The sequence below is a fragment of the Barnesiella sp. An55 genome, assembly GCF_002161555.1.
GTDB classification, from domain to species: Bacteria; Bacteroidota; Bacteroidia; order Bacteroidales; family Barnesiellaceae; genus Barnesiella; species Barnesiella merdipullorum.
Window position 1 is genome coordinate 1 of record NZ_NFHZ01000018.1, and the last position, 57,671, is coordinate 57,671.

47 protein-coding genes, 1 tRNA gene and 1 pseudogene (1 of these 49 running past the window's edge) are annotated in these 57,671 nt (G+C 52.0%); 24 read left to right on the forward strand and 25 right to left on the reverse strand.

The features are described 5' to 3' along the window. The coding region (locus B5G10_RS10760) for a hypothetical protein (RefSeq protein ID WP_206396571.1) at positions 1–515 on the forward strand (515 nt) is incomplete at its 5' end. A 286-nt stretch (positions 516–801) separates the two neighbouring features. On the opposite strand, the gene B5G10_RS10765 is transcribed toward B5G10_RS10760, so the two are convergent. Beyond that, positions 802–1,686: a helix-turn-helix domain-containing protein gene (locus B5G10_RS10765; RefSeq protein ID WP_158098815.1), complete on the reverse strand. Its 885-nt coding sequence runs from the start codon at positions 1,684–1,686 to the stop codon at positions 802–804. 163 nt (positions 1,687–1,849) lie between these two features. Here B5G10_RS10765 and B5G10_RS12755 point away from each other — a divergent pair, with 163 nt between their 5' ends. From B5G10_RS12755 to mdh, 6 genes are all read left to right on the forward strand, one after another. Continuing rightward, positions 1,850–2,005, forward strand: coding sequence for a hypothetical protein (locus tag B5G10_RS12755; protein ID WP_164470665.1), 156 nt, complete (start codon positions 1,850–1,852; stop codon positions 2,003–2,005). Next, positions 2,002–3,111: a hypothetical protein gene (locus tag B5G10_RS10770; RefSeq protein WP_087424735.1), complete on the forward strand. Its 1,110-nt coding sequence runs from the start codon at positions 2,002–2,004 to the stop codon at positions 3,109–3,111. Before B5G10_RS12755 ends, B5G10_RS10770 begins: the two co-directional genes overlap by 4 nt. A gap of 138 nt (positions 3,112–3,249) precedes the next feature. Then, positions 3,250–3,340, forward strand: a tRNA-Ser gene (locus B5G10_RS10775). Between the two features lie 294 nt (positions 3,341–3,634). Further along, positions 3,635–4,930, forward strand: coding sequence for a hypothetical protein (locus B5G10_RS10780; RefSeq protein WP_143241130.1), 1,296 nt, complete (start codon positions 3,635–3,637; stop codon positions 4,928–4,930). Between the two features lie 182 nt (positions 4,931–5,112). Next, positions 5,113–5,724 carry an L-threonylcarbamoyladenylate synthase gene (locus B5G10_RS10785; protein WP_087424737.1) on the forward strand — a complete coding sequence of 204 codons (612 nt, stop codon included), beginning with the start codon at positions 5,113–5,115 and terminating at the stop codon, positions 5,722–5,724. A gap of 191 nt (positions 5,725–5,915) precedes the next feature. Next, a complete protein-coding gene (gene mdh, locus B5G10_RS10790; protein WP_087424738.1) occupies positions 5,916–6,854 on the forward strand; it encodes a malate dehydrogenase in 939 nt (312 codons plus the stop codon). Between the two features lie 97 nt (positions 6,855–6,951). Here the strand turns inward: mdh and B5G10_RS10795 are convergent, their stop codons facing one another. From B5G10_RS10795 to B5G10_RS10840, 9 genes are all read right to left on the reverse strand, one after another. Continuing rightward, positions 6,952–7,668, reverse strand: coding sequence for a hypothetical protein (locus tag B5G10_RS10795; protein ID WP_087424739.1), 717 nt, complete (start codon positions 7,666–7,668; stop codon positions 6,952–6,954). A gap of 8 nt (positions 7,669–7,676) precedes the next feature. Continuing rightward, a complete protein-coding gene (locus tag B5G10_RS10800; RefSeq protein WP_087424740.1) occupies positions 7,677–9,239 on the reverse strand; it encodes a C25 family cysteine peptidase in 1,563 nt (520 codons plus the stop codon). Positions 9,240–9,251: 12 nt separating this feature from the next. Next, positions 9,252–10,001 carry a C25 family peptidase propeptide domain-containing protein gene (locus B5G10_RS10805; protein WP_087424741.1) on the reverse strand — a complete coding sequence of 250 codons (750 nt, stop codon included), beginning with the start codon at positions 9,999–10,001 and terminating at the stop codon, positions 9,252–9,254. Between the two features lie 114 nt (positions 10,002–10,115). Next, positions 10,116–11,096: a tail fiber domain-containing protein gene (locus tag B5G10_RS10815; RefSeq protein WP_087424743.1), complete on the reverse strand. Its 981-nt coding sequence runs from the start codon at positions 11,094–11,096 to the stop codon at positions 10,116–10,118. Positions 11,097–11,470: 374 nt separating this feature from the next. Then, positions 11,471–12,865, reverse strand: a complete 1,395-nt coding sequence (locus B5G10_RS10820; protein ID WP_087424744.1) for a DUF5723 family protein — start codon at positions 12,863–12,865, stop codon at positions 11,471–11,473. 13 nt (positions 12,866–12,878) lie between these two features. Then, complete coding sequence (locus tag B5G10_RS10825; protein ID WP_143241131.1) at positions 12,879–14,642, reverse strand: hypothetical protein; 1,764 nt, start codon at positions 14,640–14,642, stop codon at positions 12,879–12,881. Positions 14,643–14,933: 291 nt separating this feature from the next. Then, positions 14,934–20,735: an alpha-2-macroglobulin family protein gene (locus B5G10_RS10830; RefSeq protein ID WP_087424746.1), complete on the reverse strand. Its 5,802-nt coding sequence runs from the start codon at positions 20,733–20,735 to the stop codon at positions 14,934–14,936. Positions 20,736–20,812: 77 nt separating this feature from the next. After that, on the reverse strand, positions 20,813–22,003 hold the full coding sequence (locus B5G10_RS10835) for a dicarboxylate/amino acid:cation symporter (RefSeq protein ID WP_087424747.1): 1,191 nt from the start codon (positions 22,001–22,003) through the stop codon (positions 20,813–20,815). A gap of 34 nt (positions 22,004–22,037) precedes the next feature. Continuing rightward, entirely contained in the window at positions 22,038–22,721 is a 684-nt protein-coding gene (locus tag B5G10_RS10840; protein WP_087424748.1) for a phenylalanine--tRNA ligase beta subunit-related protein, read from the reverse strand. Between the two features lie 127 nt (positions 22,722–22,848). Here B5G10_RS10840 and B5G10_RS10845 point away from each other — a divergent pair, with 127 nt between their 5' ends. Next, complete coding sequence (locus tag B5G10_RS10845) at positions 22,849–23,670, forward strand: hypothetical protein (protein ID WP_087424749.1); 822 nt, start codon at positions 22,849–22,851, stop codon at positions 23,668–23,670. Positions 23,671–23,752: 82 nt separating this feature from the next. Then, the gene (locus B5G10_RS10850; RefSeq protein WP_206396573.1) at positions 23,753–24,310 is read left to right on the forward strand and encodes a methylated-DNA--[protein]-cysteine S-methyltransferase; all 558 of its coding nucleotides are present in this window, start codon (positions 23,753–23,755) and stop codon (positions 24,308–24,310) included. Between the two features lie 115 nt (positions 24,311–24,425). Here the strand turns inward: B5G10_RS10850 and B5G10_RS10855 are convergent, their stop codons facing one another. Then, positions 24,426–25,400, reverse strand: a complete 975-nt coding sequence (locus B5G10_RS10855; RefSeq protein WP_087424750.1) for a FimB/Mfa2 family fimbrial subunit — start codon at positions 25,398–25,400, stop codon at positions 24,426–24,428. A 270-nt stretch (positions 25,401–25,670) separates the two neighbouring features. On the opposite strand from B5G10_RS10855, the gene B5G10_RS10860 reads away from it, so the two are divergent. Next, positions 25,671–26,057, forward strand: a complete 387-nt coding sequence (locus B5G10_RS10860) for a hypothetical protein (RefSeq protein WP_087424782.1) — start codon at positions 25,671–25,673, stop codon at positions 26,055–26,057. Here the strand turns inward: B5G10_RS10860 and B5G10_RS10865 are convergent. From B5G10_RS10865 to B5G10_RS10910, 10 genes are all read right to left on the reverse strand, one after another. Next, the gene (locus B5G10_RS10865) at positions 25,961–26,353 is read right to left on the reverse strand and encodes an immunity 17 family protein (RefSeq protein ID WP_087424751.1); all 393 of its coding nucleotides are present in this window, start codon (positions 26,351–26,353) and stop codon (positions 25,961–25,963) included. The two genes, B5G10_RS10860 and B5G10_RS10865, sit on opposite strands and share 97 nt — an antisense overlap. 20 nt (positions 26,354–26,373) lie before the next feature. Then, positions 26,374–26,796 carry a tRNA (adenosine(37)-N6)-threonylcarbamoyltransferase complex ATPase subunit type 1 TsaE gene (tsaE, locus tag B5G10_RS10870; protein WP_087424752.1) on the reverse strand — a complete coding sequence of 141 codons (423 nt, stop codon included), beginning with the start codon at positions 26,794–26,796 and terminating at the stop codon, positions 26,374–26,376. 8 nt (positions 26,797–26,804) lie between these two features. Further along, positions 26,805–28,346, reverse strand: a complete 1,542-nt coding sequence (locus B5G10_RS10875) for a bifunctional response regulator/alkaline phosphatase family protein (RefSeq protein ID WP_087424753.1) — start codon at positions 28,344–28,346, stop codon at positions 26,805–26,807. Continuing rightward, positions 28,333–31,113, reverse strand: a complete 2,781-nt coding sequence (locus tag B5G10_RS10880) for a tetratricopeptide repeat protein (RefSeq protein ID WP_241147759.1) — start codon at positions 31,111–31,113, stop codon at positions 28,333–28,335. Before B5G10_RS10880 ends, B5G10_RS10875 begins: the two co-directional genes overlap by 14 nt. Before the next feature lie 48 nt (positions 31,114–31,161). Then, complete coding sequence (locus tag B5G10_RS10885) at positions 31,162–31,983, reverse strand: metal ABC transporter permease (protein ID WP_087424754.1); 822 nt, start codon at positions 31,981–31,983, stop codon at positions 31,162–31,164. Between the two features lie 10 nt (positions 31,984–31,993). Beyond that, positions 31,994–32,410: a phospholipase gene (locus B5G10_RS10890; RefSeq protein ID WP_087424755.1), complete on the reverse strand. Its 417-nt coding sequence runs from the start codon at positions 32,408–32,410 to the stop codon at positions 31,994–31,996. Next, positions 32,407–33,651 (reverse strand): 3-phosphoshikimate 1-carboxyvinyltransferase, encoded by a 1,245-nt coding sequence (locus B5G10_RS10895; RefSeq protein WP_087424784.1) that lies wholly within the window; start codon positions 33,649–33,651, stop codon positions 32,407–32,409. The genes B5G10_RS10890 and B5G10_RS10895 overlap by 4 nt, the downstream gene beginning before the upstream one ends. 403 nt (positions 33,652–34,054) lie before the next feature. Beyond that, on the reverse strand, positions 34,055–34,471 hold the full coding sequence (gene uraH, locus B5G10_RS10900) for a hydroxyisourate hydrolase (RefSeq protein ID WP_206396572.1): 417 nt from the start codon (positions 34,469–34,471) through the stop codon (positions 34,055–34,057). Positions 34,472–34,578: 107 nt separating this feature from the next. Next, positions 34,579–35,403, reverse strand: coding sequence for an alpha/beta hydrolase family protein (locus B5G10_RS10905; protein ID WP_087424756.1), 825 nt, complete (start codon positions 35,401–35,403; stop codon positions 34,579–34,581). Positions 35,404–35,454: 51 nt separating this feature from the next. Further along, a complete protein-coding gene (locus B5G10_RS10910; protein WP_087424757.1) occupies positions 35,455–36,783 on the reverse strand; it encodes a DUF3843 family protein in 1,329 nt (442 codons plus the stop codon). 139 nt (positions 36,784–36,922) lie between these two features. Here B5G10_RS10910 and mutY point away from each other — a divergent pair, with 139 nt between their 5' ends. The 4 genes from mutY to ubiE all read left to right on the forward strand — a co-directional run bounded on the left by mutY (position 36,923) and on the right by ubiE (position 41,070). Next, entirely contained in the window at positions 36,923–38,026 is a 1,104-nt protein-coding gene (gene mutY, locus B5G10_RS10915) for an A/G-specific adenine glycosylase (RefSeq protein ID WP_087424758.1), read from the forward strand. Between the two features lie 131 nt (positions 38,027–38,157). Next, positions 38,158–39,162, forward strand: coding sequence for a PhoH family protein (locus B5G10_RS10920; protein ID WP_087424759.1), 1,005 nt, complete (start codon positions 38,158–38,160; stop codon positions 39,160–39,162). A gap of 186 nt (positions 39,163–39,348) precedes the next feature. Then, on the forward strand, positions 39,349–40,302 hold the full coding sequence (locus B5G10_RS10925; RefSeq protein WP_087424760.1) for a phosphoribosylaminoimidazolesuccinocarboxamide synthase: 954 nt from the start codon (positions 39,349–39,351) through the stop codon (positions 40,300–40,302). Positions 40,303–40,329: 27 nt separating this feature from the next. Continuing rightward, on the forward strand, positions 40,330–41,070 hold the full coding sequence (ubiE, locus tag B5G10_RS10930; RefSeq protein WP_087424761.1) for a bifunctional demethylmenaquinone methyltransferase/2-methoxy-6-polyprenyl-1,4-benzoquinol methylase UbiE: 741 nt from the start codon (positions 40,330–40,332) through the stop codon (positions 41,068–41,070). Between the two features lie 53 nt (positions 41,071–41,123). Here the strand turns inward: ubiE and B5G10_RS10935 are convergent, their stop codons facing one another. The 3 genes from B5G10_RS10935 to B5G10_RS10945 all read right to left on the reverse strand — a co-directional run bounded on the left by B5G10_RS10935 (position 41,124) and on the right by B5G10_RS10945 (position 44,732). Next, entirely contained in the window at positions 41,124–41,492 is a 369-nt protein-coding gene (locus tag B5G10_RS10935) for a hypothetical protein (RefSeq protein ID WP_143241132.1), read from the reverse strand. A 249-nt stretch (positions 41,493–41,741) separates the two neighbouring features. Further along, positions 41,742–42,002, reverse strand: coding sequence for a hypothetical protein (locus B5G10_RS12620; RefSeq protein WP_143241133.1), 261 nt, complete (start codon positions 42,000–42,002; stop codon positions 41,742–41,744). Positions 42,003–43,091: 1,089 nt separating this feature from the next. Next, complete coding sequence (locus B5G10_RS10945; RefSeq protein WP_087424764.1) at positions 43,092–44,732, reverse strand: fumarate hydratase; 1,641 nt, start codon at positions 44,730–44,732, stop codon at positions 43,092–43,094. A gap of 310 nt (positions 44,733–45,042) precedes the next feature. Here B5G10_RS10945 and B5G10_RS10950 point away from each other — a divergent pair, with 310 nt between their 5' ends. From B5G10_RS10950 to B5G10_RS12970, 9 genes and pseudogenes are all read left to right on the forward strand, one after another. Then, complete coding sequence (locus B5G10_RS10950; protein WP_143241134.1) at positions 45,043–45,801, forward strand: hypothetical protein; 759 nt, start codon at positions 45,043–45,045, stop codon at positions 45,799–45,801. Positions 45,802–45,893: 92 nt separating this feature from the next. Then, positions 45,894–47,294 (forward strand): DUF5309 family protein, encoded by a 1,401-nt coding sequence (locus tag B5G10_RS10955; protein ID WP_241147760.1) that lies wholly within the window; start codon positions 45,894–45,896, stop codon positions 47,292–47,294. Positions 47,295–47,439: 145 nt separating this feature from the next. After that, entirely contained in the window at positions 47,440–47,823 is a 384-nt protein-coding gene (locus B5G10_RS10960; RefSeq protein ID WP_087424767.1) for a hypothetical protein, read from the forward strand. After that, positions 47,820–48,917, forward strand: a complete 1,098-nt coding sequence (locus B5G10_RS10965) for a hypothetical protein (RefSeq protein ID WP_087424768.1) — start codon at positions 47,820–47,822, stop codon at positions 48,915–48,917. The genes B5G10_RS10960 and B5G10_RS10965 overlap by 4 nt, the downstream gene beginning before the upstream one ends. A 3-nt stretch (positions 48,918–48,920) precedes the next feature. Beyond that, positions 48,921–49,544, forward strand: a complete 624-nt coding sequence (locus tag B5G10_RS10970) for a hypothetical protein (protein ID WP_087424769.1) — start codon at positions 48,921–48,923, stop codon at positions 49,542–49,544. Between the two features lie 303 nt (positions 49,545–49,847). After that, the gene (locus B5G10_RS10975) at positions 49,848–51,491 is read left to right on the forward strand and encodes an LTA synthase family protein (protein WP_158098816.1); all 1,644 of its coding nucleotides are present in this window, start codon (positions 49,848–49,850) and stop codon (positions 51,489–51,491) included. A 59-nt stretch (positions 51,492–51,550) separates the two neighbouring features. Continuing rightward, positions 51,551–53,389: an alkaline phosphatase family protein gene (locus B5G10_RS10980; RefSeq protein ID WP_087424771.1), complete on the forward strand. Its 1,839-nt coding sequence runs from the start codon at positions 51,551–51,553 to the stop codon at positions 53,387–53,389. Positions 53,390–53,526: 137 nt separating this feature from the next. Then, complete coding sequence (locus tag B5G10_RS10985; RefSeq protein ID WP_087424772.1) at positions 53,527–55,179, forward strand: diphosphate--fructose-6-phosphate 1-phosphotransferase; 1,653 nt, start codon at positions 53,527–53,529, stop codon at positions 55,177–55,179. A 406-nt stretch (positions 55,180–55,585) separates the two neighbouring features. Beyond that, positions 55,586–56,107 (forward strand): annotated as a pseudogene (locus B5G10_RS12970) (leucine-rich repeat domain-containing protein); the annotation flags it as partial. 521 nt (positions 56,108–56,628) lie between these two features. On the opposite strand, the gene B5G10_RS12975 reads toward B5G10_RS12970, so the two are convergent. Beyond that, positions 56,629–57,171, reverse strand: a complete 543-nt coding sequence (locus tag B5G10_RS12975; RefSeq protein ID WP_343285897.1) for a hypothetical protein — start codon at positions 57,169–57,171, stop codon at positions 56,629–56,631. A 1-nt stretch (position 57,172) separates the two neighbouring features. Here B5G10_RS12975 and B5G10_RS12980 point away from each other — a divergent pair, with 1 nt between their 5' ends. Then, positions 57,173–57,671, forward strand: the beginning of a protein-coding gene (locus tag B5G10_RS12980) for a leucine-rich repeat protein (protein WP_343285896.1). It continues 656 nt past the right edge of the window; 499 of the gene's 1,155 nt are visible here — the first part of the coding sequence; it begins with the start codon at positions 57,173–57,175; its stop codon lies off the right edge, out of view.

Here is a 57,671-nt window from a genome sequence, read left to right on the forward strand (position 1 = left end):
GAGGACTAACAAAATTCTGTTTAACGGCTATGAAAAAGTGTATGATTTATGTGTTGCTGTCACTGATAGGTGTACCAACCATACAGGCCCAAATGCTGACCTATGAAGAGATAGTGAAAGAAATTACGGTTCATTTGCCCGAAATGAATATAAAAGACTCGGTCTTTTTACAAGAGATAGACTCCAAGATTTTCAATTCGGGATGCGCTTGCTTGGACTACGAAGGTGCCGATGTATTTAGTGTTAAATCGAAAAGGCAAGACGATGGAAGCTATTATCTCATATTCTCGATATCCTCCTCTCCAGGAGCCAGGGATGGAACGGGATATTTCGAATACAACGATTTCCTTTTTGTTTGGCATGGTGATCTTCCTCCATATCTATATGAACGAACGGGGAAAAAAAGAAGATTCACATATCAACAATATGTCCCAACTATAATATGTGATTGGGGAGATTTCTATTTCAAATACTCTCGTGGAAAGATGGAGATAACCGGGCTGGGGTGCTGGTGATAACTTATGAGCCGTAACCGGTTTTTGTATGATAATCAGGAGAAACGACATGGCGTTACCGCCATTCCGTATCGAGATGAGAAATTCAGGAATACCGGCAGACGAATACCTGCAGGAGGCATTCCCCACTCATTCATCTCCTGGACCCCGCATCGTTGTGCGGGGTGACGGGGAGAGTCATACCGCGCTACGACGCGGTATCCAGGAATTTTACTCGGTATTCTTTTCCGGCTACACGTCCTACCTGTTGCTGGACCCCGCATCGTTGTGCGGGGTGACGGGGAGATTACAAGCGGGTGTGTTGTTTGCGATAGGCGCGGGGCGACAGGTCGGTGACCCGTTTGAAAAATTTGCCGAATACCGATTGTGAGGGGAAGTGCAGGCGGTTGGCAATCTGCTGGATATTCAAGTCGGTCGAGAGGAGCAGGGCCTTGCACTCGGTGACGACATGGGTTTCGATGCAGGCGAGGGCCGTTTGGCCGGTCTGTTGCTTGACAATGACCGATAGGTATTTGGGGGTGATGCAGAGTTGCGACGCGTAGAAGGCGACCTCGCGCTCGGTTTGATAGTGGCGTTTGAGCAGGAGCATGAATTGCTGGAACAGATTCTCTTGTTTGGTGGCCGGCGTTACCTCGCTGATGTCGTGCAGCTTGTAGGAGTAGCTGTAGAACATGGCGAGGGAGAGGTGTCTGACGGCCTCGAGCTTGAAGGTGTTGAAGGGCGATTGCAGCAGGGCCTCGAGCATATCGAGGTAGCGGGTGAAGGCCTGGCTGTCGTGGGTGAGGTCGATGACGGGTTGACGTACAATAGACCGGTGCAGAGAGCCGAAACTGCCGTACTCCTTGAAGAGGCTGGCCGAGAAGGCTTCGGACATGATGATGGTGTAGGGCTCGGCTTCGTCGCTGAGCGTAATCAGTTGGAATATCTGCCCGGGCGTGACGGTGAAGAGGCAGGGAGCCTGGGCTTCGTACTCGACCCAGTCGGCCATGAAGGTGCAGTGCCCGGAGGCGAGAAATACCGAGAGGGTCATGTCGAGCCGGAAGGACTGGTCGATGAAGTCGGTTTCGCGCGGTTGTTTCACGATGAGGGAGTCGTTGCCCACGCGGCAGTTGCCGGGGGTATGGGCGTCGATTCGCTCTTTCCATTGCAGGTAGGGTATGGGTTCTCGCATGGTTCTCACTTTTTGTTCATAAGGCAAATATATACCAAAATATTTTATTGTTTTGTCCTGTTTGGCGATAAATAGGAAAAATATACCAATTCTCTGTTGCTTCGTGCCAATAAGCGGTCGATGGGGCATCTACCTTTGCCGTAGAATTTAATCCATAAACGATATGGGAACGTACAAATTGAAAACGGGCAAAGTCGAAGTGATAGTAGTCGATGCCTACAAACGGCTCGAAAGGAGCGTAGTGAGAGGTTATGAACGGATAGAAAAGAAGTTTGTCGATCGGTTTCTCGAGCCGGTAGAGAAGGAGGAGCGGCCATGATGATAGCGAATCCCCAGGTGACTCTTGCCGACGAGGCTCGTGCCGGAGTCGATGAAGCTGTGCGCAGCGGTTTTCTCGATTGGCTCCATCAGTTCTCGCTGACGGGCGACGATGGTGAACTCTATTCGGTGGGCGGGGCCATTCTCTCGATGAGCCTCGAACAGCTTGATGTAGTTTCGCTGACGGTGGCCCGGGGCAAAGGGCAGGCCCGCCAGTTGCCCGAGTCGATTTACAAGGTGACCGAATATCCCGGCATGCTGTATGAACGCATGTGGCGCCAGCCTGCCGGTACACTTACCATCGAGCGGGGCGACGACTGTGTGCGGGTGAGCTGCGGCCCCCAGTACCGGGTGGAGTGTTTTGCCGACCACTCGTGGCACTTTCTGCTCGACTCGCTCGATGGGACCTATCGGGCCTATTTGTGGCATCGCCCCTCGGGGTGTCCCTTGTGGTACGGGCGGGAGACTCCGTCGTACCTCACCCAGCACAGCATCACCTATGGCTATAACTGGGCGGGGGCCGTCACGGGCGAGATTGTGCTGAACGGTCGGGCTATCCGGATCTCGGGGCTGGGTATTCGCGAGCGGTATGTAGCCGTCGATTCGTGTGCCGCCGAGATCGGTGGCTGGGAAGACTGGGGCTGGGTTGCGTTTGACGAGATGCACGCTTCGCTGTATGACATGCGGCTGGGCATGAAAGATTTCGCTCTGTACGACCTGGTCAACCGGCGTTATTACCCCGAGGGCAAACTCACAGTCACGCACGAAGATTGGGCTTTCTTCAGGGAGCTCGACGGCTTTATCCCCACGACCTACCATATTGCTATCGAGGTGGCCGACGGCCGTTACGAGGTGGAGGCCCATGTGTGCAATGCGACGACCTGGGGGGCCACGCACCGGGTGCCCGACAACCCGGTGGCTACGCTGACCTTCGGTCGGGTGACGGGGACCTTTACCCAAAGCGACGGCCCGGGGCTTGTACTGACGGGTGGCCGCGGCACGATGTCGATACGCCAGTGGCATGCCTATCCGCATATCCTCCCCCGCGAATTGTATGTCGATGCCGAGGAGAAGGGGGAGTGCCAGAACAAGTTCGACACACTGTAAGTGTCGGGGGCGAGGTGGTTTCCGGAGCTCTTGTCGGGGGATGGCGATAGAGGTGGGTCTCGCACTATTTTTGAAAAAACTTTCGTCGAACCCGAAATTTGTATTATATTTGCACCGCTTTCAAGGGAACAACCTTATGGAGTGATGCTCGAGTGGTTGAAGAGGCACGCCTGGAAAGCGTGTATACGTCAAAAGCGTATCGGGGGTTCGAATCCCCCTTACTCCGCCAAAGCCGTTGCGACAGAGTCGCAGCGGCTTTTTTGTTGGGAGTGACTGATTCTCATTTGTTTGACTGTCGGGCTCAAATTTTCTGTGCTTTTCTCCACAAAATAGGTCTCTCGATACAAACTTTTTTTGTACCTTTAACCTCTGTAAACATAATAGCAATTAATAATCATGTTAATCGGGGGACTGTCAACTTCATGTTATTGCTGCATCTCCTTATGTCTTTTATTGCTGAACTGTTTGAAAATCAATAAAAACCATATTTATATTAATTTTTTTAGTTAAAAACAACAAGAAAATGAGGACTTTTAGTTTGAAAGGAAAGGTGCTGCAAAAAGTGGCGCTGCTGCTTTGTTTGGCTTTTATGAGTATTGTTCGGGTGTATGGACAATCTTTGGATGGAGTATGGACCGGAAGTGACTCGCAGGGTGGATCGTTCTGTTCGGTCGAGTTCAATTCGGCCCGGACGGCTTCGTTGAATCCCTATAACGATGCTTCGGAGTGCGACGGGTTCATGCAGGTTTATGCCGTAGCCGAGACGGGGCAGCGCATGCTACTGTCCACCTACGAATTTTATATTGAGGGTAACGACGGTGAGAGTGTGAAGTTGAGATACAACAGCGGTCGTAATGGTGCAGATGATCCGTCGGAAGGTACTTGCACGGCCAAAGTCAATGACGGGAAGTTGTCATTCTCGATCCTTCGGCAATCGGGTGGAGCTCCGCTGTTCAAGGATGTGACGTTTGCTCAAGATGGAGCTACGGTGATCTCGCCCGAATCGGCCGAGAGTAAAGGTAGCGGAGGTCCCACGGTCATGGATTATGTGATTGGTATCCTTATTATACTCGTATTCCTTGGCTGTGTAGGTCATATGCTTTATGAATTGTTCAGAGGGGCCCGATATAAAAAGGTGTTTACGGTCGATGATATGAAGGCCGCTCGCGTTTTGGCCAACAAGCCCGAGAATATGAGCGATGAAGAGGAGGCCCAGGTAATCGATTTGCTCGACCGTGTATTTGAAAGCTGGAGTGTGGTTGAGCCCGATGAGAATGGTGCCGAGATGCGTAAACCCACGAAGATGAAACAGATCAAGGCTTCGGTACAGTTGCTCGACGAGGCCATTGCTCTGCAACCCACCTCCGAAGAGCTGGTAACCCGCATCAACGAACTGGCCGATGTCATCAACTCGAATGAGAAACGTTACTTCAACGGATCCAAACGATTGATATGGGTAGGTGCCATTGTGGGTATCGTGTTCTGTTTCATAATGTTGCAGATGGGTATTACTATTTTGCTTTCTACCGTAGCTTATGTGCTGGCCAGTCGCACGCCGGCTTTCTTGATAGACAAGCGCTCGACCCGTGGCGGTAGCTTTGCCAATGGAATGATTGCCAGTGTATTTGCCATGATAGCCGGGGCGAGAACGATACGCACGGTAACCACTTACAGCGATGGTCACAAAGAGGTCGATGATGACCACACGGAGCATTGGGTTGCTTGGGCTTTGGCCCTCGTCATATTTGTGGTAATAGCCGTATTGATGTACGTCTGGGCATTCTTCAACTATTTGAGAAATTATGTACTTTATGTATAAGGTTCAGGAGAGGTAGTGATTCTCTTCCCGAATTCCTATTCCGGTTGATGGGCCGTGCCAGTGATGGCACGGCCCTTTTTGTGGGTATTCCTTATTTTTAGGGGCGGGAGGCGAGGAATAGAGCCTTAAATATTGTTGAAATATAAAAAAATGACTATCTTGGCGAACCTTAAGCCGGAATTATGAAGCGATTGAAAATCTATGAAGAGAACCCCAGTGAGAACGAGATAGCCAAGGCGGTAGAGGTGCTGCGCGACGGTGGCATCGTGATCTATCCTACCGACACGATTTATGCCCTGGGGTGCGACGCCCTTAACGTGAGGGCCGTGGAGCGGATTTGCCAGATCAAGGGCATCAATCCGCAGAAGGTGAATCTGTCGATTATCTGCCGGGAATTGAGTTGGGTGAGCGAGTATGCCAAGATGAGCAACTCGTATTTCAAATTGCTGAAACGGAATCTGCCCGGACCCTTTACCTTTATTCTGCCCACGAGTGCCTCGTTGCCCAAGATCTACAAGAACCGCAAGACGGTGGGGATACGTATTCCCGACAATGCCATTACACTGGCTTTGGCCGAGGCGCTGGGTAACCCGTTGCTTACCACCTCGGTTGCCATCGACGAGGAGGAACCCGAGTATGGCACCAATCCCGAGCTGATTGCCGAACGGTATGAGCCGGTGGCCGACCTCATTATCGATGGCGGCGAGGGGGGAACCATGCCCTCGACCACGGTCGATTGCACAGGCGACGAGCCGGTAGTGCTGCGCGAAGGGAAGGGTGAGTTGGAAATATAGGTTTGAACTTTAATGTAATCTATTGATATATAATCGTGTAACTGCTGTTAACTGGCGATTAAAGGATTATGCAAAGTTTATAAAAATTTAATTGTGGAAATTTTTCCATAATGTCGAAATAGTTGTAATTTTGCGAAACAGAAAGAGAGAAAAATTATTATTGTATAATTCACTTTATAAACTTAACAATTATGTCTAAAGTATCGGTTATCGGAGCTGGAAACGTGGGCGCCACTTGCGCAAACGTATTAGCATTCAGAGAAATTGCAGATGAGATTGTTCTGCTTGATATTAAAGAGGGCGTGTCGGAAGGCAAAGCCATGGATATGATGCAGGCTGCTGTTACGGCAGGATTCTCTTCGCGTATCAAAGGTGTAACCAACAACTACGAGGCTACGGCCAATTCGGATATGGTAGTAATCACCTCGGGTATTCCTCGTAAACCGGGTATGACTCGTGAGGAGTTGATTGGTGTAAACGCCGGTATCGTGAAATCGGTAGTCGAGAGCGTATTGAAATATTCGCCCAATGCCGTTATCCTGTGTGTAAGTAACCCGATGGATACGATGACTTATTTGATTCACAAAGTATCGGGTCTTCCCAAAAACCGCATCATCGGTATGGGTGGCGCCTTGGACAGCTCGCGCTTCAAATACTATTTGAGCCAGGCTTTGAACGCCAACCTGTCGGAAGTTGAAGGTTTCGTAATCGGTGGCCACGGCGACACGACGATGATTCCTGTTACCCGTTACGCTACATACAAAGGTATGCCCGTATCGGAATTGCTGAGCGCCGAGGCTCTGCAAAAAGTTGCTGCCGACACGATGGTAGGTGGTGCTACACTCACCGGTCTGCTGGGTACTTCGGCCTGGTATGCTCCGGGTGCTGCTTCGGCTTCGGTAGTTGAGGCTGTACTGGGCGACCAGAAACGTCTGGTTCCTTGCAGCGCTTTGCTGGAAGGCGAATATGGCGAAAGCGACCTCTGCATCGGTGTTCCCTGTGTATTGGGTCGCAACGGTATCGAGAAAGTGGTTGAACTGAAACTCAACGACGCCGAGAAAGAGGCATTTGCCAAGAGCGCCGCTGCCGTTCACAAGACCAACGCTGCTCTTGCCGACGCTCTGAAATAAGGAATAACCCCGTTATATTTCGTTAGGCTGCCGCCCGGTGTACAACCGGGCGGCAGTTTTTTTGTAGAGGGAGTGGAGGGGGATTATGGTTACCGCCTCAATGAGGAATCTTTATATATTCATTCTTATACAGTAGTATCCCGTCGCGGCTGTATGATACTAAATCGGTTCGATAGAGCGAATCGAACGGAGGGTCGAACAAGCCAAATACGCCCGATGTCGAGGTCAATCCATATAACAGCAGATTGTATTTTTGGCAGCTACTTCCATCCTTTAGTGTAATAGTCTCCAAAAGTTCCGGTTCAATCTCTTCGGTTACCGGGCCCCACCACGAGGCATATTGAATGGTTTTACCCGGTTCCCACCCATCAGAAGGAAAGGTGTATAACAAGACTTCCTGTTCGCCTCTTCTTAGGTAGATGCTGCCCTGGCTGTCTTCCCGCAGATATCCGCAGATTTCTCTCTCCGATTCATCAGAGAAGGAGTTCCATCGGTAAATGTGTTTTACGGTGTACTCGATGGGCCAATATAGTTCCCCGTCGATTGTTTCGGAGGGTAACAATGTGTATCGGCTGGCTGTGTATTTTACATATATTTGATTCTCCAGGGCTTCGATACTGTCGGGTGAGAGTACGGGCCGTAAGACCGCCAATACACTGTCGAGGTTTATATCGGTATTTTGTTGGCGCACTTCTTCCCACACGATTCCTGCCGATAAAAAACGGTTTTTAGTGCTTGTATCTGTACTGTCACAGGCTACACATAACGATAGCAGTACGATTGCTCCTATTATTTTGTAATAGATATTTGTCATAGTTATTATTAATAAATTTGTAAAGCTCCCATTTTTTCACATTCAAAATTACCTTGTATTATAACATCACCAGTTGCATCTATAGTCATATCTCCGCTTTCTGATATAGATAGGTCTGTTATAAAAATATTTTTACCGACAACCGCACATTTCTCGTAAATACGATTATTTGATATATGAACATCTTCATTAAAGAAATAGGGTACAAAATTAGGTCTTGTAACACTTATTTCACATGGAACACCTACATCTGTAAAATATCCATAACTGCAATTTTCTATAACCTTGTAGTATGATTTTCCATTATCTGCTTTTGAGCAAACGGTTATCCTACAATTTTCTACTCCAGTTCTTACATTCATACAGTTACCAAATTGTGAAACTTGGACTTCTTCAAAAAGGCTTGGTCTCTTTGAGTATATTTCCATTGTAGGATCCCCAAAATAATGGAATATTTCATTGGTATATTGATTTATATTATAATTATCATTCCAAAGTTGACTCATCCTTAGTAATCCATAATTCAAAGCATCTCCTAATCTATGAATTTCACTATGTTCATTTGTTGTGGGATTGGATATTCCTCCGCTTCCGAAGTTAGGTAGTAATCCTGGCTTTGGCCAAATAGCATCTACTATACCTATAGCTAAAGCATCATTCCATCCTGAATAGCTATTTTCAGATGCTGCAAAAATTCCCGCAGCTCCGCCATTAACTTTTTTCAGAAGATTTTCTGCAAAGCAATTTTCTGAAAACATTCCTGTTTGGCAACTGATGCTGAAAAAAATTGGTAAAACGGTATTTTGTAATAGCGACAAATCATAATTATCAAATGATGGAGCAGCCCATTTTGTATAGTGCCCATGACCTCTGTAAAATACATAATAACACCCTTCATTTATTATTTTTGATATGTCATATTTATCGCCATCCCAAGCATAATTAGGCTTTTTAAGATATTCTGGGAATATTGGATTATTGGCATATTGACCCGAATTATAAAATAGTGGAGTATTATAGGGTTCTGTGCAATATACTTTTCTTACGCCATATATTTGACTCATTAGATAATTCCCAATTTCTTCATTTGTAAGAATAAATCTTCTACTTTCTCGATTCCCATTATCTGTTTGGAAATAACCGCACATTAATCCTTTATAATCAGAATAGTTAAGTGAAGGCATTAGTTGATATTTTTTCAGTTTATCAAAAACACTTTGAGCTTCAGTTAATGTTTTTACAGGTATTCTTCCTCGCCCGACATCTGCAGTGTAATCATTTTCTCCATCCATACATGCATAATATAAATCTGTATAGAATCTAACTAAAGATCCATCAAAAGAGAAATTTCTGGTTGTGAATTCCCCCGGTACATCAATATGGTCTCCTACAATAAGTAAGTAATCAAATTTACTTCTATGAAATATTGTATGAATACTATCTTTAACTTCATTAGAATCTTTCCATGATTGCTTTGATACTATTTGATAGTCAATTCCTATTGTTTTTTTCCATTGGATGTATGGTACTATTGCACTTAAATATTTATCTATGGAGACTTCCGAGGTCAACCGCCTCGCCTTTTATGTAGGTACTATTGCACTTAAATATTTATCTATGGAGACTATTAAGAGGTTAGGTGTCTTTGAGGGCTGTGTCACTTTACGGATTAGTGATATATTACTCTTTTGTGACTCTATATTCTTATAATTATTAAACTCCTTTGACGAAAAATTTTCTTGTGATAGTGTAATTTTATATTTAATTCTATTATAGCATCTTATTGTTCGAGTAACGGGATTATATTGTATTGGATAAATACCTATTCGTAGTATAGGTATCCCTTTTGATATTTGATATCCTTCTTGTTCAATGATGTTATTAGGCAAAAATGTATTATAAGAATATATAGTACTATCTTTGTAAAAGTATGAACTTATACTTGAATCTGTTTGTGGCTTTTGTATTGGATAAAGCAGATATTCAGAAAAATCTTGGTAAGAAGATGAAATAAGTTCAATTGCTATATTTGTTGTATCAGATAGAGGTAGATAATCTCGATAATATGGTAATGCAGGAGCTCCAATCTTTCCAGTTAAACCAAATCCTTTTATTCTAGGAATTGTGTATAAATCTCCATTTATTTCTGTAGGAGAGATATTACACGAGGAAAAATTGAAATCAACAATGATAGAATTATTTTCTGTGTATTCAATTCTTTTTGGAGATTCTAATTGAGAACTATTTATACTATCATTCTTATATCTTATGATAGACCCTTCTACTGAATATATTGTAGAAAAGAGCAGCAAAATAAATATAAACTTTTTCATTGTACGTCCCTTTGCTCTATTTGGTCAATATCATACGTTTGCTGTCAATCTCTTTCCCGTCGGCTATGAGTGAGTAGATGTACATACCGGCCGAGAGTTCAGAGCCTTGTAGTGTTACCTGGTTTTCACCACGTTCGGCAATTTCGATTCGGCGTATCTGTGCCCCTTGCATATCGTAGATGTACAGGTCGGCCTGAACCTTTCGTAAGGCAAGGCAAACCGTATGGAAGTAGTCGCACTGAAGGGGTTGGGACTATTCTGATAGAGTGTGGGAACGATAGCACTCTCCGGTTCGGCCGAGGCAGTATTCCGTTGGGATTTGTGAAGCGGAGAAGCAGTCTCGACATCGCCGTTTTTCAAAGCGACCAGCTCTTGCTGCAACTGGGTAATCACAATCTCTTGAGAGTCAACTCTGGCTTGAATTTCGTTCAGGGCATTTACAATCAGAGGAATCATGCCCATATAATCGACATACATATAGCCCAACGAATCGGTTCGTACCAATTCGGGGTAAACCTCTTTGACCTCTTGAGCCAAAAATCCAAATCGGGTGCGGTTGTCGTTTTTGATGTTTATCATGCGATTCCGGGTAGAATCGGAAGGCGCAGCGTTTAAGCGAAAACTAACGCTTGTCAGTTGTTCCAATCCGGACAGGGTATTGGTGAGAGGGGTTACATTATCTTTGAATCGGCTGTCGGACAGGCTGTAAAAATTACCGATGACATCGGACGAAAAATAGACCTGATCGCCGTAAGTATCAGCATCGTATTGCATAATCGAGCCTGCATCGGAGGTCATTTCTATGCCCGATGCCCCGTGCAGATGCAATCGTGGAGACTCTCGACCATCGGTTCTTTCGGGGTAGCGGCCCACAAAAACATCGAGGTCGGATTGATATGCCGGATATCTCGAATTGAAAGAGATGCGGGATGTTCCAGACATATTGGTGGGGTAAAGACTTATATCGGCATTACCGATTGTGTTTTCACCGTAGTTGCCGACCAAGATTTTGCCCTCTTGTTCTATTTTCATCTGCCCCATTACACTGGCAGAGAGACTACATACAGCAGCTAAAATAAATAATCTGGTTTTCATAATAGGTTAAGTTTGGGTTTTTAGAATATTAAGGTTATAATCGTTTGTCTTTTCGGGGACTGTGAATACGGAGAGTATTCTATACTTCTACAAAGATAGCGAAAGTTTTCGACGAATCTATTATTATGCAAAAAAAACATATATTGGTTAAAGACTTTATCGGGTGTGTGGTATGGGTGTGGTGGGCGGTTCGCTGCCCGGTGTCTGAGAGGAGGGGTGGAGCGGGCAAAAGTCAGAGGGGGCGGCTGGGTGTACCGCCTCCCCGGAAATCTTTTTAGCGGGGAATTTTTGGCGAACTTGAGGGGGTAATAAAAACGGGGGCCATCTCAAGTTCGGTTTGAGATGGCCCCTTGGAATATGGATTGTCGTATTGTTCAGATTTTATGTTTCTCCCCGAAGGTGATGTTGAAGCCGAAGCTGAGGTTGGCCCGGGCGTGGTTGATGGGGATGAACTGTTTGGAGTACTGCGTGGCAAAGTAGTCGGTGCCGACGAAGAAGTTGAAGCCCGGGGCACAGATGTTGAGGATGGCGCCTACCGAGCTGCCCATGTTGGATACCGACCCGTTGACGGTGAGGTGCAGGGCCGAGAGGGGGCGGAAGTTGATGGCCGCCATGCCCTCGGCATAGGTGCGGTAACCGACGAAGCGGGTGGTGGAGAGGAGACCGAACGAGATGGCGTTGTCGAGCACGGCATACTCGGCACCCACGCGCAGGGTGGTGCGCAGCGAGTTGCTCACCGACCGGGCGTCCGTTTTGTAGAACTTGGTGAGGGCCTTGAGGTCTTCGCCCAGTTGGTCGGCCTCTTTCTTGAAGGGGTTGTCGCCGTTCTCGTCGTCTTTGGCACCGATGTTGTCGAATCCCGAGAAACGGAACTCTTTATTGGGGTCGGTCTCGGCGCGGGAGAGGTTGTTCCAGCGCATGAAGCCGATATCGGTGAGTGCGGCCGAGAGGGTGAGGTTGTCGATGAGCTTGTAGGTGGCACCCAGGTCGAATCCCAAACCGAAGCCGGCCAGACCGAAGTTGTTCCCCAATTTGTAGTTGGTGATTTCGCCCGTTTCGGGATCGGTTGTGAGATTGAGAAGCGAGGAGGCTTGCAGGTGTCCGGCCTGTTTGATAATCCATTCGTCTTGCGACATGGTGATATCCATGCGGTCGATGCGTGCCTCGGCATGAGCGGCACCCAGCAGCACCTTGACTCGGGCGCCTACGCCCAGTTTGTCGGTAATGTCGCGAGCGTGGCCGAAGGCCAGTTCCAGATAGTTGTTGGAAGCTACGGTCACGTTGCTCATGTCGTAGTGGGTTACACCGGTCGGTTCTTGTCCGGTTTTGAGGAACTGGAACAGCTCTTTGGGCAGGTAGGCGCCGGTGTTGCTCTTGAGGGCGAGGTTGAAGGTGTTCTGTCCACCCCAAGCCCAGAACCCGAAGGAGATAATGTCCAGACCCAGGTCGAGCTCGAGGGCGTTGTCGTTAGCGAGTTTGCCCAAGAACTCGTCGGCCGGAACGCTTTCGTGGAGGAAGGTTACCAGCTTGTTGTCGCGCGGGTAGAGGAAGGTACCCAGTCCCAGGTTGGAGTTGACACCCAGGTAGAAGTTGCTGAGCACGGGCATGCTCACGTAGTTGTTGGGGGTCTTGAGGGCCGGATTCAGTTGGTTCCTCTTGGTCATCTTCTCCATGAAGTAGGAGGAGTTGAGGGTATTTTGAGCCGAGACTCCGGTAGCCACGACCAAGGCGATGGCAATGCTTGCCAGATGTTTTATGGTGTATTTCATCTTTCTTTTGCGTTTAGTCCTTTAAATCTTCTAAGTCCAGTTGGGCTCCTTCGGGGAGTCGGGCCGAGAGGTGTACGACAACAAACTGGTCGGGCCTCAGGGTGACGTCGTTGTTGTTTTGGTTACTGCCTTCGATTTTGAGAGCCAGTTTATCGAGCTCTTGCAGGGCCCCTTCACGTTCCTCCTTGATGTTGAGGGTTACATGGGTCGATTGTATGGATTGCTGCGTTCCGTCGCTGTTGGAGGCAGCCTCGATCTCTATGCTTTTGGGGAGGGTGAGCCCGGTAATCGGGTCGCCGTTGACATCGCGCGGAGCAATCGATAAGGTGAGTCCCAGGGGTACGGCGTTGTCGATTACGGCATTGACCTCGAGGTGCTTGATCTTACCGGATACGTCGGAGAGATCTTTGTGCAGATTGTCGATGGTATCGGTGTAGAAGATGCGCAGGTTGTCAAACTCGAGCGGCACGTTTATGTCGTAGTCGATATCGATGTTGTAGTCGCCTTTTCCCAGATCGATGGTTTGGTCGTTGGTTTCGCTCTCGACTTTTACCTCGGTTACCTTGATGTCGAGTTGGTCGGGGATGGTGCTGAGCAGCGAGGTGAGCGATCCAGACAGAATCTCGGACGAGTTGCGGTTGATGTGGAATGTGCTTGTTTCCCCGCCGGCAATTTTCATGGCCAGCTTCACCACGTTGTTGTTTACAATCTGGCCGTTCTCGTCGAGCGGTGTGATTTCAAAACTGGCCGAGATGGGGGCTCCAATGGGGTTCTTGACCGAGAGGTCGAGCGAGAGGTCTTTTATCTCGAGCGAGGTCCCCTCTTCCTTGAGGAAGTCGGGCAGATCGGAAAGTGAAACCGAGGTGTTGATATTGACATTGGGCACGATAGTCCCGGCTACGCCTTGGATGCGAATTTGGGGCGTGGAGAGCTTGAGGTCGGGTTGTACCGACACCGTAGTGTTTTCGAGGTCTTCGGCCCCTACGGTCAGCTTGTCGGCATAGACTTTACCCCGCAAGGCGATTTCGTCTTTGAGGATGATCGAGCCGTTTTCGATGGTGGGGTTGGAGAATCCAAGTATGGTTAGCGGGATGGATACATGTCCTTGGCCCTGGCTCAGTTCGATGGTTTTCGAGATGAATATCGAGGAGTCGTTGCGCACAAGTTCGCCATTTTCGACAATGTCGAAGTCGATTACATCGGGCAGCACCAGTTCGACACCAGCCAGGTAGAGACGAGGCAGGAAGGAGGGCATGCCCGAGATGTCGATGGAGAGTTCGGTTTGGAGGGGATCTCCGTTATAGTCGGTGATTTTGACGCACTTTACATCCTTTACCTCGGCCGGCAGTTCGGTATCGACATTGAAATTTTCGGAGGTGTTGATATTGGCTTCGAAGGCGACTTCGATGTCGGGGATATCCAGACCTGGAATTTGCGGCAACACGGTTGTGGCGGCTTTGAATTCTCGCACGTAGGGATCGAAGTTGGGGTTGAAGTCGTCGATGATAACCTCGTCGATGGCGTCGATGTCTTCAGAGATGTTGTCCGACTTGGTGATTACATACCGCCCGTCGATTACGTGGAGTACATCACCCTCTTCAATCATTCGGCTTAATCGAATGGTATCGGTCTGACCGATGGGCAAACTCAAATTTCCTCCTACACTTACTTCCAGATCGATGTCTTTGCTGAAATCATAATCTGAATCGATACATGAAGCGAACGAGGAAAACAGTCCTAAGCATAAGCTACTTATGACAAACTCTTTAATTTTCATAAAACGTATTGAATCAAATTTATTTACCAATGAGAGATCCTCTGTTTCTGACTGCAAAGGTATCTCTTTTTTTATAATATCTATATTTTTTTCATAGAAATGGCTCTTTTATAAGACTATGTGAAATTTATAAAAAGAGCTCTCTATGACGCGGTGTGAGGCTGATGGGTTGGTGTGGAAATAGGAGGTAGGTCGAAAGGTTGGGCTGGTGGGCCAGGGAAGAAAAGAGACTCCCCGTCCGGCCAGGTGGTCGAGCGGGGAGTGTGTGTGGGCGACGGGCGGTTGCCGGTGTTACTTCACGATGATCGTCTGTGCCGGGGTGCGGGCAATCAGTTGCGGGGCATAGAGGCATTGTATGGTCGAGAGTCCCTGGGTATAGTCGCCGGGGCGATCGACGTTGAGCTCGTAGGTGATGACGTAGGTGCCTTTGGGCAGGAAGTCGAAGTAGAAACGAGTCTCGGCATTTTTCACCTCTTGGTAGTAGCAGATGCGTTCGCGGCAGTTGTAGCCCGATAGCTGATCGACAGGCTCGAGGCAAGCGGCCCGGGAGTCGGTGAGGCAGACGAATTGCAGGTCTTGTCCGGCGGTGATGGTGAGCCGTATGGACACGCGGTCGCCGGTCTTGAGGGCTACGGTGTTGAGGGGTACGTAGGTGCCCGACGGCTGGCGAACGAGTATCTGCCGGTCGATAGCCAGTTCTTTGACCGATGCGGCCGATACGTTTTTCACATCGTCGTAGTATTGCCAGTAGAGGGCTCCCCACGAGGGTTGACGGTGGCCGGTCGAGATCACGGCCTCGGCGTCGGCTGCCGTCACCTGGTTGCCCGACAGGGTGTATTCGGTCAATCCCACGAAGGGCTCTTCGGGGGTATATTTCATCTCTTTGCCTCCCCACACGATGATGGGCTGGGTCGAGTCGGCCGCCAGCCAGTCGGTGCCGCCGTAGAGCAGGGCATAGATGGCCTCGAGAGTCGAGGGCACCGATTCCCAGGCGTTGGTCTGCTTTTGGGCAAGCAGCCAGCGACGCATCTCGTCGAGTTCGCTGGTGACGGGCTCGACTGTGGCGAAGGCGGCAATGAGGGCGCATTGCTCCTGCACGGCACTGTTGTTATAGCCATAGGACGAGCGGTTGTTGGGCCAGAACATACCCTTGTCGGGGGTAGTCACGGCATATTGGCGCAGCGAGGCGACAATCTCGCGGGCTACGTCGGGGAAGCCGTATTGTTGCAGCGCCATGGCGGCGTAGGCCTTCTCGATGGTCGAGAAGTTGACCCATTGCTTGAGTTTCTCGACCATTATTTTGTGCAGCCCGAGCATGTTGCCGGCGAGCGGGATGTCGAGGTAGGAGGCGCGCATGTGTAGGTAGCAGATGTCGTTGTAGGTGAGTGGCGCATTGGGCTCGCGTCGGCGTTGCCGCTCGATGCATTGGTCGAGGTACCCGATGGCACGGGTCTGCATCTCGTGTATGGTGCTGTCGTCGAGGGGTATGCCCAATGCACGCATGCGGGCGAAGCTCTCGAGGATATTCATCGTGACCCATTGGCTGGCGGGCATCCCTTTGAACCAGCTCCAGCCGCCTTCGCTCTCTTGGAGATTCTGTAGCTTGAGGATGGCTTCACGCGAGAGACGGTCGGCCCGGTTGGTGTCGAAGAGGGTGGCCAGTTGTTGCATGCGCTCGGTTTCGTTGTCGGCCTCGAGCACCCAGGGGGTAGCCGAGAGCAGTACCTGCTTCAGTTCCTCGTTCTGAGCCAGGAGCGAGGTGAGGTTCTTGTTGCCGGACGCTTTCCACGACTCGATGGCCCGGGCTATAATCGGGTTGTTGCGGGCAATCGTCGAGGCGAGGCTGTTGGCATAGAGTGTGGCCGCAATCGAGATGGCGTCGTTGCCGTCGATGTCGGTGAGGGGTGGCAAGGCCTGTACGGCATACCAGGCGGGATTGTTGCAATATTGCAGGGTCATGCGCACACTCTCGACAGAGGGTGATTCCAGTTTTTGTTCCATACCGGGCATGACGATGGGGGTGGTCTGTTCACCGCTGGGGATGTAGAAGGGCTTGCTGTCGGTTACCAGCACACGGGTAGGCAACACGGGCAGAATCTGTTGTTCTCCGTCGCTGTATTGCAGGGTCGAGGCTTTGACGCGGAATCCCAGCAGCTCGATTCCGTCGGGTACTGTAAAGGTGTAGTCGATGGTGCGGCTGTTGCCCGGGTCGATGATGAAGGCCGATAGACTGGTGTTAATCACCTGCTCGGTGTAGGGGTCGAAGAGTTCGAAGCGCACGGTGCCCTCCTGGTGGGTATCGCTTTGGTTCTGTATGGCGGTGGCGATAGTCACCTTGTCGGCCTGCCGAACGAAACGGGGCAGGTTGGGCGATACCATGAGCGGCTTGCTGGCAACGGTCTGTGCCTCGTATTGGCCCGAGAAAAGTCCCTCTGTATAGGCCAGGGCCAGGAATTGCCAGGTGGTGTTTTCGTTGGGTACGGTAAACGATAGGGATACCTGTCCCAGCGAGTCGGTTGTGAGCGAGGGGTAGAAGAAGGCCGTGCTTACCTCGCTGGTGCGCAGGGGCTCGTCTGCTTGGGTGCCGCCGGTCTCTTCGCTGGTTTCGAGCGACGTCGAGGCCGAGCCCTTGGCCATCGCGTTGTTGGCGCTCTTGGTCACAACCACTTCGTCGAGTGCAAGTCCGGCTTCGGCTTCATTGATTTGTATGCCCGATGCTACCGCATTGGAGGTGAAGATGGGGAATCGGCTGCTGCGACCACTCAGCAGGTTGAGATAGAGGAACTGCGTGGCCGTCTCTTCGGGGATGGACAAATAGTCGGGACGAACGTCCACTTGCAGTTGACGGTTGTAATGGTGGTCGGTCGTGGGGTAAGTCGAGATGCGGGTGTAAGGCACCGGAGCCGGTGCGCTGAAGTCCCAGCGGTGCTTGCGGATGGCCTGCATCGAGGCATCGAACATCTCGGCCATGAAGCGTGCCGTGACGGGATTGCCCTGAGCATCGGTTACCGAGAAGGTCCAGTTTTCGAGATTGCCCGGCTGCAGTTTGTTACGGAACGACTCGGTTTTGATATTCAGTTTGCGGTCGGGTACAGCCTGTCGTATGGTCACCTGGGCTCTCTTTATCTCGCCGTCGCGCACGGTGAGCAGACTGATGGTGGCGAGGCCGCCGAACGACTTGTCGAATTTGACCGACAGCGTTTTGCAGCTGTTGCTAAGCTTGAGCATGCGGGTCTCGACCAGGCGGTCGGGGGTGTAGATGGAGTAGTAGATATACCCTTCGCGCAGCGAGGTGCCCACGGGTATCTTCACCGTCTCGCCCACCTCGGCCGTGATGTCGGTGCGAGGAAGCCAGATTTCGGCAAAGCAGGGCGGCTGTTTGTCCTTCTCGCTGTAGAGCACGAAGTTGCACTCCGAGCGGATAATTCGTTTCGACTCGTCGTTGCTGAAGGCTACGATGCGATAGGGGCCCGAAGCCCATTTCGAGAAGTCGGGATAGAGGGCGTGGCCGTCGGCGCCGATGGTTACCTCGCCTACCTGCATCTTGATTTTGAGGCTGTCGAGCGGTTCATCCTCGGCGTTGTAGAGCGAATAGAAGACAAGCCGACAGGCCCGATCGACTTTCTGCCCGTTGAGGGTGCGCACCTGGGCCTTGATTTGCCCGGCCGATTTGAACTTGTCGAGGTATTGGGGGGCGGTGACGGTGATGAAGTAGGGCGAGTCTCCTACCTGCACGGTGGTCGATTGCTCTACCGTCTCGCCGGTGGGGGCGGTGACGGTCGCTTCGATTTGATAGATATAGGCTTGCTCGCGGTTGATATTCTCTTGGAGGGCATCGCGTTGGGGAATGAAGGTGATAGCGAAGTTGCCCGATGCATCGACCGTGGTGGTGCGGGTCTCGATCTCCTCACGTTCGACAGGCAGGTAGAAGCGGAAGAAGAGGTTGGCCTGCCGGTAAATCGTGTATCGTACCGAGGCTCCCGCTTGCGGCACACCGCTGTAACTGCGGGCCGAGCCTTGCAGGGTGACGGGTTTGCCAAAGCTGGTACCTTCGGTCACCGGTTTGAATTCGACGCGGAACATGGGCAGCTTGTATTCGGCTACCGAGACAGAAATCTGGTCGCCCCACGACTGGTTCACGCGCAGGGTATAGTTGCCCAGCAGGTTGCCGCGGGGAATGACAAACGAACCGGTGAACTGGCCGTAGGCGTCGGTGGTAATCTCGACCGAAGCTACCTCGCGTGACGAGGGGTCGAGCAGGGTGACCGTGCAACGTTCGTTGGGAACGGTGCGGCTCTCGCGGGTCGAGTTGATGTAGCGGATGCCCGAGAAGTAGATTGTCTGTCCCGGGCGGTAGAGCGAGCGGTCGGTAAAGAGCTCGGTGTTGGTTTCGTTGTCGTCGCGGTCGTAGATACCCGGCGATGAGAGTCGGGTGGCCGGTGCGAAGCGGTCGAGCGCGGTCGATACCTGGGCAAAGAGGAATCCTTCGCTGTTGGTATCGATGAGGCAGAGGCCGTTCTTGTCGGTGCGGAGGCGGGCCTTCTCGGTGGCGTCTTTGCCTTGGTAACTGTCTGAAGCGTAGAGGGTCACATCGGCTTTGGACAGAGGTTTGCCCGTGCGGGCATCGACGGCGAGCAACTCGATGCGTTTGTCGGAGGCGGGTCGTGTGATGACCTTCACGCCCGAGACGGTGTAGTAGCTGGTCGATTGTTGGGCCTGCCCGTCGATGAGCATCTCGACTACATAGAGGCCGGGGCCGAGTTGCGGGAAGGCGATGCTTTGTTGGCGCGGCACGAGCGAGAGGGTGTCGCCGATGGCGTAGTCGTGGTTATAGACACAATCGTCGCGGTTCCAGTTCTGAGGCGTATAGTAGTAGGTGTTCTGCTCGGTTATCGAGAGGGGTTTAGGCTGCCGGTAGATGCGCAGGGTGAGGGTGTCGATGTTGCGATATGAAAGTTGCACGCTGTCGGTCTCGCCCGGATAGGCTACGCTGGGCAGGGAGGTATAGGCCTCGTGGGCGGTGAAGGTGTTGCGCAGATTCACCAGTATGTTGATGTTGCGATATTTGGGGTAGGCTGCAATCCACTGGTTACAGAGGTCGAGAGCCCGGCGGGCACTGTCGTAGCGGTCGGTATCCCACAGTCTCGATGCAAGAGTCGAGGCTACTTCGACCGAATAGGGCTTGTCGCGATAGCTCTCGAGCAAGTTGTTCAGCAGCTCGATGTAGTTGCCGAAGAGCACCTCTTTGTCGTCGTTGTAGTAGAGGTTCTCGTCCAGGTATTCGAGGCGTTGCAGGTCCCACATCATGAGCGGGGCCGAGCCGGTTTCGGCGGCATGGGCCTTGAGGACATCGGCATAGAGTTGGAGAATGCGGCCGTCGGGCTGCTTCTTGCCGTCCAGGGCGATGGTTGTAAACTTCTGTGCCGGTACCAGCAACTCTTTGCGGGCAATCGGTTGGACAGGCGAGTAGCTGCTCTCCTGCTTGTAGAGGTCGATGGCTTCGCCCACCACGAAGTCGTAGAGGGTGGGGCGGAAAATCGAATCGCAGCCGATGGTGAGAGCCTGGCGATAGGCACTTACCGGCGTAGCCAGCAGTTCCTGTACGGGGGCTGTGGCCTGGGTGAGGAGGGTGTCGATTTTGGACATGAACATGTTGGCGCTCCAGGTCTCGAGCGGCTGGGAGAAGTCGTCGATCTCGTCGCGCAGGCGTATCCGGTAGTTATCTTCGAGGTAGAGGTGGTACAACCGGGCCGAGATGAGGCGCAGCAGACTCTGCTCGACGGGGTTTTTCGAACGGTCGGCCAGCGATTCCGTCTGGCCGATGATGGCGGGGAGACTGTCGCGGTCGATGAGTAACTGGGCCGCCGACTGTTTCATGAGTGAGGCAATGACGGCTGGTGCATCGTGTTGTGCCAACGCCCGTTTCAGGTCGATGCTGGCCGAGTCGAGGGCATCTTTGGGCGCAACCTTTATCTGCTCTTCGGCCGATAGTTCTTGTTTCATAGAATCTGATGTGTGGGTCAGAGCTCGGGCTCCGACAATCGCTCCTAATGAAAAGAGAGTAGCCACGATAATCCATGTTCCTTTTTTCATATGCGATATGTTAATATATTGGACTTTTATATATAAAATTTACTTAACAGTGTATATCTATAAAGATGCCATAGCGGTCACGAACGCTGCATGAGGTGTCCGCTTTTCCCGTTGATGCGATCGACAACCACGGCGATAGCACCGTCGCCGGTTACATTGCAGGCGGTCCCGAAGCTGTCCATGGCGATGTAGAGGGCTATCATGAGGGCTTGGGCCGTGTCGTCGAAGCCGAGCATTCCCTCGAGCACACCCAGGGCGGCCATGATGGCTCCGCCGGGTACACCGGGGGCAGCTACCATGGTGATGCCGAGCATGAGGATGAAGCCACTGAAGTCGAGGGTGTGGATGGGCATACCGGCCATCATCATGATGGCCATGGCGCAGGCGGTGATTTTCATCGTACTGCCCGACAGGTGTATGGTGGCACACAGGGGAATAACAAAGGTGGCGATGTTTTTGCTTACCCCGTTTTTAAGCGTTTGGGCCAGCGTGACGGGTATGGTGGCTGCCGACGACTGGGTGCCGAGTGCCGTGGCATAGGCAGGCAGCATGTTCTTGAGCAGCCGCAGGGGATTCTTGCGGCCGATGAGTCCGGCCAGCGAGAACTGGATGAGCAGCAGAAGAATGTGCAGGATGAAGATGACTACGATGATTTTGACAAATACCGAGATGATGGAGGCAACCTGTCCCGAGAGGGTCATGTTTAGGAAGATGCCGAAGATGTGGAGCGGCAGCAGCGGGATGATAACCTTCTCGATGAGCAGGGTGATGATGTCGCGCAGGTCGGCAGCGGCCATGCGCAGGGTGTTGCCCTGTATAGCCGACAGTCCCAGCCCGATGCAGAAGGAGAGGAGCAGGGCGGTCATGATGTCGAAGGGGGCGGGCATCTCGACGGTAAAGAAGGGTTTGAGGGTTGTTGCGCCCGTGTTGCTGATGGTGGTTGTGGCTTCGGTCGAGTGGGCAATGAGCCGGGGGAATACGGCTTCGCCTGTGAAGTAGGTGAAGAACCCCGAGAAGACGGTGGAGCCGTAGGCGATGAGTGCCGTGATGAGCAGCAGCCGGCCGGCCCCTTTGCCCAAGTCGGCAATGGCCGGGATGATGAGGCCGATGATGATGAGCGGGATGATGAAGTTGAGGAAATTGCCAAACAGCCCGTTGAAGGTGACAAACAGGCGGGCAATGGGTATCGGCAGGAATTGCCCCAGCACGATGCCGGCCACGATGGCGATGAGGACCTGTCCCAGAAGCGAGATGCGGAATTTTTTCATAATCGGTAGTTTGAGAGGGGGAGTTGTGATGAGGTTATTGTGCGAACTGCGAGGCGGGGACGATTGTTGTGTGGATGTCGGTAGCCGAGACGAATTGTGTCAGCAGCTCGACCGTCCAGTCGATGGTCTCGTCGAGAGGCATCTCCTCGCCATAGGCGTTGATGAGAAGCAACAGGCTGCGGGTGTCGAGAGAGATCTTGGTGCGCTCCTCGTCGCTGGTGGGTGTGCCTATACCGCCGGTGTGGTCGCGGTAAACGGGCAGCCCCTCGATGTTGAGCACGCCCCGGCCTATGCCGTGAAAGAGTTCGCCTTCGCGACCTACCCCCAGCGTGAGGTTGTCGCCGTCGATGTGGTCGGCATCGAAGGCTCCGATGGAGTAGCCTGCCCGTATGGAGACGAGATTGCCCAAATCGACCAGCGTGTCGATGCGGTAGATGCCCATCCCTTTGACAATGCGTCGGCACAGAGCTTCGGATGATACCCGGTAGCGGTTGGGGTCCTTTCCAAAGGCCCGGTAGGCCTTGCGGGTGGCTTGTATGGCGGGGCGTTTGTTGATTTCGTCGAGTCGGTAGGCCGAGGCGATGTGCGACTCTTCGGCTCCGATGAGTTGCCACAAGGCCGGGTCGCTCTCGCTGTTGACTACGCGGGCCTGAATGACTCCGATGCGCAGTGCCGGGCAGGTGGTGGCAAACGCCTTTTCGATAGAGACGGTTTTCATGGATAATGAGTTTTCCCCAAAGGTAGTGATAAATTTCTTTTTTCTATCGGCGAGTAGGGCCTATTCCTGCGAATCATGTTATATTTGCAAGAGTTGTTACGGGATATTATTAAAAAACAATAGATATATGAACGCACGATTGTTGTCGCCCATGGGCGCACTGAAGACGGGGTGGGCTCTGACCCGCAAAAATTTTATTGTCATGCTCGGCCTTTTCCTGGGAGTTATGGTTGTGTCGTGGATAGTCTCTTTGCTGGGGGGCAATGACATGACATCGATTCGTTACTGGATTTTCTATATCGTAAGTATCCTTTTGTCGATATGGCTTGGGGCGGGCCTGAATAAGATTATGCTGAATGCCTATGCCGGCGAGGAACCCTCGTTCTCGACGTTTGGAGAGATATTGCCTAAACTGGGTGGCCTGATCGGGTTGAATCTGGTGGTAGGCATTATCTGTCTGCTCCCTATGATTATCGGTCTTGTCATTTTGGTAGTCGGTTTGGGTACGAGCCTGGCAGTCACCGATTTTTCCAACCCCTATGAAGTGGGGTATGCTTTGGGAATGATGTTCAGCGGGGTGTCGGGAATTGTCTCCGTAATCTTCTCTCTGGTTTCTTTGTATCTGTATCTGCGCCTGATGTTTGCGATTTATGCCTATGTCGATGATTCCTCTATTGGTGTGTTCGACGCCATTCAACGCAGTTGGACGATGACTCATGGGAATATGGGTAAAATCATTCTCTGCCTCTTGCTGATGATTGTGTTGAATATCATTGGCTTTATTGTCTTGATTGTGGGTATTGTGGTTACGCTCATTATCTCGGCCTTCATGATGGTGGCCATGTATGAGCAGATCAAGGAGAGCGAACAGAAGGTCGTAGTAGATGAGGCCGTGAACCAAACAGTCGAATCGGCTCAATCTGAGGGAAAAATGGATAATGCCGAATAAATGAATGATATACAGTCCCGCCCTGGCCGGAAGATGACTTGCGGTGTGGCGGGATTGCTGTTTCTTGTGCCGTATGGATAGTGTGCAGTATTGTTGCTCTTACGATTCTCCGCTGGGCGCGATGACGATGACCGGCGACGGGGTGAGCTTGACAGGCCTGTGGTTCGACGGGCAGAAGTATTTCCCGGTGTCGAGGGTGGCGGCTTGCGAAAGAAGATTGCTACCGGTGTTTGACCAGACGCGGCGGTGGCTCGACCTCTATTTCTCGGGCGGGAATCCCGGGACGATGCCGTTTGTGCGGCTGGAGGGTAGCCCCTTCAGACTTGCCGTGTGGCGCCTGTTGCAGGAGATTCCACGTGGGCGTGTGGTCTCCTATGGGGCAATAGTCCGCCGGCTGTCGTTCTTGAGAGGTGGAGCCCGGGTATCGGCGCAGGCCGTGGGGGGTGCCGTGGGGCACAACCCGGTGAGTATCGTGGTGCCGTGCCATCGGGTCGTGGGGAGCGACGGCAGCCTTATTGGATATGCCGGAGGTCTTGACCGGAAGGTGGCTCTGCTGCGGCTTGAGGGGATAGCGTGTCGCGATTTTTCCTGCATCGCCAGCCCGGTGGAGTGGCCCGGCCCCGGCGGTGAATGGCTTTAGAGAAGCCCCGATGTGAAGGGTTTTATAATAGGAAGGCGGCTCCCGTGAAACGGGGCCGCCTTGTCGTTTGGAGCAGTCTGTGAGAGATTGCTCCATCGGTGAGGTGGGGAAGTGTTTAGTTGATAATGGGGAATTCGATGGTTTCGCTCACCTCGTTCCAGTCTTCAATGGAGAAGTCGCCCGGCGTTTCGCCCGACAGGATTTCGCCCAAAACAATGTTGAGCGTGAGTTTGGTATTGGGCGATAGCGTTGAACTGAGGGTTTTGGAGAGGGTGTGCTCGGTACCGTTGGCCAAGGTGATAATGAGCTCGAGCGGCGGATTTTCGGCCGAGGGGAAGAGCATGACGGTGGCGTTGCTCATGATGGTATTGTCGTCGGAACGCTCGAGGTCGAACTTGACAACCTTGGTGGTATTCTCGACCTCGGCCGTGTAGAAGTTCATCTTCTCGGCGATGCCTCCGATGCGGGCCTGTATGTTGGTGATGGACGGGTTGAACTCTGAGTTGTCCTGCATCTTGGCAATAATCCGTATGCCGGCAGTCACGCGGGTGAGTGCCGCCTGCAGGTCTTCCTGTCCTACGTTGGCCGGTTTCACGGCGTGTACCAGGTCATAGACCGGCATATAGGTGCCGTCGGTATTGGCCCGCAGCCTGAAGTAGAGAGTCGAGAGGTCGGCATCCTGGGTGATACCGGGCTCGTTGATGGCCGGGGTATTGTAGATGGGGTCGTCGTATTTTGGGGTGCCCCAATAGACCATGTTGTAGGTCCCTACCGGCAGTTGCAGCGGTCGGTTGTATTCGCCGTAGATGTGGCCGTCGATAATGGTGTAATAGCCGTTGAATACGGTCTTTTTGCTGTTGATGTAGTTGCCATAGTAGGTCGAGGTCTCGGCATAGCAGGGATAGATTTCGAGTATTCCCGTGAAGGGATTCTGGTTCAGCGGGTCGGCAATGCGGGCGCTCACATTGGGGGTAACTAATTGCACCGCCTCGGGTTGAGCCGGTTCGTCGTCTTTTTTGTCGTCGTCGCAGCAAGCCGAGAGGCTCGACAAGAGCAGCAGGGTGGTTGTCCCAAACAGAATTCTTTTCATAACATGTTCGTTTAACAGGGTTTTGGTAAGTATTGTGGATATATAACAACAGCCTGTGCGAATTGTTTTTACCGATAATCGTGTTTGAGGGCTCTTGTGTAAAAACGGATGGCGGGCGAGGGTGTAGGTTTTGCCCAAAAGAGGGAAGGTTGTGTGCGGTCAATCGGGAATAATTGTCTATTTTTGGCTATTGAGAAATACATCTTTGGTATGAAACAGAAAGATTACCGTGAGGAGTCTGTCCCCGGTGGAGCATCGGCGAACTCGTCGATGCAGTTTACTCCTGAACATATCACTTCGTTGGCACCGGGCGAGGTATTTGTTTTTGGCAGCAACCTGGCCGGTATGCACGGTGGGGGTGCCGCCCGTGTGGCCATGCAGCGTTTTGGTGCGGTGTGGGGGCAGGGTGTGGGCCTGCAGGGACAGTCCTATGCCATCCCTACCATGCAGGGGGGAGTGGAGACTATCGAACCTTATGTCGATGAATTTATTGCCTTTGCCCGGGAGCACCGGGAACTGCGTTTCTATGTGACCCGCATCGGTTGCGGCATTGCCGGATTTCAGGACCGGGAGATAGCACCGCTGTTTGCCAAGGCCTTGGGGGTAGAGAATATCGTGTTGCCCAAGTCGTTTGTGGACGTGTTGCAGTCGAAATAGACTTTTGTCGTGGCCGAAACCGTGACGGCGGGCCGAGGTTGCGGCTTGCTGTCGGGGGTGGCCCGTGCCAGTAGGTCGCGTGCAATGACGGCGGTCATGAGCAGGATGAGTACCCCCAGTATGCCGTAGAGCCAGCGGGCTTGCGTGCGGGTGAGCCTTGAGGTGAAAATACGGCAGTTCTTGCTGTTGAAGAACCAGTTCCAGTTGGCCAGGGCGGCACCCAACGCGAGTAGTCCCGAGATGAGAAACAGACTCAGGACAATAATCGCGGGGATAAGTGACGGGGCGTGCTGCATGGTCGATTCGGAGATTTTATTTAGAGATCTACGGTGAGGGTGCGGGCACCGCCGTCGGTCTCGGCAATCTCGACATTCACGCAGTCGTAGGGAAGCAGCTCTTCAATCTTCTCGGGCCATTCGATAAAGCAGAGGGCACCGCTGGCGAAGTAGTCTTCGGCTCCCAGGTCGTAGGCCTCCTGCAACTTGTTGAGGCGGTAGCAGTCGAAGTGGTAGATGAGTTCGCCGGTGGTTGCCGAGCGGTATTCGTTGATGATGGCGAAGGTGGGGCTGTTGACGGGGTCTTCGACACCCAGTTCTTCGCACACGGCTTTGATGAAGGTGGTTTTGCCGGCACCCATCTCGCCGTGGAAGGCAAAGACGGTGTTGTCGCCCATGAGTTCGATAAACTGGCGGGCAACCTGGTGTATCTGGTCGAGGTTTTCTATGACAAGGGTATGCATAATCGTATCTATTTTTTAGTGAGAGTAATCAGGGGTATCATCATCTCTTCCATGGAGATGCCTCCGTGCTGGAAGGTGTCTTTGTAGTAGCCCACGTAGTAGTTGTAGTTGTTGGGGTAGGCAAAGAAATCGTGGTTGGTGGCAAATATGTAGGTCGAGCTGATGTTGGGCGAGGGCAGGCCGTAGCGCTCGGGCGACTTGATTTCATAGACCTGCTTGGGGTTGTAGCTGAGCGATTTGCCCACCTTGTAGCGCAGGTTGGTATTGGTGTTCTTGTCGCCGATTACCTTGATGGGGTTGTTCACATGTACGGTGCCGTGGTCGGTTGTGAGTATGATTTTGAAGTCTTTCTCGGCAATCTTGCGGAAGAGGTCGAGTGCCGACGAGTGCTTGAACCACGACTCGGTGATGGAGCGGTAGGCCGCCTCGGTCGATGCCAGTTCGCGAATCATCTTCGACTCGGTGCGGGCGTGCGAGAGCATATCGACAAAGTTGAGCACGCACACGTTGAGTTGGTTGTTCTCAATTTGCGGGAAGTTCTGGATGAGTTTTTCGCCGAAGGCCGACTCGTTGATTTTGTTGTAGGAGAAGGTGTAGCGCTTGCGGAACCGGTCGAGCAACGTCTGGATGAGAGGCGCTTCGTTGAGGTTCTTGCCCTCCTCCTCGTCTTCATCGACCCAGAGGTCGGGGAACATGCGGGCAATCTGGTTGGGCATCAATCCCGAGAAGATGGCGTTGCGCGCATATTGCGTGGCCGTGGGCAAGATGCTGAAGTAGAGATCTTCCTCGGCGGTGAAGTATTCGTTGAGCAGGGGTTTGATGACCCGCCACTGGTCGAGCCTGAAGTTGTCGATGAGGATGAAGAATACCTTCTCGCCCTTGTCGATGAGGGGAAACACTTTGGTCTTGAAGAGCTCGTGGCTCATGAGGGGGTGTTCGCCGCCGGTAATCCACTTCTCGTAGTTCTTTTTGACAAATTTGGCGAAAGCGCTGTTGGCCTCGCTCTTTTGCAGGGTGAGCAGTTCGTCCATGTCGCTCTCGGCCTGGGTGAGCTCCAGTTCCCAAAAGACCAGTTTCTTATAGACTTCGTACCAGTCGTTCCACGAGTAGGAGTCGTTGATCTGGCTGCTGATGTGTTGAAATTCCTGGCGGTAGTCGCTCGAGGTTTTCTCGAGGATAATCTCCTTGTGATGGAGGTTTTTCTTGATCGACAGGAGTATCTGGTTGGGGTTGACGGGCTTGATGAGGTAGTCGGAGATTTTGTTTCCGATAGCCTGGTTCATGATGTTTTCCTCCTCGCTCTTGGTGATCATGACCACGGGGATGGAGGGGTTGTCCATCTTGATTTGGCTGAGGGTATCGAGACCGCTCAAGCCGGGCATGTTCTCGTCGAGAATGATGAGGTCGAAGGGTTCGTGAGCCGCTTTCTCGAGGGCGTCGCGACCGTTGGAGACGGTGGTGACGTCGTATCCCTTCTGTTGAAGGAAGAGAATGTGGGGCTTGAGTAAATCGATCTCGTCGTCGGCCCAAAGTATTTTACCGTTCTTCATAAGGCTCTGTGGGTTGAGGATTGTTTTCAAGAAATAAGAAATAGTCTTCGAAACTGTATCCTTCGAGCAGTTTCTTGAAGTTATCCTCGCTGATCATGATGGGCCTTACTCCCGGCGGGTAGCGGAATGTTTCGCTGTTGTCGAGGAGCCGTCGATAGTGGGATAACTCGTCAAAGTTATTAAATCCTTTGACAACTAACATACTTATTTCGTTAAAGGTCATTATTTCGAGGTCGAAATCTTTAATTACGAAACTGGTAAAGTTGTGTTTGGCTACATCGAAGAGCAGTTGGTTGGACGACACGCTGTCGGTGGCATAGACCAGCAGGAGCACGTGCGGAGCGTTGAGGTCTTGCGTGAAGGCGGCCCGGACGGTATCGTTGCGCATGGTCGTGGTATCGTTGGTGAGTCGGGCTTTCCACAGCATGCCTCTGAGGTTGCCGCTGCCTTCGGCCAGTTGTCGGCCTTGTGCTACACCCTTGAGCATGGTGGTGGCCAGGGGTGAGACATCGGCTTGCGGATAGCGCTCGAGCAGGTTTCTCAACCCGGTTTTGAATTGGTCGTACTGCTTGTCGCCCACATAGGCGAGGGCGTCGAGGAAGAGGAACTTGGGCATGAGCGGCGAGAGGGGATACTTCTCCTCCATGTATTGGCGGCTGCGGTGCACGGTGGCATTGTCGTTTACGAGGTATGCGGCATAGGTGGCCTCGTAGATGGAGTCTTGCTCGGTGCTCATGCGCCGCAGGTTGTCGAGGTAGTGCGGGTCGGCCATGGCCTGGGCATAGGGACTCTCGGGGAAGGTCGATCGTATCTTGTCGCGATACAGGGCCGCGGTGGCTTCGTCGCCATTGCGCATGTACATGAGGTACATGTTGTAATAGACGTCGAGCCGGTAGGGGTTCTCGGGGAACCGCGACTCGAGCAGATTGAAGTTGGCTATGGCGGCCGGGTAGTCCTCGAGTTTGTTTTTGAGGATAAGACCCATGTTGAAAAGTCCCTCGGCTACCACCTCGTTGGAGGTTTCGAGTGCCTCGGGGGTGAGTGGTATCTGCTTGAGGTAGAAGGCGGGTTTGTGGGGATCGTCGGCATCGGCCATCTGAGCGCTGTCGGGGCTCTCTTCGATGGGCATGCCGTTCTCATCGAACTCTGTAGTCTCTTCGCCCGGTTCGCCTTCGGTCTTTTCGGCAAAGTCGCTCATCGAGAATCCCGATTTGTTGCGGCGGCGCCAGTCGTCCTCGAGTTTACGGCTACCCCAGGTGCGCTGGAACTCGGTCTTACCGGCCGATACCATGGTCTTGTTGTAGAAGTACCACGACTTGTCGCCCGAGATCATGGTCGCGTTGTTCTTGGCTGCGTTGTTGCTGTTGAACTGGGGCCCTTGTTGCTGGGCCAGATACTCTTCGCGTTGAAGGGCTTCGGCCTCTTCTTTCTCTTTCTTGATGAGGTCGTCGATAATCTTCTGTATGGCTTTGTTGCGCTCGTCCTCGCTCATGGCGGCAAGGTTTTGCAGACTGTCCTGCAACTCGACATTCTGGGCATAGACCACGAGTTCGTCGAGCACGGTGGAGCGCCGCGTGAGCAGGTCGTACCGCGGGAAGTCTTCTTTCAACTGGGGCAGCGCTTCGGCATAGCAGGGCTGGGCATCGACATACTCGCGCCGCTCGAAATAGAGGTCGCCAAGGGTCACCTGGTTGATGGCCTTTTCGAGTCCGTTGCGGGTGCTCTTTTGGTTGGCCAGCCGATAGTTCTCCATGGCCTTGAGGGTGTCTTTGCGGGAGAGGTAGAGGTTGCCGATGGCATAGTATATCTGGTCGAGGTACTCTTTGTTGCGGTCGCGCGAGGCCATGCGGGTGAGCTTTTTCACCTCTTTGGTGATGTCTTTGCCCGAGAATACTTCGGTCTGTTTGATGCGGGCGTTGAACTCGGTGCGGTAGGGCGGGTTCATGGCTATGACCTTGCCGAACGTCTGGTAGGCCAAAGTGGGGTTCTCGGTTTTTTCGTAGAGTTGCCCCAGCAGGAAGGTGAGGCGGATGCGCTGCTGCTTGCTGGGTGCCGACTTGATGGCGGTTTCGAGGAAGGGGATGGCTTTCTGATACTCGCCCCGGTGGATGAGGTAGTCGGCATTGACGGTGGCAAACCAGTTGTTTTGCGACTCGGGCAGCTTGTCGTTATTGATTTTCTGGAGTATGTCTTCGGCTTCGTAGAGCCATCCCAAGGCAATGTAGCAACGGGCTTGCCAGATCTTTGCCTCGGCGACCAGGTCGGGGAGCCAGGTGAAGTGGCGCGAGATGTAGAGGAAGGTGGCGGCCGCCTCGAGAAATTCGCCTTTGTAGTACTGGGCCTGTCCCATCAGTCGCCAGGCGTTGTGGATGAAGGGGTTGTATTCGTCGCGCTTGAGGTAGTCGCGATACTTGGGGTCGCTCATCTTTTTGGAGTCGCGCTTGGGCTTTTTCTTGATGGAGTGCAGCTGTATGGCTTTTTGGCACTTCTCGATGGTGCGGTCGAAGCTGCCCGTGGGTTGTGGGTTCTTGGGGTTGGCATAGGCTTGTGCGGGGTGCATGAGCACGAGGTCGGTGAAGTTGTCCTGGTATTCGCCCTCCATGGTTTTTATCTGCTCCTTGTAGTTCTCTATCCCGTTGAAATAGACGTTGTAGCGGGTCGTGAAGCTGTGGTAGAAACGGGTGAATGCCGTATTCTTTTTGGTCGAGCAGGAGACGAGCAACAGGACGAGCAGCAGGGTGGCGATATGTGTGATTTTCTTCTTCAAGCGCTATGGGTATAAGAGACCATCTTTTTAAACTGATTTTCGGCCGTTTTATTGTCTTTGTGCAACGGCCTTCTGCACACGGCTCACGATGATCTTGGCTACGAGATAGATGACAATCAGGGTAAAGACGATGGTAGCTCCGGCCGGCACGTCGAGCCAGTAGGAGAGCAGCAGCCCCCCGATACCGGCCAGCAGGTTGATGAGTCCCGACAGCCAGATGATGGAGCGGAACTTGTGGCAGAACAGCTCGGCAAACATTTGTGGCAGCGACAGGATGGAGATGAGCAGCATGATGCCTACCAGCCGGATGGACAGGACTACGGCCGTGGCTACAAAGAAGGTCATGATGTAGTTGATGAGTCGGGTGTTGATGCCGCGGGTGGTAGCAAAGTCGGTGTCGAAAGCGGTATAGACGATGTGCCGGTATTGCCACAGGGTATAGGCGATGAGCAGGAGGGCAAAGGCGGCAAAGACGAGAATGTCGGTGCGGGTGATGGTGAGTATGTTTCCAAACAGGAACTCGGTGAGTCCCGGAGTGTAGCCGGGGGTCATGAAGATGAAGATGATGCCGACGGCCATGCCCAGAGTCCAGATGACGGCGATGGCCGAATCTTCGCGCACCGATTTTCCCCGCGATACCCATTCGACACCCAGTGCCGAGAGGATGGCAAAGAAGAGGGCAGCGAGGGTGGGGTTTATGCCCAGGAAGTAGCCGATGCCCAGTCCGCCGAACGAGGCATGGGTGATGCCTCCGGTGATGAAGAGCATGCGTCGGGCTACGATGTAGGTGCCGATGATGGCGCTGATGATCGAGATGAGCAGGAGGGCCATCAGGGCATTTTGGAAAAACGTATAGTTGAGAATCTCCATTGTAAACGGGTTATTTGTCGATATTTCTTTGTTCGTTGACCACCAGCAGTATTTCGTCGCGCAGGGATTCGGGAACCTCGATTTGTCGCAGTTGCAGGCTGCGCACCCATCCCGGCACATCGCTGGGGAGGAGGGTATAGAAAATGTCTCTGAAGTGCTCGACCTGCTCGGGGGTATATTGGTCGGCAGGGGTGTTCTTCCAGTCGTCGAGCTCCTCGTCGTCGTAGTACTCGATGGTCTTGCTCACGCCTGCCAGCAGGCTGTCGCGTTCGCACACGAGGTGCTGTCCGCAGCACTCTTGCGGGGGAGCTGGTGTTTCGTCCTGAGCGGGCGGGTTGCCTGCGGCTGCCTGTTTTTTCTGGTCCCGGAGGTGAAAATAATAGGTCACGAGGCCCAGCAGCACGATGGCGATTACAAGTATAATCATAGTGTGGTATCTCCTTTCTGTGTGGGGAACAGGGTGAAGCCGGCCCGAGTGAGGTCGGTCCAGTAGTCGGGGTATGACTTATCGACGACGGCCGTGTCGGCAATCTCGATACCGGGGAACCGGAATGAGGCTGGAGCAAAGGCCATGGCCATGCGGTGGTCGTCGTAGGTTCGGATGACGGGATGGGCCTCCGGTTCTACGGTTTCGCCGTTCCAGGTGAGTGAGTTATCCGATGATAATAGTCTATATCCTAACTTAATAAGTTCATTGCAGAGGGCTGCGATGCGGTCGGTCTCTTTGATGCGCAGGGTTTGAAGTCCGGTGAAATGGAAGGGTATTCCCAGCAGACAGCAGGCCACTACCAGGGTTTGGGCCAGGTCGGGTTGCTCCGAGAGGTCGCAGCGATATTCGGTTGTATGAATATCCGATTTTATTAGTTTTGCTCCGTCCGAAGAAAATAGTGTTTCGATTCCCAGCGGCTCGAAGAGTTGGGCAATGCGGGCGTCGCCCTGGAGACTTTTGGGTGTGAGTCCTGGCAGTACAACCGAGCCGGTCGGGGAGAGGGCGGCTATCTCGTACCAGTAGGAGGCTGCCGACCAGTCGGGCTCGACGCTGAACGGGGTGGGCGTGTAGCTCCCGGCCGAAACTCGCAGGGTGTGGCCGGTGCGTTGAGCCTCGATGCCGTAGTGGGCCATCATGCCGAGGGTCATCTCGATATAGGGAGTCGAGACGATTTCGCCGGTGAGGGTCAGGGTGAGCCCGTCGCGCATGCGAGGGGCAATCATGAGCAGGGCCGAGATGTATTGCGAACTCACATCGCCGGGCAGGGTGAGCTCGCCTCCGGTGAGCTGCCGGCCGCAGATGTCGAGGGGCGGGAAGCCTTCGCGCGAGGTGTAGTCGATGTCGGCACCGAGGGCGCGCAGGGCTTCGACCAGTATCTTTATGGGGCGTTGTTTCATCCGTTCCGAGCCGGTGAGCGTGTGCCGGCTACCCTCGACCTGGGCGTAGTAGGCGGTGAGAAATCGCATGGCTGTCCCGGCACCGTGTATGTCGATGGTGCGATCGTTGCCGGTGAAAGCTTGGCGCATGACACGGGTGTCGTCGCACGACGAGAGATTCTCCACGGGAATGGCATTGTTGCACAGTGCATTGATAATCAAAGCTCTGTTGCTGATGCTCTTGGAGGTGGGCAGTGCGATGGTCGCCGTGCAGTCGGCGGGGGCGAAAATTTGATAATTCATTTCGTTAGCCATGAGTTTTGACCGCAAAATTAGCAAAAAAAGAGGAATGGTATGTGTTATGAAGTTGAGTTTTCTTGGTTCTACTGGCTTGGGGTTGTTGGCTTTGTGACGGGTGTGAATGTCGGGCACACTCGGTGACCGTGCAAGACTCGACACGGCGGGCTATATAAAAAAAGGGCTGTCTCACGACAGCCAATTTGTAAACCTTAAATCTAATACTATGAAAAAACATAGTACAAATATAGATGCAGTTTCTCGATTTTCCAAACGGATAGTTTAAAAACAAACTGTTTTTAACGTAAATATAGTAAAATATAGCGCTATTATTAACTAATTAACGCTGCTTGGGAAAAATTGTCAAGTGAATCGTGCGGCTTGTTGTTGCCCGTATCGTGCGACCGGCTCAATTGCCCCGGTATGTAGAGTATCCGTAGGGCGAGAGGGTGATAGGCACGTGGTAATGGTTGTCGTCTTTAATCTCGAAAACCACTTCGATGAAGGGGTAGAACGACTCTTGCTCCTGGGCTTCGAAGTAGGGCCCCACGAAGTAGGTGAGTTTATATACTCCTTGATTGCTTGTGCCGGGTCGCTTCTCGAGAAAATCTTTTACCCGGCCGTTGGCATCGGTAGCACGCTCGTCGAGCAGCAGCCACGAATGGTCGGCTTCCAGGCGGGAGAGGGCAATTTTGACCCCTGTTGCCGGTTGCCCCTTGTGGATGTCGAGGATGTGGCTGGAGAGTTGATAGACTTTTTCCTGTGCAACCGAGGTGATTGCGATCAGGATTGTCAGCAGGGCTGTAAGAATTAGTTTTTTGTTCATAGCTATAAAAGTTTGGGTTTTATACGAATTGGACAATGGGGTAATTCTTTGATAGCTCGTTGGCAATGGATGAGTGGGCTTCACCGCCGGACTGCCTTGGGTACTCCCTACTCTTTGCGTGGTTGGGCAAAGAACTTGTGGAAGAAGAGCAACTGGTAATCGATGGAGTTGTTCCAGTAGGGAATGTTGTGGGCTCCAGGCCGTTCGATGAAGTCGTGCTTGATGTGGTGATCGAGCAGAGCCTGGTGGACGTTACGGTTGACCTCGAGAAAGAAGTCATCGACCCCGCAATCGATAATGATGGCCAGTTCGTCGTCGTTGAGCGAGGGGATAAGGTTGATGACGGTGTGCTCGTTCCAGCGTTTTTGGTTGGTGTCGAATTTGCCTAACTGGTCTTGCATGTTCCAGTTAGCAGGGAAGGGGCGAATGTCGAGTCCGCCACTGATGCTGCCTGCAGCCCCGAATGTGTCGCGATGGCGGATGGCGTTCCACATGGCACCGTGCCCGCCCATGCTGAGGCCGGTAATGGCTCGGGCGCTACGGTCGGCAATGGTGCGGTAGTGCGAATCGATGTAGGAGATGAGTTCGCTCGAGATATAATCTTCGAACTGCATGTCTTTGTGCAGGGGGCTGTTCCAATACCAGCTGTTCAGCCCGTCGGGGCAGACGATGATAAACTGGTATTGCGTGGCCAACTGGGGTAGCTCGGGCTTGATAATCAACCAGGAAGCGTAGTTGCCTCCGTGGCCATGAAGCAGATATACGACGGGGTAACGTGTGTTCTCCGAGTCGTTATAATTCTGGGGCAGCACGACTGTGTTGCGAATATCTCGTCCCATTTTGCTGTGTATGGTGACGGTATCGACCTGTTGGGCACAGAGCCCCGCGATACAGAGCAACAGGATGAGGGGTAACAATAGAACTCTTTTCATGATGAATTCTTTTTATTTATCGTATGGTTGGGATAATGTTCTCGATGTTGTCTATCGTTTTACATATTCGGTGACAAAACGCAGGTTGTCGAGCAGCAGATTGCCGGGGTCGTCGTAGAAGCAGAGCCCTTTGATCTGGCCGGCACGTACCTGGGCGATGAAGAATTCTTCGCCTATCTCGTCGCTCAGCAGGGCTTGCCAGGCGGTATCCGACTCGTCGAGAGTCTGTCCGTCTTCGCCTTCGGTGGTCGCGAGGATATCGGTGAGGATAACCTGTTGCTCGTCGTCGGGCAGCTCGTCGTCGGGCTCGAAGAGGTTGTATTCGTCGTCGTCGCCGGTGATTTGCCCGATGAGGTCTTCGCTGTCTTCATAGCTGGTAATCTGGCCCGAGAGCCACCACTGGCCGTTCCATTCGACAAAGCCGGTGCGGAGGATGAGCGAGGGGGCTTTCATGTTTCGGGGCAACCCCACGAGTGAGCGGTTGGTCACCTCGAGTACCCGGTCGCTGGCAATGTGGCGGAAACGGGTCACCTGGTCGTTGCCCCCTTCGTATCGGTAATAGCCGGTATATTTGTGCCCCATGCTCATGAGCGAGGCATAGAGCGGCGACGATTCGCCCAGCACCTCGGCCAGCCAGCGGGGCGGGGTGAGGCGCATGAACTCGGTCACCTGGTTGAAGCCAAAGTCGTTGCAGAGTTGGTTGACCATGTCGGGGATTTGTTCTTTGAGGTCGGCCTCTTTGGCTTCGTCGGCCAGCGATTCGGCCTGGTCTTCAAGCAGGAATCCGTTGTTGGAGAAGAGGTATGACTGGGTGCAGAGCCACAGGAAGCGCGAGTGCAGGGCATAGAGGTTGTGCTGCTCTTTCTCGTCGAGTTGGAAGTAGTGGATCAGTTTTTCGTTTTCGGGAGCCGTTTCGTACTCGGTCTCGAACAGGGCCATGACATCGGCGGCTATGGCGGCAAAGGTATCGAGCGCGGGCGAATAGGCCACGTCGAGATTGTTGAGCTGCATGTGGTAGTGCCAGATGAGGAACTGGATATCCTCGATGTTGATTTCGCCCGGGATGTAGTCGCTGTCGAGGGTGTAGAAGGGAAGGTATTTCCCGTATTGCCGGTGATAAACCCGGGAGAATGCCTGGAATATACCGGTTTGCGAGATGATATCTTCGAAGTAGGCGGTGAGCATACAGGCGAGCTCTTTCTGCTCCGAGTCGTCGATCTTGCGATAGTCGTCATCGGCGAGCAGTTCTTCGATGGGACGGATGGCTGCCAATACTTTGTTGGACAGGGTGATGTAATAGAGATCGGTAGGAGCCGACCCGGTATAGGGGTGGAGGGTCTTCCAGTCACCGCTGTATATGCGTAGCTTGTCGTTGGTCATAAAAACAGAATTAGGTGTGTTTGCAAATGTAACGATAAATCGGAAAAAGTGGTTTTGAACAGCCTCTTTTTTGTGTGGCTTTATTTTATTTACTTTTCTTTGACTCAATAGGCCTACACGCCTATCTTTGCATGGAAATATGAAAAACAGAGAAGAATTGTCGAAAGAGCCGGTCGCTCCGCTGGCGGCCGATTTGCATCGCTGGTATGCACAAAATCACCGGGTGTTGCCGTGGCGGGGCATTACCGATGCCTACCGTATATGGATTTCGGAGATTATCTTGCAGCAGACCCGGGTGGTGCAAGGGTATGAATACTACAACCGCTTTGTGTCGCGTTTTCCCGATGTGCGGTCGTTGGCTGCTGCCGATGACGACGAGGTGATGAAGCTGTGGCAGGGGTTGGGCTATTACAGCCGGGCCCGCAATCTGCTGGCTGCCGCCCGGCAGGTGGTCGAGCGGTTTGGCGGTGAGTTCCCCACGACCTACGACGATATCCGTTCGCTGCCCGGTATAGGCGACTACACGGCGGCGGCTATCGCTTCGTTTGCCTACGGGCTGCCTCATGCGGTGGTCGATGGCAATGTCTATCGGGTGCTCTCGCGCATCTATGGCATTGATGTGCCCATCGACACGACCGAGGGGAAAAAGGTATTTGCCGCCTTGGCCGACGAGTTGCTCGACCGGAGAAATCCCGGCGGATACAACCAGGCACTGATGGAGTTTGGGGCGCTCTATTGCGTGCCCCGTTCGCCACAGTGCGGCGGATGTATCTTTGCCGACCGCTGTATGGCTCTGGCAACGGACAGAGTCGATGAGCTTCCGGTGAAGCAGGGGCGCACGGTGGTGAAGCCCCGATACTTCAACTACTTCTATGTGCGGCACGAGGGGAATACGTGGCTGCGTCGGCGCGAGGGACGCGACATCTGGCGCAACCTGTATGAACTGCCGCTTATCGAGACGGCCGAGGAAGAGCCGCTCGATAGCCTGCAACAGGGCGAGGCGTGGGCTTCGTTGTTTGCCGGGGCCGGACGGGTGAGTGTTTCGGCCCAGGTATATGCCTGCAAACATGTGCTTTCGCACCGCATCATCCATGCCCGGTTCTATGTGGTCGAGACCGAGAAGGAACCCGCCATGCCGGGTTATGTGCGCATTGCTGTCGGACAGATAGGCGACTATGCCGTGTCGCGGCTCACCGAGGGTTTTCTCGAAAAGTTGTCGATGAATTATCCCTCTTTGTTTTGAGAAATAAGCAGATAATTTTTTACTTTTGCAAGAGTAGCCCAGACTGTACCGGGACTGTGTGTGCGGCAGTGATTCTGCCGGGTGATGCACGGTGGGGGTAAGAGTTGGGGGCAAGAACAGGAAACAACCGAATGATAGAAAGAGTAATTATATTGGACGCCGTCGATCCGGTGACTTTTTATGGCGTGAACAATGCCAACGTGCAGGTAGTTAAAAATCTTTTCCCCAAGGTGCGCATCGCCGCCCGGGGCAATGTGATGAAGGTAATCGGCGACGAGAAGGAGACCGAACTCTTCGAACAGAAGATCAAGCAGCTCGAGAAATATTGTGCCGAGTATAACCAGTTGAGCGAAGAGGTAATCATCGACATTATCAAGGGAGACGAACCGCAGACCGTGAAGCCCCAGGAGAACCTTATTATCTATGGGGTGAACGGCAAACCTATCACGGGGCGCACACCCAACCAACAGAAACTGGTCGAGGCCTTTGCCCATAACGACCTCACGTTTGCCCTGGGGCCGGCCGGTTCGGGCAAGACCTATGTGGCTATCGCTCTGGCGGTGAAGGCACTGAAAAACAAGGAGGTGAAGAAAATTATCTTGAGCCGTCCGGCTGTGGAGGCCGGCGAGAAGCTGGGCTTCTTGCCGGGCGACATGAAAGACAAGATCGACCCCTATCTGCAACCGCTCTACGATGCGTTGGAAGATATGATTCCGGCAGCCAAACTGAAGGAATACATGGAGTCGAACGTGATACAGATTGCCCCCTTGGCCTTCATGCGTGGCCGCACGTTGAGCGATGCGGTTATCATTCTCGATGAGGCGCAGAACACTACGACGCACCAGATAAAAATGTTTCTCACCCGTCTGGGCATGAACGCCAAGATGATAGTCACGGGCGATATGACCCAGATAGACCTGCCGGCCTCGCAGACTTCGGGACTGGTGCAGGCGATAGGCGTCTTGAAGAATGTCGAGGGGATAGCCCGCGTGGAGTTCAACAAGAAAGATATTGTGCGCCATAAACTGGTACAGCGCATCGTCGAGGCCTATGAAAAGCACGACGAGAAGTTGCGCAAGGCTGCCGAGGCCCGCAAGCAGGAGCGTGCTGCCGCCCAGGAGAAGGGCGAGGCGTGAACTCTCGGGTAGAGCCGTTCGTGGCACGAGGTTGCCGGGTGGTACCGGGTGGGCCGAGATAGTTGAGTCTCGGCCATTCTTAATATGTGTTATTCATGCACTATCTCGTTTTTATGTTGTATCTTTGTGGTGTCTTTTGAGAAGACAAACAACGACTATATTATAAACAGAAAAAGTATTACAGAAATGAAAAATGCTTTGGTAAAAACCGATTTCAAATTTCCCGGACAAAAGAGTGTATATCATGGTAAAGTGCGCGATGTGTATAACATCGACGACGAGTTGCTGGTGATGGTGGTGACCGACCGCATCTCGGCCTTCGACGTCATTCTGCCCGAGGGTATTCCCTACAAGGGACAGGTGCTGAACCAGATTGCCGCCAAATTCCTGGACGCTACGGCCGATATCCTTCCCAACTGGAAAGTGGCTACTCCCGATCCCATGGTGACTGTGGGTTTGCGTTGCGAACCGTTCAAGGTCGAGATGGTTGTGCGGGGGTATTTGACGGGGCATGCCTGGCGCGAATATAAGGCCGGTAACCGCACATTGTGTGGCGAGACCATGCCCGAGGGTATGAAAGAGAATGAAAAATTCCCGCATCCCATCATCACGCCTACAACCAAAGCTGCCGAGGGTCACGACGAGGATATCTCGAAAGCCGAAATCATTGCCCGCGGCATCGTTTCGCGCGAGGACTACGAGCAACTCGAGAAATACACCCTGGCTCTCTATCAACGTGGTTGCGAGATGGCCGCTCAAAAGGGGCTCATCCTCGTAGATACGAAATATGAGTTCGGTAAGATTGGCGACAAGATTATCCTTATCGACGAGATTCACACGCCCGACTCTTCGCGCTACTTCTATGCCGATGGGTATGAAGAGCGTCTGGCCCGTGGCGAAGAGCAACGTCAGCTGTCGAAAGAGTTTGTTCGCCAATGGTTGATTCAAAACGGCTTCCAGGGCAAAGAGGGTCAGAAGGTACCCGAGATGACCGAGGCCTATTGCAACAGCGTGTCGGATCGCTATATCGAACTGTACGAGCACATCGTGGGCGAGAAGTTTGTCAAAGCCGAAGGCGAAGACCTGGCCGCCCGTATCGAGAAGAACGTGACCGATTTCCTGAACAGCCGCAAGAAATAAACGAGCGGGGAAAGGACCATATCACGAATGGACTATAAGGCAGAAGAGATAAAACCCTATAACGAGGAGACCGACAAGACCACGCAGGTGCGCGAGATGTTCGACTCCATTGCGCCGGCCTACGATGCGATGAACCGCACCATGACCGTGGGCATAGACCGCTGGTGGCGACGGGTAGCCGTGAAGATGTTGCGCCGCTATCCCCACCGTCGTCTGCTCGATGTGGCTACGGGCACGGGCGACTTGGCCTTGCTGCTCGACGAGCGACTCAACCCCGACCAGATTATCGGCGTGGACCTCTCGGAGGGTATGTTGCGGATTGCCCGCGAGAAGGCGGTCAAGCGCAATGCCCAGCGCCGTATCCTCTTCGAGGTACAGGATTGTCTGTCGATGGATTTCGACGACAACAGTTTCGATGTGGTGACCGTAGCCTACGGGGTGCGCAATTTCGAGCTCCTTGAAGCCGGCTTCCGCGAGATGTACCGGGTACTTCGGCCCGGCGGTGCGTTGTGCGTCATCGAGCTGTCGACCCCCGAGCATTTCCCCTTCCGCCAGCTTTATAAGTTCTATACCTATACCTTTATCCCCTTCGTAGGTCGACTCGTGTCGAAAGACCGTAGCGCATACAGCTACCTGCCCCGTTCGGTCGCTGCCGTGCCGCAGGGCGAGGCGATGCTCGACATCTTCCGCCGCGCCGGTTTCGACCACTGCTATTGCCGTCGGCTCACTTTTGGTGCCTGCACCATCTACATCGGGGAGAAACATTAAAAGAGGACAGGCTTAATCAAAACTGATTAAGCCTGTCCTCTTTTTATATCATATTATATTCGATAATAGATCGTGCCAGACAGGGTAAGAGTAGATATGTGTTGGCCGTCTTTTGCCAATTGATAACTGCCTTTGTAAACAGCGTTTCCCTGTTCATCAAGCAATCTTACTTCTCCATCTTGCAGGGTATAGGTGGTAGTAACGATGAGTCTGTCTCCATCCCACAATTCGCATTTCCCATTGCTGAAAAGATAAATTTGCCGACCATCTCTAGCTTTAAGCCGTTGAGTCGAGCGGAATACAACTTTTCTTTGTGCAATACAGGTCTCGAACTTAGATATGTTTTTAAGAGGTTCTCCCGCATATGACGAGAAAAACATTCCACTAGCTACTACAATAATAGCCATAATCAAATTTTTCATTGTTTTTGTGTTTGATATTATTCCCTACTCACTTGTGGCTTTTCGGGTTGCTCCATTTGTTTTTTTTATAACAGAAATAAGCAAAAATGTTTGTTTGGTTATGATATGTGAGTTAGTTTAGATTTCATGTTTCATAGGCATTTGATTTTTTGATGTTACGGTATTGAATGAATTGGAGTAAAAATTGTTTAATAGCAATAAATGCTTTTACTTTTTCTATTCAAGGATAAGGAAATAAGAATGCTTGGTCTATTTTGCATATACATTACCATTTTTGGTATCCCATACGTAGTAGGAATATCCTTTATCTTTTGCAAGGGCTTTGGCTTCACTTTCTGATGAAGCGTTTCCAATGTAAAGGTATCCGTTATAGCCAGCAGCAGCACCGACGGCAGCTCCTCGATAATCGAGTTTTTGGGTTGAAGCAGAAGATGCAGCAATTAAAAGAAATGTACTGAGCCCTAATACTTGAATACTTGTAATAAGAAATCTTTTAGCTTTAGTTTCCATAGACATATAATTAAAGTAATAAAATAGAAGATGATGTCGAAAATGTCGAAAGTCCCGTTTAGAAGGTTAAAGTATTGACCTAATTCTAAAAAAAATGGTAGTACTATTGCAATGCATAAAATATAATAGTTTAAATAATTATTCTTGATAAACATTGACATGAATACCAATAGACTGGCATACCATAAAGCATCGGGAAGAGAGTATGCAAATAGTTGTAGTGCTAAATTCTCGCTCTCTATCTCAATAGCTCGAATTTTAAATGGGAGCCATTCCATAAAGATTATATTTTGCCGGAACAATATATAAATTGTGGTTCCTGCAAATAATAGTAATAGTGTATATGTTATTTTTTTTAGATAATACATGCCTTATTAAGCGGTTTTTAATCCTTTCTAATATTGCGATGCATTAACGATAAATGATGTTTTGGCCTTCTCTATTATATAGGGAAGTAGAGTGCGTTTATCTGATTATCATGCCTTTTTAGCTTCTTATTGCGATGATAAAGTCCCCTTTTATTTTTGAGAGCATAGCCATTATGAGCTCTCATATTTGTATTTGATCAATTTAAGGTGAGTATTTATGGGTATAAGTATCAATTGGACATGAGAGATAAATCTGGAATATTAATTTGGTGGCATGGTTGATATCGTTGTGCCTTTCACAGTCCATGTCAGGCGTATATATAATAAAAGCGTGGACTGCTATGCCACGTTATAAACGGAGGTCTTAGGAAACCCTGAAGTACAATAGGCAAACAGTTCACGCATATACGTAGAACCGCTCTGCTATCCTTGTACTTCATCGAAAAGTTCCTAAGTTTCCGTTTACAAGATAAGCATAGACGCTTCTTCCAATAATGTCTTTGATTGAGTCTAGCTCAATCGATATTGCAAATAAAAAAATTATTCTTGAATTAAGCAAATAATAATAGCGGAATCTTTGTTGGTTAAATAACTCTATATAATAGGAATATAGTTCGCTATATTGATGACGATTGGGGGTATATTTATAAAAAAACACATCGGGGCTGCCTCTTCAATGAGGCAGCCCCGATGGTATAAGTAGGGTTTGTGTCCCGCGGGATTATTTGTGGGCGGGGCAGATGGGTTTGATCTGTTTGAAGAAGTCGTTGCCCTTGTTATCGACGAGGATAAATGCGGGGAAGTCTTCTACCTCGATTTTCCAGATGGCCTCCATGCCGAGCTCGGGATACTCGACGCACTCGATGCTCTTGATGTTGTTCTGGGCGAGGATTGCGGCCGGACCGCCGATGCTGCCCAGGTAGAAGCCGCCGTGTTTCTTGCAGGCGTCGGTGACGGCTTGGCTGCGGTTACCCTTGGCCAGCATGATCATGGAGCCGCCGTGGCTTTGGAACAGATCGACGTAGGGGTCCATACGACCGGCTGTCGTGGGGCCCATCGAGCCGCAGGCCATGCCTTGCGGGGTCTTGGCGGGACCGGCGTAGTAGATGGGGTGATCCTTGATGTACTGGGGCAGGTCTTCGCCACGATCGAGGCGCTCTTTGAGTTTGGCGTGTGCGATGTCGCGGCCCACGATGATGGTTCCGTTGAGTGAGAGTCGGGTGGCTACGGGGTATTTGTCGAGCTCCTTGAGGATTTCGCTCATGGGCTGGTTGAGGTTTATCTTCACGGCATTGCCTTCGCCGGCTTGACGCAGTTCCTCGGGGATGAGTTCGCCGGGGTTGCTGTCGAGTTTCTCGATCCAGATACCGTCTTTGTTGATTTTGCACTTGATGTTGCGGTCGGCCGAGCAGCTTACGCCCAGACCTACGGGGCAGGAGGCGCCGTGACGCGGCAGGCGGATGATGCGCACGTCGTGTGCGAAGTATTTGCCGCCGAATTGTGCGCCGAGGCCAATGCGGTGAGCCTCTTCGAGTACTTGTTTCTCGAGCTCTACATCGCGGAATGCGCGGCCGTATTCGTTGCCCGTGGTGGGCAGGTTGTCGTAGTAGTGGGTCGAGGCAAGCTTGACGGTGAGCAGGTTCTTCTCGGCCGATGTACCACCAATGACGAAGGCAATGTGGTAGGGCGGACAGGCTGCGGTACCGAGGGTTTTCATCTTCTCAACCAGGAAGGGCACGAGTGTGGCGGGGTTGAGGATGGCTTTGGTCTCTTGGTAGAGGTATGTTTTGTTGGCCGAACCACCGCCTTTGGTTACGCAGAGGAATCGGTATTCCATGCCTTCGGTGGCTTCGAGGTCGATTTGAGCGGGGAGGTTGCACTTGGTGTTTACTTCTTCATACATCGAGAGGGGAGCGTTTTGCGAGTAGCGCAGGTTCTCCTCGGTGTAGGTCTTGTAAACGCCCAGCGAGAGGGCCTCTTCGTCGCAGTATCCGGTCCAAACCTGCTGGCCTTTTTCGCCGTGGATGATGGCTGTGCCGGTATCCTGGCAGAAGGGCAGAACGCCTTTGGCGGCTACCTCGGCGTTGCGCAGGAAGGTGAGGGCCACATATTTGTCGTTTTCGCTGGCCTCGGGGTCGTGCAGAATCTTGGCCACTTGCTCGTTGTGCGAGCGACGCAGCATGAACGATACGTCGCGGAATGCGGCGTTGGCCATGGCGGTGAGACCCTCTTTTTCGATTTTCAAGATAGGTTTCCCTTCAAACTCGCTTACCGACACATAGTCTTTCGTAAGCAGGTAGTACTCGGTCGTATCTTCTCCCAGCGGGAACATGGGTTGATACTTAAACGGTGTGATAGCCATAGTTATATGTTATTTAGTTTGAGTTGTCGGTCGATACGGCGCCGACTCAACGGGTGGGGCGGCACCGGGTAATCGTGTCATGCAAAGATAAGCAAAGGTGATTGCATAGGCAAATTTTATCTTGTTAAAGGTGAAGTAGTGACAAAAGGAAATAGTGGATGATGAACTTATTTGGACGTTGACGATGATCGTGCTGTTTGCAGAGAGGAGTGCCGGTTGCAGGTTACTTTGTATGAAGCTGCCATAAAAAGGGTAGAACGTGGGGCTTACTTTGCGGTACCATATATGGGAAATCTAATCAGTAAATTTTATGGAAAAGAATTATCAAAAAGGAGATCGCAATCGACGGAAATCCCGCGATTTGCTTGTGGAGAAGATTTTGAACCGCTATCCTACCCGGCAGTTGAACAACGACGATGAGTTGTTTGATGCGCTTGAGGAGTATGACTCGTATCGCAACGAACGCTATGAGCGGCTGGCCGATGACCAGAGCAAGCTGTGCAAGTTGTTCATGTCCAACCCCAAGATGGGGGCTTTCATCTCGGATGTGGTTGGAGGTGACGACGCTCTGGTGGCCTGTGTGCGCTATTTCGGTCGCGATATGCTCGACTGTGCCCAGGACGAGAGCCGCATGGCTCAGGTGCGCCGGGCCAACGACGAGTATCTGTCGCGTGTGGCCCGCTTCAACGAACTGGAGGCCGAGATGCGCAGCAACCTGGAGAAGAGCAGCCGCTGCATGGAGCGCTTCAAGGCCGAGAAGGGAATGACCGATGCCGAGTTCGAGGGGTTCCTCGACCGGGTATATCACCTGTGCAACCATGTGTTCATGGGCGAATTGAATGACGAGGTGCTCAATTTGCTGTTCAAAGGGCTCTATTACGACCGCGACCTGTCGTGTGCCGAGCGCGACGGTGAGGTGCGGGGCCGCAACGAACGCATCGTCTTCGAACGTCGTGAGCGGGATGGCGACTCGTTGCCTCCCATGCGCAACGGGGGTAGTTTCGGGTCCGACTCGGAGCTGTCGCCGGTCTTTGGCAATCGTCGCCGTCGCAGTGTGTGGGACTTGTAGCCGCACCGCCCGGGTCGTGAGTTAATTCTCTGAATGTCTAATTTTTTTGAAAACCGATGTTTATGTTGAATATTAAAAATTTGAGTGAAAAGATGAAACAGTTTTTGTTGAAGTGGAAAACTCCGCTGCTGTGGCTGGCGGGAGTGGTAACCCTGATTGTTTGCTGGCTGCTTTGGGACAGCTTGTTTGACAGCGGCTTGGCTTTGGCCGCTATTATCCCCGGTATGTCGGGAGGCAAACTCGTGACCAACGAGCCGCTCACGACCGATCTCGTGCGCGAAGGTAGCCCCTCGTTGTTGCGTAGCGAGGTCGATAAACGCATCGTGCGCATCCGCCCCATGTCCACCCCTATTGATCAGTTGTCGCGTTGGAACGGAGCGCGCAAGGCTTCGTCGATGATTGTCGATTACTACTCGGTCGATGTGAAGCCTACCAAGTCGTACCTGAAGACCGCCTATACGGCACCCGCCGAAGGGTCTGTCAACGACACCCACAAGAAGGCCAAGATCGATGCCGTGGACAACAGCATCTTCGAGGTGTCCGAGACGATTCTCGTGCAGGGGGTGAAGGGGTATGAGCCCGACGGTACGCAATCGAATGCCGACCTGGTGCTCTATATCTCGACCAAAGACGAGGAGACCGGTTCGCTCACGGTCTATCCCATCAACGGGGCAAAGATTGGCACGGTAACCAACTGTGTGCCGTCGATTCCGGCCAACACGCCTCTCATCCGTATGGGTCGCGCGGCTACCGAGCTCGACGTGCAGACGGCTCAGTTTGCGGCTCTACCTGTCAAGAGTCAGAACTACTGCCAGATTTTCAAGATGCAAATCGAGCAATCGACCTTCCAGAAGATTGCCAACAAGGAGGTCGAGTGGGACTTCTCGGATGCCGAGGAGGCTGCCATCTATGACATGCGTCTGGGCATGGAAAAGAGCTTCATGTTTGGTGTGAAGAACACGATTTTCGATCCCCGCAAGAAGGAGAACGTGATGCTCACGGGCGGTATCTGGTGGCAGGCTGGCAACCACTACACCTATAACCCGTCGGTAGAGATGACGCAAAACGACCTCATCGACATGATGCGCCAGGCCTTCACGGGCAACGGTGGCAACAAGCGCAAGATTCTCATTGGCGGTTCGTCGTTTATCGGTCGCATCAACAAGATCGAGATGACCAAGGTGGTAATGGCCCGCGAGGATAAGGTACAGTGGGGTATCGACTTCTCGGAGATTCGGTCGAAATTCGGTAAACTGTATGTGCTCTACTCCGAGGTCTTCGACGATTGCGGCATGAGCGACTATGGCTTTATCTTCGATCCCGAGTTTATCCAGAAGTGGTCGCATGTGCCCTTCGACACGCAAGAGCTCGACCTGAAGAAATCGGGTGTGCGCAATACCGATGCTCTGGTGTTGACCGAGGCCAGCTGTTTGACGCTGCGTTATCCGGCTGCCCACATGCGTATCGAGCCGGTAGTCCCCGACGGTAACTAAACCATAGGCCGGAGAGAGACTCTTCCCCCCCCGGCTCGCAAACGATCTGACAAGGGGGATTGTACGGGGCAACCGGTGTTGATTTGCGGGCCGGTTGCCCCGTCTTTTTTAGTGTATTGTTTAATTTAGATGAAAGAGAATAGATATGATTAAGATATATCAGACCCGGTTGGGCAATTTGAGTACGTCGGTCGTTGTGAACGGGGTGCCCCATAGAGTACAGTTTTATGCCCGCGATGGCGTGAACGGATTGTTCTCGACCGACGATGAGCCGCTGCAACAGGCCCTGGAGAAGAGTAGGGGATATGGCAAGCGCTTCACCCTCTTCGAGGTGGCTCGTCCCGAACCCCGGCAGGAGACCTACCAGTTGGTGCCCGGTATCCGGTCGTGGCAGGCAGCCCGGGACTATCTGCGCAAGGAACCGTACAGCCTCTCTGACGAGGAGGTCTCGACCCCCGCTCTCATCGAGCAGGCAGCCGAGCGTTTCCACTTGGTATTCACACAATTAAAAAAAGGGAAAAAACGATGAAAGTAAAAGAACACAGCCATTTGCGAGGCCAGAACGGATGCCTGGGATTTTTTTATGGGCTCGATGCCGTTCTCTCGGAATACCCCGAAGGGGGCTTGGCCGGCGAATTTTTTATCAACGGTGAAACTCAGTCTATCTGGGTATGGGACTCGGCGAGTCGTTTGTGGTACGATACGAATCATGCGGCTCCCGCCCCGTTTTGCGGGGTGGTATCCGACCCGGCCACATTCTCGCCCCCGGTGGGTAACGGAGAGTCGGCCTGTTATGTATATATTGCCGGCCATGCCGATACCTATACATTCCCTCGGGTGAAAGGGTTGTCGCCCGTAAGCGTGACAACCGATTCGGCCGCCATCATTACTCTGGTGTGGGACAGCGGTGCTTGGCATAGCTACGTGACTCCGCTGACCTTCGATGATGCCATACGCCCTACTTACATGTATCGGGGCATGTGGATGCAAAGTACTTCCTATTGCTGTATGAATGGAGTTGCCGATGTTGTCTATTACCAAGGGGCGTACTATGCGGTAAAACCGTCGGTGAGCTCTACGACACAGATCCCGACTACCACCTCCGATTGGGAGGCGTTTCCTCGTTTCCAAGCTATTGCTACTACGTTGGAGATGTTGCCCAACCAGATAATGTTGATGAATCAACAACAGACTATCCGCGTGGCGAGTGGTGAATCGTCGTGGGATTTGTGTAATGGAGAGATTCGCCATTTGGAATCGGGGACTTTTCTCTCACAGGCCGGCGATTTGAGAGTGTTTTCCACAAAGGGAAATGTGGTGATTTCTCCGAATGGTTGCATTTCGCTTTGGCGGAACAACAAGAAGGAACTGATTATCGACTGGAACGACGAAGGGCAGATAGAAATCTCGATGACCCACCCGGACAGTACGGGCGCAGATACCTTGTCGATATTGCCCCACCAGATAACCCTGTCGCGAACCGATGGCAATGGACAGACCTTGAGCAGTAGCTTTCTCTCGGCTTTGGGCCTTAACTGCAAATTGAAGCAGGCGACTGATACCCTTGAAGAGGGCGATATCTATGTCGATGAGAATAACTTCTTGAAACAGAAAAGGGGGTAGGCGATGAAGATAAGTATCGATCAACTGGTCAATCGGGTAAAGGTCAACATGGAGGAACTTTCCGATTTGCGCAATGCCGTAGTGGTTTTGGAGGTAGGTGTCGATGTGGCACAGTATATTCGGGAGAAACTGCCCGATGCCATACTCTCGGTATGGGCCTCGACCTCGGCCGAGTTGTTGCCGCAGACCGACTGTGCCTCGTCGTTGCAACCCGAGCGCCGGCCCGACGGGAGTGGACGGGTAGTCTTGCCCGACAACGTGTGGCGCATGACCGAGTTCTGCATGGAGGGCTGGCGACAGCCTGTGACCACCTTTATTGATCGCACTTCGCCGGCCTATGAGTTGCAGTTCAACCCCTATACCCGCGGGGGGATAGCTACCCCGGTGTGTGTATTGCTGGATGATACCGGACAAAAGTGCCTCGACTACTACTCCCTGCCCCCGCGCACCGAGTCGCATCGTGTCAAGACGGCCCGCTATGTGCCCTATCCCGAGGCTGTTGACGAGACGTACGAAATTGCCGACTCGTTGATTCCGGTCGTGTGCTATACCTGTGCGGCTCTGGTCTATGAGATATTGGGATGTCCCGATCAGGCAGCGGCCATGTTGCGCAGTATCGTGCGCTGATTGAACCTCGGCAAAGGGTATCATTGCCGGCTATCGGGCAGCCTCGGGAGAATCCTTCCGAGGCTGCCTTTTTAGTAGGGCCGCTAAAAAATGGAGAATAGAATAGAGACATGTTTTGCTATTGATATTATATTTGCGCTGCGAAATAGTAGTTTTAATAAAATAGAATTTGTGTTGAATTTGAAAACGATAGGCCGAGAGAACCCCATTGCACGATTCTTTGTGGACAATAGATATACGCTTGCTTTTTTTGTATTGTTGGTAATCTCGGCAGCGGCCTCTATATGGCTTGTATATACTCAGATGGTAAAGTTGACCAATACCGATTCGTCGGTTCCCAATCATGTGATCAAGACTTTGGTCGATGCCATGTTGTTGATGTCGCCCATGTTTCTGTTCAAGAGGCGTGGGCTCATATTCATCGTGTTGGCTCTGGTCGATGTGTTTTGTCTGTCGGCGGTGTGGTACTATCGCAACTATCTCGACATTATACCATTCTCGTCGTTTCTGCTCTTTGAGAATGTGTCGCCTATGTTGCTCGACAGTGCGTTGGCTTCGGCCCGATGGTGTGACTGGTTGGCGTTGCTTCCCACGTTGGTGACAGGGGTAGTCTATAAACTGTTTTTACAGAAACGGGTGCGAGCCGAACGGCGTCGGCAGTGGAAACCGACTGCCGCTATCGTGGGCATTGCAGTAGCTTTTTATGCTGTGCTTGCGGCGCGTGATGTAAAATTGGGTGTGTTTCACTCGTTTACCGACCGATTTGTGACCTATCCCAACAATATCCTTTACATCGATCAAAACGGGTTGTGCGGCTACACGTTGTATCAGATAGTTACCTCGTTGATTCCCGAGCCTGAACTTTCGGCCGAAGAGCGGGTTCAAATCGAATCGTTTCTCGACGATTATCCCCATTATACCAATAGCCTTTGCCCGGCTAACGAACAGAAAAATCTGGTGCTCATCATTGTCGAGTCGCTTAATTCGTGGGTAATAGGCAAGAGTTTCGACGGTATGGAGGTGACTCCATGCCTCAACCGTATCGTCAACGACAGCAATTCTATTTCGGCCGTACACATGTTGGCTCAGGTGAAAGACGGTCGTTCGAGCGACGGCCAATTTATGTACAATACCGGGTTGCTTCCGTTGCGTAGTGGGGCAGTGGCTACCCGCTATGGGCAATTGGATTACTATTCTATTGCCAAGGCATTGAAACGGCGAGGTTATACTACGGTAAATATGACGGTCGATCGCAACAACTATTGGAATCAGTCCGAGGTGAGCGTTGCCTATGGATATGACCGTAACTTGGATAGGCTGAAGGGGAGTTCAAATATAGGAAACAGTGTTCCCGACAGTGTTTTGGTTGTGCGCTCTATCGAGCAGATCAAGGCAGAGAAGGGGCCGTTTTTTTACCAGTTGATTACCGGCTCTTCGCACAAGCCATTCAAGGAACCGGCTCATAAAACCGTTCTGTCGCGGGCCGAAGGGTTTCCCACCGAGGTGCACAATTATATGGAGATAATTCACTATACCGATCGCTGCATAGGAGCTTTCATCGACTCGTTGCGGGTTAATGGACTGTATGAGAATACGGTTGTAGCCATTGTTTCGGATCATAACCAATTGCTCGAGCCTTGTACCGTGCCTGGCTACAACGATACCGAGGTAGCCTTTATTGTGGCCAATGCGGGAGTGAAACATGTTCACGAAGCGGTGATGGGGCAGATCGATGTCTATCCTACGTTGCTCGATGTGATGGGCTGTAATGATTATGGCTGGAAAGGACTTGGATACAGTATCTTGCGTACCCCGGTGCAGAGCGCCGTGGGGTGGGATGGAAGCGTGGCAGGAGTCTCAGCTGACAGTCTGGTCTCTCGGCAGACCGAAGCGTGGGAGGTCTCGGAGCAGATGGTTACCCGCGGCTATTTCTCGACAAAACAATGATAGGATAACAATATAAATTTTTATTTCACTACATTTGCATCGAATGTAATCGAGTGCAAATGAGGTTGAACAAGTTTTCGATGCCGGCTCTTTCGTGGGTGCGCGAGGGTCACTACCTGCTCTTCTATCTGTTGGCGGTAGTGTGCTTTATGTATCCTATCGAATATCTGCACATCGACCTCAAGTATTCGACAATTATCAGTCTGCCCACCTTGCTGGTGCGGGGATGGCCGGTGGGCGACACGCTGCTGAATTTTCTGCCTACGGTGGGCGATGCCTTTTTGCTGGCCTTGCCGCTCTTCCTCTTTACCCGCAGGCGGTGGGTGGTCTTTATCCCGCTTTTCCTTTTTGATATCTTTTGTCTCATACAGACCTGCTATGCCCGGGTCTATGAAGATGTGATGCCCTACTCGTCGTTCCTGCTGTTCGACAACGTGAACGATGTGCTGCTCAACAGTGTGCGGGGGCTGTTGCGCTGGCGCGACGTTACCCTCTTTCTCCCCACCCTGATGTTGCTGGGTGGATATCTGCTCTATTTCAGACGGATGCAGACCTATCCTTCGCAGCGTACCCGGGTGGTAGCTGCCTCGATTTCGCTGGTCATCGTCCTGATGGCCTATGGCACGCGAGCTTACGGGATTTATCATCGCGAGCCGTCCGACCGGGAGTCGCCCTGGACCGCCTTTATCACCCCTTATAACTATCGTGAGTATGTGCTCTATCACGGGGTGGTACCCTATACGGGTTATGTGCTGGTGTCGTCGATTGTACAGTCGGACGAACTCTCCGAGAGCGAACTCTCGACCGTCGCCAATTATCTCGACGGCATACCCCGCTATACCGATAATCGTTATGCTGTGGAGCCGGGGCGCAACCTGATTCTCATTGTCGTCGAGTCGCTCAACTCGTGGATGATTGGCCGCACGGTCAACGGGGTGGAGATTATGCCCCGGCTGAACCGTCTGCTGGAGCGGGAGGGAACCTTCTCGGCGCTTCATCTGATACCTCAGGTAAAAGACGGTCGCTCGAGCGACGGGCATCTCATGTTCAATACCGGGCTTCTGCCTGCACGGGTAGGGGCTACGTCGGTACTCCATGGCGAGAACCGTTATCCAGCCTTGGGGCATGCCTTGAAACAGAAGGGCTACCACACCCTCAATATCGTGTGTGACCGGGCACAGGACTGGAACCAGGCACACACGTCGCCCGCCTATGGTTTCGATACCCTCTACGACAAGAGTTCGTTCGAGTCGAGCGAGATGCTCGACGATTCGACCCTGTTTGTCCGTGGGCTATCGATTCTGCACGATACGCCCCAGCCTTTTTTTGCCCAGCTCGTGACTCTCTCGACCCATGCACCCAATGGCGCCCCCGTTGAGCCAACTGCGTTGTCGCAATACCCCACCTCGTCGCCCGAGCTCATCAACACGATGGAGGCCTTTCACCGGCTCGATAGCCAGCTGGGTCAGTTCATCGACTCGCTGCAGGCCTGTGGGTTGTACGACCGCTCGGTGATAGCCATCGTCTCCGACCACGACGAACTGGGATTGAATGTGTTTGAAGGTCGGGACTCGCGTACGTTGGCCGATCGCGAGGTAGCACTTGTCATTCTCAACACGCCCTGTACCGTTTCGTACGAATCGGTGGCCGGACAAATCGATGTCTATCCCACCTTGCTCGATGTGATGGGTGCCAACGAATATCCCTGGAAGGGGCTCGGCTACAGTCTGTTGCGAACTCCCGTGCGGAGTGCCGTCTATTGGGATTATCGAGTGGCTGGCGATACTCTCTCGCCCCTATGCCCGCGGCAAAAGCAGGCGTGGAATATCTCGAATCTGGTGATTACCGGCGACTATTTTGCTCGCCGGCCCCTCTCGTCGGCTCCTGCCGATGAGTGAGTGCCGGGTGGCCCGGCGCAACCTCGTGACGAGAAATGGGAATTTCATATCCAGCCATTTGGCTCTTTGAAAAAAAAATGCGAAATTTGCCCAGCTAAAAAAGATAAAGCAAACATACACAAATAAAAGTGATTACAATGAAGAAAAGTGCACTTCAAACTGCTCGTGCTTCGTATCAGCCCAAGCTGCCCGAAGCCATTAAAAACGGCGTAACTATCGTCGAAGGCGAAGCCACGAAATCGGTGGCCGACCAAGAGGCTATCGCCAAGTTATTCCCCAACACCTACGGAATGCCGGTGCTCCGTTTTGAAGCAGCCCCCAAGAAAGAATATCCCGCCATCAACGTGGGCGTAATCCTCTCGGGTGGTCAGGCTCCTGGTGGACACAACGTGATTTCGGGTCTCTTCGACGGACTCAAAGCCATGAACAAAGATAGCCGTCTCTTCGGTTTCCTCCTGGGCCCGGGCGGACTTATTGATCACAAATATATGGAACTCACCGCCGATATCATCGACGACTACCGCAACACGGGTGGTTTCGATATCATCGGTTCGGGTCGTACCAAACTCGAGACAAAAGACCAATTTGATAGCGGTCTCGAAATTATTAAAGAGTTGGGTATCAAGGCTGTTGTTATCATCGGTGGCGACGACTCCAACACCAACGCTTGCGTATTGGCCGAATACTACAAACAAATCGGTGCCGGCGTACAGGTAATCGGTTGCCCCAAGACCATCGACGGCGACTTGAAGAACGAGATGATCGAGTGCTCCTTTGGTTTCGATACCGCTTGCAAGGTTTACTCCGAGGTTATCGGTAACATCCAACGCGACTGCAACTCGGCCAAGAAATACTGGCACTTCATCAAACTGATGGGCCGTTCGGCTTCGCACATCGCTTTGGAGTGCGCCCTGCAAACTCAACCCAATATCTGCTTGATCTCCGAGGAAGTTGAGGCCAAACAAATGACCCTCGACGACATCGTAAACTATATCGCCGATATCGTAGCCGCTCGTGCTGCCAAAGGCTTCAACTTCGGTACGGTGCTGATTCCCGAAGGCCTCATCGAGTTCATCCCCGCCATGAAGCGCCTCATTGCCGAGCTCAACGACTACCTGGCCGAGAACGGTTCGGAGTTTGCCATGATCAAGAAATCGGAGCAAAGAAACTACATCATCAAACACCTCTCTCCCGAGAATTCGGCCATCTATGCCAGTCTGCCCGAGGGTGTAGCCCGTCAGCTCACGCTCGACCGCGACCCCCACGGAAACGTACAGGTATCGCTCATCGAGACCGAGAAACTGCTGGGCGAGATGGTAGGTCGTCGTTTGGCCGAAATGAAAGCCGAAGGCAAGTATGTAGGCAAATTCGCTACGCAATTCCACTTCTTCGGTTACGAAGGCCGTTGCGCCGATCCCTCCAACTTCGATGCCGACTACTGCTACTCGCTGGGTTACACCGCATCGTTGCTCGTAGGCGAAGGCCGCACCGGTTACATGTCGTCGGTACGCAACACCACCAAACCGGCCAGCGAATGGATTGCCGGCGGTGTGCCTGTAACCATGATGATGAACATGGAGCGTCGTCATGGCGAGATGAAACCCGTTATCCAAAAAGCTCTCGTTCACCTCGACGGTGCACCCTTCAAATACTTTGCCGCTCATCGCGACGAGTGGGCTATGAACACCTGCTATGTATATCCCGGTCCTATCCAATACTTTGGTCCCACCGAGGTTTGCGACCAGCCCACCAAGACCCTGATGCTCGAGCAAAACGGCAAAATCGACTAATCGATACAGGAAAAGGGCGTCATGCCCGATATCAATAAACTAATCAAAAAAATCCGCACTTGCGGCTTGCAAAATCCCCCGACCCGGAGCGTTCCGGGCCGGGGGTATTTTTTATCCGTGCTCCTCTTCCTGTTGCTGGACCCCGCCTCGAGGTGTGGGGTGACAGGTTGAGTCATTCCGCGCTGTGGATGCGGAATACAAGGAATATCGATAGGAGCCATTCATCTTATTGCGGAAGAATGAAAAAAGTACTCCAGATAGGACTATTTTAATAATTTATATATTATTTTTGCAGAACTATTCTATCAAAGCGTATTGTCCTGTTAAAATCAATAGAGTGTTCCCTACGCTTTTCTATTTTAATGCCTGCCGAAAGGGGACCGACAGGCCTATAAACTAATTTAATATGAAAGTATATTTACAATCATGGCTTTGGATTTTAGTGGCTTTGTGGGGTATATTCCCGGCAAGTGCGTATAGTTTCCAAGTAGATGGGATCTATTATGGAGTCAATGGCGAGGAAGTTTCGGTTAGTTCAGTCTCCTATTCGGGAGATGTGGTTATCCCGGCATCGGTTACTTATGAAGGTAAGACTTATTCGGTCACGAGTATCGGTAGCAGCGCTTTTGCGTATAGTACGAGTTTAACTTCGGTGACGATGCCCAATTCGATCACGAGCATATCTTATAGAGCTTTCGAGTATTGTACGGGTTTGACGTCGATAACGCTTCCCGAGTCGGTGACAAGTATAGGGGGATATGCATTTTCTCATTGTGATGGCTTGACCTCGGTGACGCTACCCGAGTCGGTGACGAGTATCGGGGAATATGCATTTTCTCATTGTGATGGTTTGACCTCGGTGACGATAGGTAGTTCGGTGACGAGTATCGGGAAATATGCATTCTATGATTGTATGGGGCTAACTTCTGTAATATGGAATGCCCGGAATCATGATCCTGAAACTTATTATGATAGTAGTTGTTTTAAGGATTGTAGCCAGATAGCGACTTTTACTTTTGGCGACAGTGTAGAGCGGATCCCCGCGAAGCTTTGTCAGAGTATGAGTAATTTGACCTCGGTGACGATAGGTAGTTCGGTGACGAGCATCGGAGAGTCTGCTTTCTATGGTTGTACGGGTTTGACGTCGATAACGCTACCCGAGTCGGTGACGAGTATCGGAGAGTCTTCTTTCTCGTATTGTGAGGGTTTGACCTCGGTAACAATCCCCAATTCGGTGACGAGTATCGGGATATATGCATTCAAGAATTGCACGGGCTTGACGTCGATAACGATCCCTGAGTCTGTAGAGCGTATCAGAGATAAGGCTTTTGAGAGTTGTATCGGGCTAACTTCTGTAATTTGGAATGCTCGGCGTTGTAATATTGAATCCTATTCTGGTAGTAGTTGTTTTGATAACTGTAGTCAAATAGCGACAGTTACTATTGGCAATCAGGTAGTGTCTGTTCCCAACGAACTTTGTATAGATATGAGTAGTTTGAAGTCAGTCACGATAGGTGAGTCGGTAATGATTATCGGGTCGAGGGCTTTTTCGGGTTGTACGGGTTTGACTTCGATAACGATTCCCAATTCGTTATTGGGTATCGGCGATAGTGCGTTCTCGGGCTGTTCGGGTTTGACGTCGATAACGCTACCCGAGTCGGTAACGAGTATCGGTAGCAGTGTTTTTGAGGGCTGTACGGGCTTAACGTCGATAACAATTCCCAATTCGTTATGGGGTATCGGCGATAGTGCATTCTCGGGCTGTTCGGGTTTGACGTCGATAACGCTACCCGAGTCGGTAACGAGTATCGGTAGCAGTGTTTTTGAGGGTTGTACGGGCTTAACGTCAATAACGATTCCCAATTCGTTATTGGGTATCGGCGATAGTGCATTCTCGGGCTGTTCGGGCTTGACCACAATTACGGTTCCCGAGTTAGTAACGAGTATCGGTAGTAGTGCATTCTCGGGTTGTACGGGTTTGACTTCAATCACAATGGGCAATTCGGTAGAGAGTATTGGGAATAATGCTTTTGGAGATTGTGAAAGCTTGACGTCGATAACGCTTCCCGAGTCGGTAGAGAGTATCGGTAGCAGAGTTTTTGAAGGTTGTTCCAATTTAACAGCTGTCACTTGGAATACTCGTGCATGTAGTATCGGCGACAATCTTTTTGGTGACGGAAACAATACAATAACGGTATTTACTTTTGGCGCTCAAGTAGAGCAGATTCCCAACTATCTTTGTCGGGGACTGAGTGGCTTGACAACGATAATGATATCCAATTCTGTAGAGAATATAGGTGTACAGGCTTTTCAAGAATGTAGTAATTTGGCTTCGGCGACGATAGGTGAGTCGGTGACCAGTATAGGCGAGAATGCCTTTGCCGGGTGTAACCGGTTGGGGTCGGTGACGATTCATGCGGTAACACCGCCCGAGATTTGGTCGAATACATTCGATGATTACGGTATGCCGCTCTATGTGCCGGCCGGGTGTA

Excerpts from the sequence above, each read along its gene's own strand:
- B5G10_RS10765 (WP_158098815.1), bottom strand. The coding sequence starts at position 1,686 with ATGCGAGAACCCATACCCTACCTGCAATGGAAAGAGCGAATCGACGCC.
- B5G10_RS12755 (WP_164470665.1), top strand. The coding sequence starts at position 1,850 with ATGGGAACGTACAAATTGAAAACGGGCAAAGTCGAAGTGATAGTAGTC.
- B5G10_RS10770 (WP_087424735.1), top strand. The coding sequence starts at position 2,002 with ATGATGATAGCGAATCCCCAGGTGACTCTTGCCGACGAGGCTCGTGCC.
- B5G10_RS10780 (WP_143241130.1), top strand. The coding sequence starts at position 3,635 with ATGAGGACTTTTAGTTTGAAAGGAAAGGTGCTGCAAAAAGTGGCGCTG.
- B5G10_RS10785 (WP_087424737.1), top strand. The coding sequence starts at position 5,113 with ATGAAGCGATTGAAAATCTATGAAGAGAACCCCAGTGAGAACGAGATA.
- mdh (WP_087424738.1), top strand. The coding sequence starts at position 5,916 with ATGTCTAAAGTATCGGTTATCGGAGCTGGAAACGTGGGCGCCACTTGC.
- B5G10_RS10795 (WP_087424739.1), bottom strand. The coding sequence starts at position 7,668 with ATGACAAATATCTATTACAAAATAATAGGAGCAATCGTACTGCTATCG.
- B5G10_RS10805 (WP_087424741.1), bottom strand. The coding sequence starts at position 10,001 with ATGAAAAAGTTTATATTTATTTTGCTGCTCTTTTCTACAATATATTCA.
- B5G10_RS10815 (WP_087424743.1), bottom strand. The coding sequence starts at position 11,096 with ATGAAAACCAGATTATTTATTTTAGCTGCTGTATGTAGTCTCTCTGCC.
- B5G10_RS10820 (WP_087424744.1), bottom strand. The coding sequence starts at position 12,865 with ATGAAATACACCATAAAACATCTGGCAAGCATTGCCATCGCCTTGGTC.
- B5G10_RS10825 (WP_143241131.1), bottom strand. The coding sequence starts at position 14,642 with ATGAAAATTAAAGAGTTTGTCATAAGTAGCTTATGCTTAGGACTGTTT.
- B5G10_RS10830 (WP_087424746.1), bottom strand. The coding sequence starts at position 20,735 with ATGAAAAAAGGAACATGGATTATCGTGGCTACTCTCTTTTCATTAGGA.
- B5G10_RS10835 (WP_087424747.1), bottom strand. The coding sequence starts at position 22,003 with ATGAAAAAATTCCGCATCTCGCTTCTGGGACAGGTCCTCATCGCCATC.
- B5G10_RS10840 (WP_087424748.1), bottom strand. The coding sequence starts at position 22,721 with ATGAAAACCGTCTCTATCGAAAAGGCGTTTGCCACCACCTGCCCGGCA.
- B5G10_RS10845 (WP_087424749.1), top strand. The coding sequence starts at position 22,849 with ATGAACGCACGATTGTTGTCGCCCATGGGCGCACTGAAGACGGGGTGG.
- B5G10_RS10855 (WP_087424750.1), bottom strand. The coding sequence starts at position 25,400 with ATGAAAAGAATTCTGTTTGGGACAACCACCCTGCTGCTCTTGTCGAGC.
- B5G10_RS10860 (WP_087424782.1), top strand. The coding sequence starts at position 25,671 with ATGCAGTTTACTCCTGAACATATCACTTCGTTGGCACCGGGCGAGGTA.
- B5G10_RS10865 (WP_087424751.1), bottom strand. The coding sequence starts at position 26,353 with ATGCAGCACGCCCCGTCACTTATCCCCGCGATTATTGTCCTGAGTCTG.
- tsaE (WP_087424752.1), bottom strand. The coding sequence starts at position 26,796 with ATGCATACCCTTGTCATAGAAAACCTCGACCAGATACACCAGGTTGCC.
- B5G10_RS10875 (WP_087424753.1), bottom strand. The coding sequence starts at position 28,346 with ATGAAGAACGGTAAAATACTTTGGGCCGACGACGAGATCGATTTACTC.
- B5G10_RS10885 (WP_087424754.1), bottom strand. The coding sequence starts at position 31,983 with ATGGAGATTCTCAACTATACGTTTTTCCAAAATGCCCTGATGGCCCTC.
- B5G10_RS10890 (WP_087424755.1), bottom strand. The coding sequence starts at position 32,410 with ATGATTATACTTGTAATCGCCATCGTGCTGCTGGGCCTCGTGACCTAT.
- B5G10_RS10895 (WP_087424784.1), bottom strand. The coding sequence starts at position 33,651 with ATGAATTATCAAATTTTCGCCCCCGCCGACTGCACGGCGACCATCGCA.
- uraH (WP_206396572.1), bottom strand. The coding sequence starts at position 34,471 with ATGAACAAAAAACTAATTCTTACAGCCCTGCTGACAATCCTGATCGCA.
- B5G10_RS10905 (WP_087424756.1), bottom strand. The coding sequence starts at position 35,403 with ATGAAAAGAGTTCTATTGTTACCCCTCATCCTGTTGCTCTGTATCGCG.
- B5G10_RS10910 (WP_087424757.1), bottom strand. The coding sequence starts at position 36,783 with ATGACCAACGACAAGCTACGCATATACAGCGGTGACTGGAAGACCCTC.
- mutY (WP_087424758.1), top strand. The coding sequence starts at position 36,923 with ATGAAAAACAGAGAAGAATTGTCGAAAGAGCCGGTCGCTCCGCTGGCG.
- B5G10_RS10920 (WP_087424759.1), top strand. The coding sequence starts at position 38,158 with ATGATAGAAAGAGTAATTATATTGGACGCCGTCGATCCGGTGACTTTT.
- B5G10_RS10925 (WP_087424760.1), top strand. The coding sequence starts at position 39,349 with ATGAAAAATGCTTTGGTAAAAACCGATTTCAAATTTCCCGGACAAAAG.
- ubiE (WP_087424761.1), top strand. The coding sequence starts at position 40,330 with ATGGACTATAAGGCAGAAGAGATAAAACCCTATAACGAGGAGACCGAC.
- B5G10_RS10935 (WP_143241132.1), bottom strand. The coding sequence starts at position 41,492 with ATGAAAAATTTGATTATGGCTATTATTGTAGTAGCTAGTGGAATGTTT.
- B5G10_RS12620 (WP_143241133.1), bottom strand. The coding sequence starts at position 42,002 with ATGGAAACTAAAGCTAAAAGATTTCTTATTACAAGTATTCAAGTATTA.
- B5G10_RS10945 (WP_087424764.1), bottom strand. The coding sequence starts at position 44,732 with ATGGCTATCACACCGTTTAAGTATCAACCCATGTTCCCGCTGGGAGAA.
- B5G10_RS10950 (WP_143241134.1), top strand. The coding sequence starts at position 45,043 with ATGGAAAAGAATTATCAAAAAGGAGATCGCAATCGACGGAAATCCCGC.
- B5G10_RS10955 (WP_241147760.1), top strand. The coding sequence starts at position 45,894 with ATGAAACAGTTTTTGTTGAAGTGGAAAACTCCGCTGCTGTGGCTGGCG.
- B5G10_RS10960 (WP_087424767.1), top strand. The coding sequence starts at position 47,440 with ATGATTAAGATATATCAGACCCGGTTGGGCAATTTGAGTACGTCGGTC.
- B5G10_RS10965 (WP_087424768.1), top strand. The coding sequence starts at position 47,820 with ATGAAAGTAAAAGAACACAGCCATTTGCGAGGCCAGAACGGATGCCTG.
- B5G10_RS10970 (WP_087424769.1), top strand. The coding sequence starts at position 48,921 with ATGAAGATAAGTATCGATCAACTGGTCAATCGGGTAAAGGTCAACATG.
- B5G10_RS10975 (WP_158098816.1), top strand. The coding sequence starts at position 49,848 with ATGGTAAAGTTGACCAATACCGATTCGTCGGTTCCCAATCATGTGATC.
- B5G10_RS10980 (WP_087424771.1), top strand. The coding sequence starts at position 51,551 with ATGAGGTTGAACAAGTTTTCGATGCCGGCTCTTTCGTGGGTGCGCGAG.
- B5G10_RS10985 (WP_087424772.1), top strand. The coding sequence starts at position 53,527 with ATGAAGAAAAGTGCACTTCAAACTGCTCGTGCTTCGTATCAGCCCAAG.